At 69.3% G+C, this 55,212-nt stretch carries 53 protein-coding genes and 1 tRNA gene (1 of these 54 running past the window's edge); 30 read left to right on the top strand and 24 right to left on the bottom strand.

All coding sequences use genetic code 11. The features are described from left to right. From O4G76_RS10255 to typA, 3 genes are all read left to right on the top strand, one after another. Window positions 1-415 carry the 3' portion of a YitT family protein gene (locus O4G76_RS10255; protein WP_269397240.1) on the top strand. 197 nt of this gene lie to the left of the window's left edge, so the window shows 415 of its 612 coding nt (coding positions 198-612); its start codon lies off the left edge, out of view; it ends in the stop codon at window positions 413-415. A gap of 10 nt (window positions 416-425) precedes the next feature. After that, window positions 426-755: a multidrug efflux SMR transporter gene (locus O4G76_RS10250; RefSeq protein WP_085897239.1), complete on the top strand. Its 330-nt coding sequence runs from the start codon at window positions 426-428 to the stop codon at window positions 753-755. A 110-nt stretch (window positions 756-865) separates the two neighbouring features. Continuing rightward, window positions 866-2,683, top strand: coding sequence for a translational GTPase TypA (gene typA, locus O4G76_RS10245; RefSeq protein ID WP_269397239.1), 1,818 nt, complete (start codon window positions 866-868; stop codon window positions 2,681-2,683). A gap of 70 nt (window positions 2,684-2,753) precedes the next feature. Here the strand turns inward: typA and O4G76_RS10240 are convergent, their stop codons facing one another. The 4 genes from O4G76_RS10240 to recA all read right to left on the bottom strand — a co-directional run bounded on the left by O4G76_RS10240 (window position 2,754) and on the right by recA (window position 7,416). Then, complete coding sequence (locus tag O4G76_RS10240; protein WP_269397259.1) at window positions 2,754-3,164, bottom strand: MOSC domain-containing protein; 411 nt, start codon at window positions 3,162-3,164, stop codon at window positions 2,754-2,756. Between the two features lie 59 nt (window positions 3,165-3,223). Further along, window positions 3,224-3,508 carry a DUF1330 domain-containing protein gene (locus tag O4G76_RS10235; RefSeq protein WP_269397238.1) on the bottom strand — a complete coding sequence of 95 codons (285 nt, stop codon included), beginning with the start codon at window positions 3,506-3,508 and terminating at the stop codon, window positions 3,224-3,226. Next, window positions 3,505-6,183, bottom strand: coding sequence for an alanine--tRNA ligase (alaS, locus tag O4G76_RS10230; protein WP_269397237.1), 2,679 nt, complete (start codon window positions 6,181-6,183; stop codon window positions 3,505-3,507). Before alaS ends, O4G76_RS10235 begins: the two co-directional genes overlap by 4 nt. Window positions 6,184-6,333: 150 nt before the next feature. Then, window positions 6,334-7,416, bottom strand: coding sequence for a recombinase RecA (recA, locus tag O4G76_RS10225; protein WP_269397236.1), 1,083 nt, complete (start codon window positions 7,414-7,416; stop codon window positions 6,334-6,336). A 175-nt stretch (window positions 7,417-7,591) separates the two neighbouring features. Here recA and O4G76_RS10220 point away from each other — a divergent pair, with 175 nt between their 5' ends. After that, a complete protein-coding gene (locus O4G76_RS10220; protein WP_269397235.1) occupies window positions 7,592-8,188 on the top strand; it encodes a gamma-glutamyl kinase in 597 nt (198 codons plus the stop codon). On the opposite strand, the gene O4G76_RS10215 is transcribed toward O4G76_RS10220, so the two are convergent. Next, entirely contained in the window at window positions 8,185-10,719 is a 2,535-nt protein-coding gene (locus O4G76_RS10215; RefSeq protein WP_269397234.1) for a cation:proton antiporter, read from the bottom strand. The two genes, O4G76_RS10220 and O4G76_RS10215, sit on opposite strands and share 4 nt — an antisense overlap. A 195-nt stretch (window positions 10,720-10,914) precedes the next feature. On the opposite strand from O4G76_RS10215, the gene O4G76_RS10210 reads away from it, so the two are divergent. The 6 genes from O4G76_RS10210 (at window position 10,915) to O4G76_RS10185 (ending at window position 17,090) form a co-directional block, all read left to right on the top strand. After that, window positions 10,915-11,868: a TAXI family TRAP transporter solute-binding subunit gene (locus tag O4G76_RS10210; RefSeq protein ID WP_269397233.1), complete on the top strand. Its 954-nt coding sequence runs from the start codon at window positions 10,915-10,917 to the stop codon at window positions 11,866-11,868. A 115-nt stretch (window positions 11,869-11,983) separates the two neighbouring features. Then, a complete protein-coding gene (locus O4G76_RS10205) occupies window positions 11,984-14,077 on the top strand; it encodes a TRAP transporter permease (RefSeq protein ID WP_269397232.1) in 2,094 nt (697 codons plus the stop codon). Beyond that, window positions 14,074-14,427, top strand: coding sequence for a DUF1850 domain-containing protein (locus O4G76_RS10200; RefSeq protein WP_269397231.1), 354 nt, complete (start codon window positions 14,074-14,076; stop codon window positions 14,425-14,427). Before O4G76_RS10205 ends, O4G76_RS10200 begins: the two co-directional genes overlap by 4 nt. 357 nt (window positions 14,428-14,784) lie before the next feature. Beyond that, window positions 14,785-15,252, top strand: coding sequence for a lytic transglycosylase domain-containing protein (locus tag O4G76_RS10195; RefSeq protein WP_085897250.1), 468 nt, complete (start codon window positions 14,785-14,787; stop codon window positions 15,250-15,252). Between the two features lie 4 nt (window positions 15,253-15,256). Further along, window positions 15,257-16,204 carry a glutaminase gene (locus tag O4G76_RS10190; RefSeq protein ID WP_269397230.1) on the top strand — a complete coding sequence of 316 codons (948 nt, stop codon included), beginning with the start codon at window positions 15,257-15,259 and terminating at the stop codon, window positions 16,202-16,204. 205 nt (window positions 16,205-16,409) lie between these two features. Next, window positions 16,410-17,090: a spermidine synthase gene (locus tag O4G76_RS10185; protein WP_269397229.1), complete on the top strand. Its 681-nt coding sequence runs from the start codon at window positions 16,410-16,412 to the stop codon at window positions 17,088-17,090. A 213-nt stretch (window positions 17,091-17,303) separates the two neighbouring features. On the opposite strand, the gene ndk is transcribed toward O4G76_RS10185, so the two are convergent. Then, complete coding sequence (ndk, locus tag O4G76_RS10180; protein ID WP_085897253.1) at window positions 17,304-17,726, bottom strand: nucleoside-diphosphate kinase; 423 nt, start codon at window positions 17,724-17,726, stop codon at window positions 17,304-17,306. A gap of 277 nt (window positions 17,727-18,003) precedes the next feature. Between ndk and O4G76_RS10175 the strand changes: the two genes are divergently transcribed. The 3 genes from O4G76_RS10175 to O4G76_RS10165 all read left to right on the top strand — a co-directional run bounded on the left by O4G76_RS10175 (window position 18,004) and on the right by O4G76_RS10165 (window position 21,264). Continuing rightward, window positions 18,004-19,851 (top strand): ABC-F family ATP-binding cassette domain-containing protein, encoded by a 1,848-nt coding sequence (locus tag O4G76_RS10175; protein ID WP_269397228.1) that lies wholly within the window; start codon window positions 18,004-18,006, stop codon window positions 19,849-19,851. Window positions 19,852-20,025: 174 nt separating this feature from the next. Then, window positions 20,026-20,670: a MarC family protein gene (locus O4G76_RS10170; RefSeq protein WP_269397227.1), complete on the top strand. Its 645-nt coding sequence runs from the start codon at window positions 20,026-20,028 to the stop codon at window positions 20,668-20,670. Window positions 20,671-20,685: 15 nt separating this feature from the next. Beyond that, on the top strand, window positions 20,686-21,264 hold the full coding sequence (locus O4G76_RS10165) for a TIGR02281 family clan AA aspartic protease (RefSeq protein ID WP_269397226.1): 579 nt from the start codon (window positions 20,686-20,688) through the stop codon (window positions 21,262-21,264). A gap of 52 nt (window positions 21,265-21,316) precedes the next feature. Here the strand turns inward: O4G76_RS10165 and O4G76_RS10160 are convergent, their stop codons facing one another. From O4G76_RS10160 to O4G76_RS10150, 3 genes are read right to left on the bottom strand one after another with little or no spacing between them, the layout of a single operon-like run. Next, complete coding sequence (locus tag O4G76_RS10160) at window positions 21,317-21,778, bottom strand: DNA polymerase III subunit chi (RefSeq protein ID WP_269397225.1); 462 nt, start codon at window positions 21,776-21,778, stop codon at window positions 21,317-21,319. A 4-nt stretch (window positions 21,779-21,782) separates the two neighbouring features. Continuing rightward, window positions 21,783-23,258: a leucyl aminopeptidase gene (locus tag O4G76_RS10155; RefSeq protein ID WP_269397224.1), complete on the bottom strand. Its 1,476-nt coding sequence runs from the start codon at window positions 23,256-23,258 to the stop codon at window positions 21,783-21,785. Between the two features lie 49 nt (window positions 23,259-23,307). Next, entirely contained in the window at window positions 23,308-23,442 is a 135-nt protein-coding gene (locus O4G76_RS10150) for a hypothetical protein (protein ID WP_269397223.1), read from the bottom strand. On the opposite strand from O4G76_RS10150, the gene lptF reads away from it, so the two are divergent. From lptF to rsmA, 6 genes are all read left to right on the top strand, one after another. Then, window positions 23,441-24,541, top strand: a complete 1,101-nt coding sequence (lptF, locus tag O4G76_RS10145) for an LPS export ABC transporter permease LptF (protein WP_269397222.1) — start codon at window positions 23,441-23,443, stop codon at window positions 24,539-24,541. The two genes, O4G76_RS10150 and lptF, sit on opposite strands and share 2 nt — an antisense overlap. Further along, a complete protein-coding gene (gene lptG / locus O4G76_RS10140) occupies window positions 24,538-25,626 on the top strand; it encodes an LPS export ABC transporter permease LptG (RefSeq protein WP_269397221.1) in 1,089 nt (362 codons plus the stop codon). The genes lptF and lptG overlap by 4 nt, the downstream gene beginning before the upstream one ends. Beyond that, window positions 25,623-27,740, top strand: a complete 2,118-nt coding sequence (locus tag O4G76_RS10135) for an LPS-assembly protein LptD (RefSeq protein WP_269397220.1) — start codon at window positions 25,623-25,625, stop codon at window positions 27,738-27,740. Before lptG ends, O4G76_RS10135 begins: the two co-directional genes overlap by 4 nt. Window positions 27,741-27,772: 32 nt before the next feature. After that, window positions 27,773-28,975 carry a peptidylprolyl isomerase gene (locus O4G76_RS10130; protein ID WP_269397219.1) on the top strand — a complete coding sequence of 401 codons (1,203 nt, stop codon included), beginning with the start codon at window positions 27,773-27,775 and terminating at the stop codon, window positions 28,973-28,975. Next, window positions 28,972-29,943: a 4-hydroxythreonine-4-phosphate dehydrogenase PdxA gene (pdxA, locus tag O4G76_RS10125; RefSeq protein WP_269397218.1), complete on the top strand. Its 972-nt coding sequence runs from the start codon at window positions 28,972-28,974 to the stop codon at window positions 29,941-29,943. Before O4G76_RS10130 ends, pdxA begins: the two co-directional genes overlap by 4 nt. 69 nt (window positions 29,944-30,012) lie before the next feature. Continuing rightward, window positions 30,013-30,858, top strand: a complete 846-nt coding sequence (gene rsmA / locus O4G76_RS10120; protein WP_085897265.1) for a 16S rRNA (adenine(1518)-N(6)/adenine(1519)-N(6))-dimethyltransferase RsmA — start codon at window positions 30,013-30,015, stop codon at window positions 30,856-30,858. Between the two features lie 58 nt (window positions 30,859-30,916). Here rsmA and O4G76_RS10115 read toward each other — a convergent pair whose 3' ends face one another. The 5 genes from O4G76_RS10115 to O4G76_RS10095 form a co-directional block, all read right to left on the bottom strand. After that, window positions 30,917-31,594 (bottom strand): DUF4167 domain-containing protein, encoded by a 678-nt coding sequence (locus tag O4G76_RS10115; RefSeq protein WP_269397217.1) that lies wholly within the window; start codon window positions 31,592-31,594, stop codon window positions 30,917-30,919. 221 nt (window positions 31,595-31,815) lie between these two features. After that, window positions 31,816-32,682 (bottom strand): peptide chain release factor N(5)-glutamine methyltransferase, encoded by an 867-nt coding sequence (prmC, locus tag O4G76_RS10110; RefSeq protein ID WP_269397216.1) that lies wholly within the window; start codon window positions 32,680-32,682, stop codon window positions 31,816-31,818. Then, complete coding sequence (gene prfA / locus O4G76_RS10105) at window positions 32,679-33,734, bottom strand: peptide chain release factor 1 (protein WP_269397215.1); 1,056 nt, start codon at window positions 33,732-33,734, stop codon at window positions 32,679-32,681. Before prfA ends, prmC begins: the two co-directional genes overlap by 4 nt. Window positions 33,735-33,776: 42 nt before the next feature. Beyond that, entirely contained in the window at window positions 33,777-34,241 is a 465-nt protein-coding gene (locus O4G76_RS10100; RefSeq protein WP_269397214.1) for a DUF1499 domain-containing protein, read from the bottom strand. Window positions 34,242-34,329: 88 nt separating this feature from the next. Next, on the bottom strand, window positions 34,330-35,490 hold the full coding sequence (locus O4G76_RS10095; RefSeq protein WP_269397213.1) for a M20 aminoacylase family protein: 1,161 nt from the start codon (window positions 35,488-35,490) through the stop codon (window positions 34,330-34,332). 62 nt (window positions 35,491-35,552) lie between these two features. On the opposite strand from O4G76_RS10095, the gene mazG reads away from it, so the two are divergent. Continuing rightward, entirely contained in the window at window positions 35,553-36,389 is an 837-nt protein-coding gene (gene mazG, locus O4G76_RS10090; RefSeq protein ID WP_269397212.1) for a nucleoside triphosphate pyrophosphohydrolase, read from the top strand. Window positions 36,390-36,464: 75 nt separating this feature from the next. Then, the gene (locus tag O4G76_RS10085; protein WP_269397211.1) at window positions 36,465-37,466 is read left to right on the top strand and encodes a Fe(3+) ABC transporter substrate-binding protein; all 1,002 of its coding nucleotides are present in this window, start codon (window positions 36,465-36,467) and stop codon (window positions 37,464-37,466) included. Between the two features lie 76 nt (window positions 37,467-37,542). Here the strand turns inward: O4G76_RS10085 and O4G76_RS10080 are convergent, their stop codons facing one another. Both O4G76_RS10080 and O4G76_RS10075 read right to left on the bottom strand, forming a co-directional pair. Further along, window positions 37,543-39,375: an ABC-F family ATP-binding cassette domain-containing protein gene (locus O4G76_RS10080; RefSeq protein ID WP_269397210.1), complete on the bottom strand. Its 1,833-nt coding sequence runs from the start codon at window positions 39,373-39,375 to the stop codon at window positions 37,543-37,545. A 31-nt stretch (window positions 39,376-39,406) separates the two neighbouring features. After that, complete coding sequence (locus O4G76_RS10075; protein WP_269397209.1) at window positions 39,407-40,138, bottom strand: GNAT family N-acetyltransferase; 732 nt, start codon at window positions 40,136-40,138, stop codon at window positions 39,407-39,409. Window positions 40,139-40,203: 65 nt separating this feature from the next. On the opposite strand from O4G76_RS10075, the gene msrB reads away from it, so the two are divergent. Then, the gene (msrB, locus tag O4G76_RS10070) at window positions 40,204-40,614 is read left to right on the top strand and encodes a peptide-methionine (R)-S-oxide reductase MsrB (protein WP_269397208.1); all 411 of its coding nucleotides are present in this window, start codon (window positions 40,204-40,206) and stop codon (window positions 40,612-40,614) included. Between the two features lie 8 nt (window positions 40,615-40,622). Here msrB and O4G76_RS10065 read toward each other — a convergent pair whose 3' ends face one another. Continuing rightward, window positions 40,623-41,126: an outer membrane protein assembly factor BamE gene (locus O4G76_RS10065; RefSeq protein ID WP_269397207.1), complete on the bottom strand. Its 504-nt coding sequence runs from the start codon at window positions 41,124-41,126 to the stop codon at window positions 40,623-40,625. A 65-nt stretch (window positions 41,127-41,191) separates the two neighbouring features. Here O4G76_RS10065 and O4G76_RS10060 point away from each other — a divergent pair, with 65 nt between their 5' ends. From O4G76_RS10060 to O4G76_RS10025, 8 genes are all read left to right on the top strand, one after another. After that, the gene (locus O4G76_RS10060) at window positions 41,192-41,755 is read left to right on the top strand and encodes a DUF177 domain-containing protein (protein WP_269397206.1); all 564 of its coding nucleotides are present in this window, start codon (window positions 41,192-41,194) and stop codon (window positions 41,753-41,755) included. A gap of 207 nt (window positions 41,756-41,962) precedes the next feature. Then, window positions 41,963-42,169 carry a 50S ribosomal protein L32 gene (gene rpmF / locus O4G76_RS10055; protein ID WP_085897279.1) on the top strand — a complete coding sequence of 69 codons (207 nt, stop codon included), beginning with the start codon at window positions 41,963-41,965 and terminating at the stop codon, window positions 42,167-42,169. Between the two features lie 129 nt (window positions 42,170-42,298). Beyond that, the gene (plsX, locus tag O4G76_RS10050) at window positions 42,299-43,372 is read left to right on the top strand and encodes a phosphate acyltransferase PlsX (RefSeq protein ID WP_269397205.1); all 1,074 of its coding nucleotides are present in this window, start codon (window positions 42,299-42,301) and stop codon (window positions 43,370-43,372) included. After that, window positions 43,369-44,340: a beta-ketoacyl-ACP synthase III gene (locus O4G76_RS10045; RefSeq protein WP_269397204.1), complete on the top strand. Its 972-nt coding sequence runs from the start codon at window positions 43,369-43,371 to the stop codon at window positions 44,338-44,340. The genes plsX and O4G76_RS10045 overlap by 4 nt, the downstream gene beginning before the upstream one ends. 95 nt (window positions 44,341-44,435) lie before the next feature. Beyond that, complete coding sequence (ihfA, locus tag O4G76_RS10040) at window positions 44,436-44,738, top strand: integration host factor subunit alpha (RefSeq protein WP_085897282.1); 303 nt, start codon at window positions 44,436-44,438, stop codon at window positions 44,736-44,738. Window positions 44,739-44,748: 10 nt separating this feature from the next. Then, entirely contained in the window at window positions 44,749-45,312 is a 564-nt protein-coding gene (locus O4G76_RS10035; protein WP_269397203.1) for a MerR family transcriptional regulator, read from the top strand. A 66-nt stretch (window positions 45,313-45,378) separates the two neighbouring features. Beyond that, window positions 45,379-45,455 (top strand) — tRNA-Pro (locus tag O4G76_RS10030). A 60-nt stretch (window positions 45,456-45,515) separates the two neighbouring features. Then, window positions 45,516-46,592: a 2'-deoxycytidine 5'-triphosphate deaminase gene (locus tag O4G76_RS10025; protein ID WP_269397202.1), complete on the top strand. Its 1,077-nt coding sequence runs from the start codon at window positions 45,516-45,518 to the stop codon at window positions 46,590-46,592. A gap of 62 nt (window positions 46,593-46,654) precedes the next feature. On the opposite strand, the gene scpB is transcribed toward O4G76_RS10025, so the two are convergent. The 7 genes from scpB to O4G76_RS09990 form a co-directional block, all read right to left on the bottom strand. After that, window positions 46,655-47,287 (bottom strand): SMC-Scp complex subunit ScpB, encoded by a 633-nt coding sequence (gene scpB / locus O4G76_RS10020; protein ID WP_269397201.1) that lies wholly within the window; start codon window positions 47,285-47,287, stop codon window positions 46,655-46,657. Continuing rightward, window positions 47,284-48,081: a ScpA family protein gene (locus O4G76_RS10015; protein ID WP_269397200.1), complete on the bottom strand. Its 798-nt coding sequence runs from the start codon at window positions 48,079-48,081 to the stop codon at window positions 47,284-47,286. Before O4G76_RS10015 ends, scpB begins: the two co-directional genes overlap by 4 nt. Further along, the gene (gene nagZ / locus O4G76_RS10010) at window positions 48,081-49,076 is read right to left on the bottom strand and encodes a beta-N-acetylhexosaminidase (protein ID WP_269397199.1); all 996 of its coding nucleotides are present in this window, start codon (window positions 49,074-49,076) and stop codon (window positions 48,081-48,083) included. The genes O4G76_RS10015 and nagZ overlap by 1 nt, the downstream gene beginning before the upstream one ends. Next, window positions 49,073-50,032: an SPOR domain-containing protein gene (locus O4G76_RS10005; RefSeq protein ID WP_269397198.1), complete on the bottom strand. Its 960-nt coding sequence runs from the start codon at window positions 50,030-50,032 to the stop codon at window positions 49,073-49,075. Before O4G76_RS10005 ends, nagZ begins: the two co-directional genes overlap by 4 nt. 74 nt (window positions 50,033-50,106) lie before the next feature. Then, entirely contained in the window at window positions 50,107-51,849 is a 1,743-nt protein-coding gene (argS, locus tag O4G76_RS10000) for an arginine--tRNA ligase (RefSeq protein WP_269397197.1), read from the bottom strand. A gap of 125 nt (window positions 51,850-51,974) precedes the next feature. Further along, window positions 51,975-53,987, bottom strand: a complete 2,013-nt coding sequence (locus O4G76_RS09995; protein WP_269397196.1) for a sodium:proton antiporter — start codon at window positions 53,985-53,987, stop codon at window positions 51,975-51,977. Between the two features lies 1 nt (window position 53,988). Further along, window positions 53,989-55,173 (bottom strand): deoxyguanosinetriphosphate triphosphohydrolase, encoded by a 1,185-nt coding sequence (locus O4G76_RS09990; protein ID WP_269397195.1) that lies wholly within the window; start codon window positions 55,171-55,173, stop codon window positions 53,989-53,991. Window positions 55,174-55,212: the final 39 nt, after the last annotated feature.

Below are 55,212 nucleotides of genomic sequence, written 5' to 3'. Positions count from 1 at the left end.
CCTGCCCTTCTACGCCCTCGCATGGTTCCGGCTCGGCCCCGAATTCACGCTGAAATCGATCGTCTCGGTGACGCTGTTGTCGCTCCTGACCGAGCTGCTTCCCGCGCATTTCGAGATCGTGCGGCTCGACACTTGGCTTGGCGCCATCATCTTCGGCACGCTGACCGGTCTCGGCCTATTGGGCGTGTTCCGCCACAATGGCAGCCTCGGCGGTCTGGGCATCGTGGCGCTGATCGTGCAGGACCGTTACGGCTTTCGGGCGGGCTACGTGCAGCTCGCGGCCGATGCGGCGATCTTCGCCACCGCGCTGGCGCTGTTTGACGCGGCGACGGTTCTGTGGTCGCTTCTGGGGGCCGTGATCCTCAACACCGTGATCGCCTTCAACCATCGCCGCGACCGTTACATCGCCACCTGAGGTGCCGCCCATGCCTTGGATCGTCCTGCTGTTCGCCATCGCCAGCGAAACCATCGCCACCACGGCGCTGCATGCCAGCCAGCAGTTCACCCGCATCGGCCCGGCCCTCGTGGCGGTGCTGGGTTACTGCCTGTCCTTCTACCTGCTGTCGCTGGCCCTGAAGGCGATCCCGGTGGGCATCGCCTACGCGATCTGGGCGGGGCTGGGCATCGTGCTGATCGCCGCGATCGGCTGGAGCCTGTTCGGCCAGAAGCTCGATGCGGCGGCGGTGATCGGCATGTCGCTGATCCTGTCGGGCATCGTCGTGATCAACGTATTTTCCGGCGCTAACCCGCATTGAGCGCCGCCCGCTGCGCGCAAACCCGCCTTGATGCCGCAACGCGGCGACAAGACTAGCCAGCGGCGGCCTTTTGCTGTAAAGGCGCGCTGACCCCTGAAAGAGTGAATTGAATGGATATCCGCAACATCGCGATCATCGCGCACGTTGACCATGGCAAAACGACGCTGGTGGACGAGCTCCTGAAACAGTCCGGCGCCTTCCGCGAGAACCAGGCCGTCTCCGAGCGCGCCATGGACAGCAACGACATCGAGCGCGAGCGCGGGATCACCATTCTCGCCAAGGCGACCTCGGTCGAATGGGGCAACACCCGGATCAACATCGTCGACACCCCCGGTCACGCCGATTTCGGCGGCGAGGTCGAGCGGATCCTGTCGATGGTCGATGGCGTGGTGCTGCTGGTCGACGCCGCCGAAGGCCCGATGCCGCAGACCAAGTTCGTGACCTCCAAGGCGCTGGCTCTGGGCCTGCGCCCGATCGTCGTGCTCAACAAGGTCGACAAGCAGGACGCCGAGCCCGACCGCGCGCTCGACGAGTGCTTCGATCTCTTCGCCAATCTCGGTGCCGATGACGAGCAGCTCGACTTCCCGGCGATGTACGCCTCGGGCCGTTCCGGCTGGGCCGACATGGAGCTCGACGGGCCGCGCAAGGACCTGACGGCGCTGTTCGACCTGATCGTCAAGCACGTTCCCGCGCCGAAGCAGCAGGCCGCCAAGTCCGAGCCGTTCCGCATGCTCGCCACCACCCTCTCGGCCGACCCGTTCCTGGGCCGGATCCTGACGGGCCGGGTCGAGAGCGGCACGCTGCGCGCCAACGAGACCGTCAAGGCGCTGTCGCGCAAGGGCGACAAGATCGAGCAGTTCCGCGTCTCCAAGATCCTCGCCTTCCGCGGCCTTGGCCAGCAGCCGATCGAGGTTGCCGAGGCCGGCGACATCGTGACGCTCGCGGGCATGTCCAAGGCCACCGTGGCCGACACGATCTGCGACCTTTCGGTCGAGGAGGCCATCCCGGCCCAGCCGATCGATCCGCCGACCATCACCGTGACCTTCGGCATCAATGACAGCCCGCTCGCGGGCCGCGACGGCAAGAAGGTGCAGTCCCGCGTGATCCGCGAGCGCCTGCACAAGGAAGCCGAGTCGAACGTCGCGATCCGCATCGACGACACGCCGGGCGGCGAGGCCTTCGAGGTGTCGGGCCGTGGCGAATTGCAGATGGGCGTGCTGATCGAGAACATGCGCCGCGAGGGCTTCGAGCTGTCGATCTCGCGTCCGCAGGTGATCTTCCGCGAGGAGAACGGCGTCCGCATGGAGCCGGTCGAGGAAGTCACCATCGATGTCGATGACGAGTACACCGGCGCCGTGGTCGAAAAGCTGACCGGCGCGCGCAAGGGCGATCTCGTCGAGATGAAGCCCGCCGGCGCCGGCAAGACCCGGATCATCGCGCATGTCCCCTCGCGCGGCCTGATCGGCTATCACGGCGAGTTCCTGACCGACACGCGCGGCTCGGGCGTGCTCAACCGGATCTTCCACGGCTGGACCCCCCACAAGGGCCCGATCCAAGGCCGCCGCCAGGGTGTGCTGATCTCGATGGAGAACGGCACCGCCGTGGCCTATGCGCTGTGGAACCTCGAGGATCGCGGCAAGATGTTCGTGCATCCGCAGGCCCCGGTCTACGAGGGCATGATCATCGGCGAGCACAGCCGCGACAACGATCTCGAGGTGAACCCGCTCAAGGGCAAGAAGCTCACCAACGTGCGTGCTTCGGGCACCGACGAGGCGGTGCGTCTGACGCCCCCGGTCGAGATGAGCCTCGAGCAGGCCATCGCCTATATCGACGATGACGAGCTGGTCGAGGTCACCCCGAACGCGGTGCGCCTGCGCAAGCGGTTCCTCGATCCGCACGAGCGCAAGCGTCAGGCCCGCGCCAGCTGATCGCCAGAATATCAGAGATGAGAACGCCCGGTCGAAAGACCGGGCGTTTTTCGTTCCGTTTTGCCGGATTTCAGACCGGGGCGACGGTGCCGCCCCGCTCCAGTCGCCCCGGCTTGACCACCTCGCAGCACCAGCCGCCATGGCCGCGCATCGCGTTGTAGCCGCCCTCACCGAGCGCCACCTCCATCCGCGAGCAAGGCGCGCAGGGCACCGTGAACCGCAACAGGGCCGTCCCGACGCGCAGCAGCCGGTGCCGCGCCGCGGTGAGGTTCAGCCCTGAGACGACGATATTGCGGCGCAGGGTTTCCGGCGCGAGGGCGTCATGTCCCGACAGCGCGGCGATGACCGGCAGATGCTCGGCCTGGATTAGCGTCACCGCCCGCTTGCCGGGGCGCGCGTGATCGCCCGCCAGCCCGGTCTCGGTTATTTCTGCGCTCTCGACATGGAGAAGGCCCGCGCGTCGCGCGGGCCTCAATCCGATCCATTCGATTCGACCGGGGCGCGGAAACCGCGCGGTCAGGCTTGCGACCGTCTCCAGCCTCAGACCTCCTCGACGATCACGAGGTCGCGCTCGGCCGCATTGCGGGCAAAGCTCAGCGCCTCCTGATAGGCCGCGGAATGGTAGCAGTCATGCGCCGCCTGCAGGCTTGGAAACCGCGCCACGACGTTGCGCGGGCGGTCCTTTCCCTCGAGCTGCTCATAGGCGCCGCCACGCGCGAGGAAGACGCCGCCGTGATCGGCGATCACCCCAGTGGCGCGTGTGGCGTATTCCTTGTAGGCCGCCTCGTCGGTGACCTTCACATGGGCGATCCAGAGCGCGCTCATGCCACGCCCTCCGCCGCCTGCGCCAGAACCGCCTCGGCGGCCTTGATCGCGGCCTCGGCGTTGTCGGCGCTCGCCGCACCGCCCTGCGCCATGTCGGGACGGCCGCCGCCGCCCTTGCCGCCGAGCTCGGCCACAGCCGCGCGCAGAAGCTCGACCGCCGAGACGCGGTCCTTGAGGTCGTCGGTGACGCCCGCCGCCACCGCCGCCTTGCCGCCGGTATCGGCGATGAGCAGCACCGCGCCGGAGCCGATCTGCGCCTTGAGCTGGTCGATCAGCGCCGGGAGATCCTTGCCGGTCACGCCCTTGAGCACCTGGCCCTGGAACTTCACGCCGCCGACCTCGACCGGCTGGGCGCCGGCGCCGCCGGCGCTGCCGCCCATCGCCATCTCGCGCTTGAGCTGGGCGATCTCGTTGGCGAGGCGGCGACGCTCTTCGGCCAGCGCCTTCACGCGGTCGAGCACCTCGGCCACCGGCGTCTTGAGGATCTGCGCCACCTCGGTGAGGGTCTGCCCCTGCTGTGCGAGATGCTTCAGCGCCTCGCGGCCGGTCAGCGCCTCGACCCGGCGTACGCCCGAGGAGGACGCGCTGTCCGACAGCAGCACGAAGGCGCCGATGTCGCCGGTCTGGCGCACATGGGTGCCGCCGCAGAGCTCGATCGAATAGGTCGCCTGATCGGTGCCCTTGCCCGAACCGTCGAGCTTGCCCATCGACACGACGCGGACCTCGTCGCCGTATTTCTCGCCGAACAGCGCCTGCGCGCCGAGGCCCCGCGCCTCGTCCGGGGTCATCACCCGCGTCTCGACGGTGGAGTTCTGCCGGATCATCTCGTTGACCTCGTCCTCGATCTTCTCGATCTCGGCCGGGGTCAGGGCGGCGCTGTGGCTGAAGTCGAAGCGCAGACGGTCATGCGCGTTGAGCGAGCCGCGTTGCGCGACGTGATCGCCGAGCGCGCGGCGCAGCGCCTCGTTCAGGAGGTGCGTGGCCGAGTGGTTGGCGCGGATGCCGGTGCGGCGGTCATGATCGACCTTCAGCTCGGCGCCCTGCCCGCGATCGACATGGCCCTCGGTCACCTCGCCGACATGGACGAAGAGCCCGGCGATGCGGCGGCAGTCCGAGACGCGCACGAGGCCGGTCTCGGTGCGGATCGTGCCGGTGTCGCCGACCTGGCCGCCGCTTTCGGCGTAGAACGGCGTCTGGTTGAGAACGACCTGCACCTTGCGGCCGGCCTCGGCCTTCTCGACCTGCTCGGCGCCGTCGAGCACGGCGAGGATCTGGCCCTCGGCCTCCTCGGTGTCATAGCCGAGGAACTCGCTGGCGCCGTGCTGGTCGGCGAGGTCGTACCAATGGCTCGCATCGGCCACCTCGCCCGAACCGGCCCACGCGGCGCGTGCCTTGGCCTTCTGCTCGGCCATGGCGGCGTCGAAGCCGTCGGTATCGACGGTCCGGCCCTTTTCGCGCAGCGCGTCCTGCGTCAGGTCGAGCGGGAAGCCATAGGTGTCGTAGAGCTTGAACGCCGCCTGGCCCGGCAGCGCCGCGCCCTCGGGCAGGTTCGACAGCTCGTCGTCGAGAAGCCGCAGACCGCGATCGAGCGTCTGGCGGAACCGGGTCTCCTCGGCGCGCAGCGTCTCCTCGATCAGCGCGCGGGCTTGCCCCAGCTCGGGATAGGCCGCGCCCATCTCCTGCACCAGCGCCGGCACCAGCCGGTGCATCAGCGGGTCCTGCGCGCCCAGCAGATGCGCGTGGCGCATGGCGCGGCGCATGATCCGGCGCAGCACGTAGCCGCGCCCCTCGTTCGAGGGCATGACGCCATCGGCGATCAGGAAGGAGGTCGAACGCAGGTGGTCGGCGACCACGCGGTGATGGACGCGGCCGTCACCATCCGGATCGGACGAGGTTGCGTGCGCCGAGGCCTCGATCAGCGACCGCATCAGGTCGGTGTCGTAGTTGTCGTGCTTGCCCTGCAGCAGCGCGCCGATCCGCTCCAGCCCCATGCCGGTGTCGATCGACTGCGCGTCGAGATCGCGGCGGGTGCCGTCCTCGAACTGCTCGTACTGCATGAAGACGATGTTCCAGATCTCGATGAACCGGTCGCCGTCTTCCTCGGGCGAGCCCGGAGGGCCGCCCCAGATCGACGGGCCGTGATCGTAGAAGATCTCGGAGCAGGGTCCGCAGGGCCCCGTCGGCCCCATCATCCAGAAATTGTCCGAGGTCGAGATGCGGATGATCCGCTCGTCCGGCAATCCGGCGATCTTCTTCCACAGGTTCGCCGCCTCGTCGTCGGTGTGGAACACCGTGACCAAGAGCTTGTCGGGGTTCAGGCCGAAATCGCGGGTCAGCAGCTCCCAGGAATAGCGGATCGCCTCTTCCTTGAAGTAGTCGCCGAAGGAGAAGTTGCCCATCATCTCGAAGAAGGTGTGGTGCCGCGCGGTATAGCCCACATTGTCGAGATCGTTGTGCTTGCCGCCGGCGCGCACGCATTTCTGCGCCGTGGTGGCGCGGCTGTAGTCGCGCGTCTCGACCCCGGTGAACAGGTTCTTGAACTGCACCATGCCCGAATTGGTGAACATCAGCGTCGGGTCGTTGCGCGGCACCAGCGGCGAGCTGGGCACCACGGCGTGGCCCTGCCGCCGGTAGAAGTCCAGGAAGGTGGAGCGGATATCGGCGAGGCTGGTCATGTCGTCTCCTTCGGGTCGCGGCGTCCACGTCCTATCCCCGCCCATGCATCGCGTAAAGTCCCGCGCGCATGAGGGGCACCCAAAGGCGAGGGGCCGAAGCTTGCGCCCCGGCCCCTTCCTGTCGTTCCGTGTCACCCCGAGAGGGTGGCGTCACATGTCGACGAGATCGTCGTCGCCGCTGCCGCCATCATCGTCGGACATCAGGAATTCCAGCCCATGCGCGGCTCGGATCTTGTCCTCGATCTCGGTCGCGACGGCGGGGTTTTCCTTGAGGAAGGTCTTGGCGTTCTCGCGACCCTGGCCGATCCGCTGATCGCCATAGGAGAACCAGGAGCCGGACTTGTCGACCACGCCCGCCTTGACGCCGAGGTCGAGCAGCTCGCCGGTCTTGGAGATGCCCTCGCCATACATGATGTCGAACTCGACCTGCTTGAACGGCGGCGCGACCTTGTTCTTGACGACCTTCACGCGGGTCGAGTTGCCGACCACCTCGTCGCGATCCTTGATCGCGCCGATGCGGCGGATGTCGAGGCGCACGGAGGCGTAGAACTTGAGCGCGTTGCCGCCGGTGGTCGTCTCGGGCGAGCCGAACATGACGCCGATCTTCATCCGGATCTGGTTGATGAAGATGACCATGCAGTTGGAGCGCGAGATCGAGCCGGTGAGCTTGCGCATCGCCTGAGACATCAGCCGGGCATGCACGCCGACCGAGCTGTCGCCCATATCGCCCTCGAGCTCGGATTTCGGGGTCAGCGCCGCGACCGAGTCGACCACGACCATCGACACCGCGCCGGAGCGCACCAGCGTGTCGACGATCTCGAGCGCCTGCTCGCCGGTGTCGGGCTGCGAGATCAGCAGCTCGTCGAGGTTCACCCCGACCTTCTTGGCGTATTGCGGGTCGAGCGCGTGCTCGGCGTCGACGAAGGCGCAGACGCCGCCCTTCTTCTGTTCCTCGGCCACCGCGTGCAGCGTCAGCGTCGTCTTGCCCGAGCTTTCAGGGCCATAGATCTCGATGATCCGGCCCTTGGGCAGGCCACCGATGCCCAGCGCGATGTCGAGACCGAGCGAACCGGTCGAGGTCGCCTCGATGTCGGGAAACTGGTTTTCGCCTCCCAGCTTCATGATGGAGCCCTTGCCGAACTGCCGTTCGATCTGGGCCAGGGCGCTGTCGAGCGCCTTCTGCCGGTCTGCCGTGCGCTTGTCGCTCATCTGGAGAAGATCTGCCATTGCCATTGTCCGCAATCCTTATCCCACACCCGCCACATGGCGGCAATCATTGCGTCGTTCATGTCTTGTTCACTCCCCGCCATATGAGACCATAATGGGAACATTGCAAGTGAAACCTGCCGCCAGTTTCCCTCGAGAGCGGTTAATGTAAGGTTGAGCCGATCACGTCACGGAGAGCTCGATGCTGGTATTCTGGAAAGAGCGGCTGATCCTTCTGGCGGTGCCCAAGACCGGCACCACCGCGCTCGAGGGGGCGCTGGCGCCGCGCGCGCAATTCGTGCTGCGCGACCCGCCGCAGATCAAGCACGCGCCGCTCTACCGGGCCCGGCGCTTCGTCGTGCCGCTGATCGAGGCGGCGGGTGGTTCGGGATTCGAAACCGTGGCGGCGGTGCGCGAGCCGGTGGACTGGCTCGGCAGCTGGTGGCGCTATCGCCAGCGCGACGATCTCGCGGGGCATGTCAATTCGACGCGCGGCGTGGGCTTCGACGATTTCGTCGACCAGTTCGCGCGCGGCAAGCCCGCCCCCTATGCCGCCGTGGGCAGCCAGGCGCGCTTCGTCGGCGACGGCGAGGGCAACGTCGCGGTCGATCACCTGTTCCGCTACGAGTCGATGGAGCTTCTGGTGGGCTTTCTCGAGGAGCGGCTCGCGACGCGGATCGACCTGCCCCGGGTCAACGTCTCGCCCGAGCATCCGATGGATCTGCCGGAGCATGTCGCCTCGAAGCTGCGCCGCAAGCGCGCGGCCGAGTTCACGGTCTGGGAACAGGCGCGCGCCTAGGCGGCGGACTCGCTCTCTTTGCCCAGCGCCGCGCCCAGCGCCGCAGCACGCTCGGGATCCATGCCGCGCTTGATCGCGCTTTCATGCACCGCCTCGCGCAGCGCCGGGCTGCGCCGCAGGAGCCGCAGGAACCGCGCCTCGTCGAGCTCCAGCAGCACCCCGTGGCTAAGCGCCCGCACCTCGGCGCGGCGCCGCTTCGGAGTGAGCAGCGCCAGCTGGCCGAACATCTCGCCACGGCCGAGCCGGATCTTCTGTCCGGCGGTCTCGATCTCCACGGCACCAGAGGCGATGAAGCTCACCGAACGGGCCGGCGCGTCGCGGGCCTGAAGCACCTCGCCCGCGGCCACGAAGCGGGTCACCAGCGCCTTGGCGAGCCGCTGCCGCACCGCCTGGTCGAGATCGGCGAAGAGCGGGAATTGCTGCACCAGCACCGCCTTCTGCACCGCGAGGTCGAGCTTGGGCCGTGCCTCGGCCTCGCCGCGCTGCGCCTCGATCTGCGCCAGCAGCGTCGCGTGCAGCTCCGGCCCGATCAGCCCATCCTCGCGCAGCGCCGCGTATTCGCGCTCCTCGATCCTGAGCGCGGTGCGACGGATGAACCGGCGTTCCAGCTCCTCGGCATAACCCGGATACTGGAGCCTGAGGCCGTCGAGCGCCTGCGCCACCTGCTCGGCCCTCCGTCCGATAAGCTCGTGCAGAAGCTCGGCCACGCGACGGCCATGGATGCGGCGGATCCGGCTGTCGATGAACCCGTCGAGGTCGCGCAGCACCAGGCCTTGGGTCAGCAACAGCTCGAAGCGGTCGGCGGTGAGCCGCGCCAAGGGCCCCGAGATATGCAGCCGGTTGTGCAGGAAGGCGGCCATGCGGACCTGCCCGCCCTGCCCGAGGCTTTCGCGCGCCGCGCGCCGATAGCCCGAGCGTCCGCCGGTACGGGTCGTCTCGATCAGCCGGTCGGCCTCCGACAGCGCCCGCTCGGCCTGCCGGTTGGAAATCGCCCGATCCCGGAACAATTGAAGAACATGCTCGCGCTCGGCACCGGCCAGCGCGATCAGTCCCAGTGTGATCCGGTCGCGATCCAAGATCGCCTCTCCCTCCTCGGCCCTCTCGACCGCCCGATCGAGCCGCTCGGCAAAGAGCTTGGCCTCGGAGCGCACCGTCTCGCGGGTCAGGCCGTAATTCTCGGCCGCTTCGCTCACGGCCTCCCGCACGCTTTGCAGCGCCACGGCGACGACCTGCCGGGCCAGCGCGGCGTCGAGCGGCGACAGCTTCTCCAGCCCCAGCCGCTTGATCAGCGGGCGCAGCGTCACGCCCTGCACGATCAGCGTGAACAGCGTGAAGCCGGTGGCGAGGATGCCGGTGAGGCGCCGCACATCTTCCGGCACGCGCAGGCTCTCGGTCACCGCCAGCGCCAGCGCCAGCGTGATCGCGCCGCGCAGGCCGCCCCAGAGGATCGCGGTGCGGTAAGGCCGCTCCACCGGGGGCGACAGCTTCAGCAGGCTCAGCAGCGGCAACAGCCCCCACAGGATCGCCGCACGGGCGCCCAGCGCCGCCACGATGACGACCGCGACGAGGGCGAAGTCCACCGGCCGCACCCCGTCCAGGAGGCGCGGGATCAGCAGCGCTGCGAGCAGGAAGATGAAGGCCCCGGCCCAATGCGCCAGCAGGTCCCACACCTCGCGCATGTTGGTCCATGCCATCGGCGACAGCCGCCCCGGCGCCGCGAGGTTGAGCGTGAGCCCGGCGCCGACCACGCCGATCACACCGGAGGCACCGACCAGCTTCTCGGCCGCGACATAGGCCAGATAGGGCAACGCCACCGAGATCGAGATCTGCGCCAGAGGGAACCGCCCGAGCCAGCGCATCAGCCGCACCGCGACCTGCGCCATGACCCAGCCGGTGAGGCCGCCGGCGCCGAGAAGATAGGGAAACTGCGCCAGCCCCTGCAGCATCTCCGGGTTCGGCACGCCCCGCATCACGAAGCCCATGAACAGGCCGAACAGCGCGATCGCGGCGGCGTCGTTCAGCAGGCTCTCGCCCTCGATGATCCGGCTCAGCCGGCGCGGGGCCGCGAGGTTGCGAAAGATCGAGACCACCGCCGAGGGATCGGTGGTCGAGACGATCGAGCCGATCAGCAGGCAGGCCATCAGCGGCAGCACGCCGGTGAGGAACAGCGCGTAGCCCACAGAGAGCGTCGCCACCACCACCGCGACCACCGCGAGCGTCAGGATCGGCACCCAGTCATCGAGCATCCGCCGCAGGTTCACCCCCAGCGTCACCTGGAACAGCAGCGTCGGCAGGAACACGTAGAGGAACACGTTCGAGCGGATCGGCAGGTTCAGGATCGCCTCGGCCACCGGGTTCAGCGCATCGGTGAACTGGGTGGTCAGGAAGAAGGTCGCGCCGGCACCCGCCGCCAGACCGAACCCCGCGAGGATCACGTTGTAGGGCAGCCGCAATCGCGCGGCGAGAGGCTCCCCCAGACCGATCAGCAAGAAGAAGGTGGCGAGGATGACGGTGGCGATGATGATGTCCATGGCCCTGCGATACAGCCTTGGCGCGGCTTGGGAAACGGGTCTCGGGCCGGGATCGGCGGCAAAGCGTCGCGCCAGCCGATCCCCCCTGCGAGGCGGTTAGGAAACATGACCAACGCGCTTGCCAGACCCGCCCCCCTCATGCAGTCTCCTGCCCAGCAGGGCGACCGGGGAGGGTCGCCGCAACGGGAGGAATTCATGACCATCAGCACCATTCTCAAGGGCGCCGCCGCAGCCACCGCGCTCGTCGCCACGCCGCTCGCCGCCAACGCGCAGGAGTTCATCAACATCCTGACGGGCGGCACCTCGGGCGTGTACTACCCGCTCGGCGTCGGTCTCTCGAACATCTACGGCGAGAACATCGAGGGCGCGCGCACGCAGGTGCAGTCGACCAAGGCCTCGGTCGAGAACATGAACCTGCTGCAGGACGGTCGCGGCGAACTGGCCTTCGCGCTGGGCGACACGGTGGCGATGGCCTGGGAAGGCAATGCCGATGCGGGCTTCACCGCGCCGCTCGACCAGATCCGCGGCATCGCCGCGATCTACCCCAACTACATCCAGGTCGTGGCCTCGGCCGAGAGCGGCATCACCGAATTCGCCGACCTCGCGGGCAAGGGTCTCTCGGTCGGCGCGCCGGCCTCGGGCACCGAACTCAACGCCCGCGCGATCTTCGTCGCCATGGGGATGAGCTATGACGATCTCGGCAAGACCGAGTACCTGCCCTTCGCGGAGTCGGTGGAGCTGATCAAGAACCGCCAGCTCGACGCGACGCTGCAATCCGCCGGGCTGGGCGTGGCCTCGATCCGCGATCTCGCCTCCTCGATCGACATCAACGTGGTGGCGATCCCGACCGAGACCGCCGAGAGCCTCGGCGCGCCCTATATCGCCGCGACCATCCCCGCCGGCACCTATGACGGGCAGGAGGAGGACGTCTCCACCGTCGCCGTGTCGAACTACCTCGTCACCCATGCCGGCGTCTCGGACGACCTCGCCTACCAGATGACCAAGCTGCTCTACGAGAATCTCGACACGCTCGAGGCGAACCACATGGCCGCCGCCGACATCAAGATCGAGAACGCGCTCGAAGGCATGCCGATCCCGCTGCATCCGGGCGCCGAGCGCTATTACCGCGAGCAGGGCATGATCGACTGATCGGCCAGACCCGCCCGGACGCCCCGAGACGGCGGCGTCCGGACCCCGATCCCGATCCCGCCCCGCCATCCCCCCGGATGACGGGGCTTTTCGCACCAGACCGAAGGCACGCCGCATGACCGCAACGCCCGATCCGCTCACCGACATCCCCGCCGAGGCGGGCGGCCCCGACCACCACATCTCGGGCTTTCCCCCCGGCACGACCGGACGGCTCCTGTTCTGGATCGCCGTGGTCTTCTCCAGCTTCCAGATCGTGACGGCGGCGCATCTCGTCGATCTGCCGAGCCAGGTCACCCGCGCCCTGCATGTCGGGTTCCTGATGCTGATGACCTTCCCGCTCGTGGCCGCGGCGCGGGGGCGCGGCGCGGGGCTCAAGACGGCGGCCTGGGCCTTCGCGCTCGCGGGCGTGGCCGTGGCCCTCTACCAGTGGTGGCAGTACGAGCCGCTGATCATGCGCGCGGGGCGGCCGTTGCCGATGGATCTGGTGATCGGCGTCGTGGCGCTCGTCACCGTCTTCGGCGCGGCGCTTGTGCTGATGGGCCCGGCGCTGCCGATCATCTCGGGCGTCTTCCTCGCCTACACGCTGTTCGGACAGCTCCTGCCGCCGCCGCTCATCCATCGCGGCTATGATTTCGAGCAGGTGATCGACCACATGGCCTTCGGCACCGAGGGCATCTACGGCATTCCGATCTACGTCTCCTCGACCTACATCTTCCTGTTCATCCTGTTCGGCGCCTTTCTCGAAAAGGCCGGGATGATCCGGCTCTTCACCGACGTGGCGCTCGGGCTTTTCGGCCACCGTCAGGGCGGCGCGGCCAAGGTGGCCGTGGTCTCCTCGGGCCTCATGGGCACGATCTCGGGCTCGGGCGTCGCCAACGTCGTCACCACCGGCCAGTTCACCATTCCGCTGATGAAGCGTTTCGGCTACCGCGCCGCCTTCGCGGGCGGGGTCGAGAGCACCGCCTCGATGGGCGGGCAGATCATGCCGCCGGTGATGGGCGCGGTCGCCTTCATCATGGCCGAGACGCTGGGCGTCGAATATGTCGAGGTGGTCAAGGCCGCGATCGTCCCGGCCCTGCTCTATTTCCTCTCGGCCTTCTGGATGGTGCATCTGGAGGCGGGCAAGCACGGGCTGCGCGGCCTCTCCAAGGCCGAGCTGCCCTCGGCGCTGGGCGCGCTCAAGGAAAACTGGATGCTGATCGTCCCCTTGGGCATCCTCGTCTACCTGCTCTTCGCGGGCTACACGCCGCTCTTCGCGGGGACCGTGGGCCTCGGCCTCACCGTGCTGCTGATCCTCGGCGGCTCGATCGCGCTCGGCCTGCCCAGCGCGGTGCTGCGCGCGATCATCTGGGTCGGCCTCGGCCTCGTGGCGGCGGCATTCCTGCAATGGGGCATCGAGGTTCTGGTCGCGGCGATCCTCGTGCTGATCGCGATCTGCCTGTTCTTCAAGGGCGGGCGCGAGACCCTGCTTCTGTGCCGCGACAGCCTCGCCGACGGGGCGCGCACCGCGCTGCCCGTCGGCGTGGCCTGCGCGCTGGTGGGCGTGATCATCGGCGCGATGACCCTGACGGGGGCGGCCAACACCTTCGGCCAGTTCATCGTCGCGGTGGGCCAGAACAACCTGTTCCTGAGCCTCGTGCTGACCATGGTGACCTGCCTGCTTCTGGGCATGGGCATCCCGACCATCCCCAACTACATCATCACCTCATCGATCGCGGGGCCCGCGCTTCTGGCGCTGGGCGTGCCGCTGATCGTCAGCCACATGTTTGTGTTCTATTTCGGCATCCTCGCGGATCTCACGCCCCCGGTGGCGCTGGCCTGCTTCGCCGCCGCCCCCATCGCGCGGGAGAACGGGCTGAAGATCTCGATCGAGGCGATCAAGGTGGCGGCCGCGGGCTTCGTGATCCCCTTCATGGCCGTCTATTCGCCGGCGCTGATGCTTCAGGCGGGCGGACCGCTGGCCGAGGCGATCGGCTACTGGCCCGCCGTGGCCTGGATCATCACCAAATCGGTCTTCTCGATCGGGCTGTGGGGCGCGGCCGTGATCGGCTGGGTCGGGCGGCCCCTGCCCGCATGGCTCCGGGTGCTGGCGATGATCGCGGCCTTCACGCTGGTGGCGGCATGGCCGATCACCGACTGGATCGGGCTCGGCCTCGCCGCGCTCACCGCCGTCCTGATCGTTCGCCGCCCGGTCGCGGCGACGGCATGAGCGCCTGCCTGATGATCGGCGCCACGGCGCTCGGCCTCGCCACCGGCGATTTCGACCTGAGCTGGACCCATTCCGTCGAAAAGGTGGAATGGCGCGAAAGCTGGCGTGTCGATGGCGATGCGCTGCACCTGGTCGAGGCGCGCGTACGCGGATCGGGCGCGGGAATGGAGCCCGGGCCCGGGGCCGTGCTGAGGGATGGCTGGTGGGTCTGGTCGCCCGGCCTCGCCGTGCCCTCGCTCGCCCTCGCGGCCTCCGGCGCGACCGGTGCCGGCTGGACGCTCTGCGCCGACGGGAGCTGTCGCGAATTCGGCACAGAAGCGGGCGGGACGCTGCACCTCACGCCCTGTTGAGGGACCTCCGCAGCGGCGTCCCCGTTAGGTTGGCGAAAGGTCTCCCACGGGGTGCCGCTTTTTCGCCCGGCGGCTGTCGCCATGCGCGTGCAGCCTTGAAGAATCGCTACCGCCGGAGTGTAGCGGCACCGCATGAGGCGGCCTGAGCGAAGGCCGCAGACAAGGAACGCGACATGCCGAGCAACACCACGTCCAAAGACGCCCCAGCGCAGCCCCGCAAGGGTCAGAAGCCCCCCGCCAAACCGATGTTCCGGGACTTCGCGGCAATCTGAGCCGCGCGCCCCGGCCAAGCCGCGCTTTCGCGGCGCGGCGCGGCGGGCTAGAACGGTCGGACCGCTTCCTAGACGGAGTTTTCCGATGCGTTACAGCCGCCGCGCCGCCCTTGGCCTCTCACTGGCTGCCCTCGCCGCCTGTGGCCGACGGCAGCCTGAGCCCGCCGAGCTCTACCCCAACGAATCGCCCCAGATCAGGCGACTGATCAACGCTTATGCCGATGCCTACAAGGTACCGCGCGATCTGGTGCACCGGGTGGTGCAGCGCGAAAGCTCCTACAACCCGCGCGCGCGCAACGGGTCCTATTACGGGCTGATGCAGATCAGCCCCGAGACGGCGCGCACCATGGGTCATCGCGGCCCCGCCTCCGAATTGCTCGATCCGGCCACCAACCTGCGCTACGCGGTGAAATACCTGCGCGGCGCATGGATCGTCGGCAACCGCAACCGCGACGCGGCGGTGAAATGGTACAGCCGGGGCTACTATTACGAAGCGCGCGATCGCTGCCTGCTGGTCGAGACCGGCCTGCGCGACAGCGAAGTGAAGTGCTGAACCGGTGAGCGTTTCGGACCCGGTACGGCTGCGCGAGATCGTCGATGAGATCTGCGAGCGCATGGCGGGCGAGACCGAGCGCGGCCGCGTCGCCAACTACATCCCCGAACTGGCCAAGATCGATCCCGGCCGCTTCGCGCTGGTGCTGTCGACCGCCGAAGGCAACGTGATCGCCGGTGGCGATGCCGATACCCGCTTTTCGATCCAGTCGATCTCCAAGGTCTTCGCGCTCGCGGTGGCGCTGGGCCGGATCGGCGATCAGCTCTGGACCCGGGTGGGTCGCGAGCCATCGGGCGATCCGTTCAACTCCATCGTCCAGCTCGAGCACGAGCGCGGCATCCCCCGCAATCCCTTCATCAATGCCGGCGCCATCGCAGTGACCGACGCGATCCTGTCGCGCTCGGAACCACGAGAGGCGCTGGGCCAGATCCTGCAATTCGTCCGCTTTCTCGCCGATGATGACGACATCGCCATCGATCCGGCGGTCGCCAAATCCGAGACCGAAACCGGCTGGCGCAACGCGGCGCTGGCCAATTTCATGCGCGATTTCGGGACGATCCAGCGCCACCCCGAAAAGGTGATCGGCACCTATTTCCACCATTGCGCCATCGCGATGACGCCGCGCCAGCTGGCGCAGGCCGGACGCTTTCTCGCCTTCGACGGCGCGCTGCATCCGGGCGGGCCGCGCGCCATCGCGCCGCGCATGGCGCGTCAGATCAACGCGCTGATGCTGACCTGCGGCCATTACGACGGGTCAGGCGAATTCGCCTTTCGCGTGGGCCTGCCGGGCAAGAGCGGCGTCGGCGGCGGCATCCTCGCGGTGGCGCCGGGACGCGCCGCAATCGGTTGCTGGTCGCCGGGGCTGAACGCGGTCGGCAATTCGCAGCTCGCATCGATGGCGCTGGAAATGCTGGCGGACCGCACCGGCTGGTCGGTCTTCGCCTCGAATTGAGCGCGACCGGAGAGGTCGCGCATCTCCCGTCAGGGTACACGGACGTGATCGCATCACCGATGCTGCGGCGCAGCCCCCGCATGTGGAAGCCCCGCAGTTTCGAGACGAGGTTCGGACGATCGCCCGCTGAAGCGCGCGTCCTTCAAATGCGCCGGGTGATCGGATAGGGCCTGTGCCGGTTCGAATGACAAGGATCGAGGACGCCATGCTCCCGTGGATTCATCTGGCGACGGCGACGGCGCCGCAAGGGGACACGCTCAGGCTGCTGCGGCGGGGCGAGGAGTTCTCGATCCGTCTCGGCGACGGGAACGAACTGATGAGCAGCCGCCTCAGCGGGTCGGAAGAAGCGCTCGCCAGCTTCGCCTTCGACCGTCTGGCCGGTCGCCCCGCGCCGCGTGTCCTGATCGGGGGATTGGGGATGGGCTTCACCTTGCGGGCGGCGCAGGCGATCGCGCCACCCGACGCGCGGCTGATCGTCTCGGAAATCGTGCCAGAGCTGGTCGACTGGGCGTCGCGCCACATGGGGTCGGTCTTCGGTGACTGCCTGTCGGACCCGCGGGTCGAGATCCGGCTCGGCGATGTGGGTCAGGAGATCCGCGCGGCGTCGGAGGCCTACGACGCGATCCTGCTCGACGTCGACAATGGCCCGGACGGGCTGACGCGCGAGGGAAACGACGCGCTTTACGGCAAGGCCGGGCTGCGCGCCGCGCACCGCGCCCTGACCCCCGGCGGGGTTCTCGCCGTCTGGTCCGCCGCGCCGGACAGGAAATTCTCGGAGAGGCTGTCCCTGAGCGGCTTCGAGGTGGATGCGAAGACGGTTCGCGCCGGCCGCACCAAGCGCGGGGCCCGGCACACGATCTGGACCGCCATCCGCGCTGGCACTTGAGCCGCCAGAACCGGTTCGCCGGGAAAGCTGGACGCTTTTGGCGGTGCGGGAAGGCGACCACGACTGACCGCGATGGCCTGCGGCGTCATAGCAGAGGGCCGGCGAAGCGCTGACGATTTCCACCGCTGCCTGTCTTCTCGTCCACCCGTAGGCGTTAACGAAAAAGGGCCCGCGCAATGGCGGGCCCTTCGGTCGTTGCGAAACGAGGTGGCCTTAGCCGACCAGTTCGAGGCCCGAGAAGAAGAAGGCGATCTCTTCCTTGGCGGTCTCGGGGGCGTCCGAGCCGTGCACCGAATTCTCGCCGACGCTCTCAGCGAACTCGGCGCGGATGGTGCCGGCGGCGGCGTCGGCGGGGTTGGTCGCGCCCATCACTTCGCGGTTCTTGGCGATCGCGCCTTCGCCTTCGAGCACCTGCACGACGACCGGGCCGGAGGCCATGAATTCGGTCAGCTCACCGAAGAAGGGACGCTCCTTGTGGACGGCGTAGAACTGGCCGGCCTGGTCCTGGGTCAGCTGGATCCGCTTCTGGGCGATGATGCGCAGGCCCGCATCTTCGAACTTGGCGTTGATCTTGCCGGTCAGGTTGCGCTTGGTGGCGTCGGGCTTGATGATCGAGAGCGTGCGTTCGGTGGCCATGATGTCCCTCATTTGAACGGGTTGCAGCAGGGGGCGCGGATATGCGCCTCCGGTCGCCGCGCGCCCTAGCACGAGCCGGGCGAGGTGAAAAGACGCCGGATGTGCATGGGGTTCAGCCCCCGCCTTCTGGTCCGCCTTCGGGATCCGCGTATTTGCGAGAAGATGAACCGGAGGAAGCACCGCCCCCGTTCATCTTTCTCCAAATACGCATGGCGTCCCCGAGCCGCCCGGGACCGGCCCCGTTGACCTCGCGCCCGGCATCGGGCAAGGCCCGTCCATGTTGCGCATCACAGACATCTCCTATTCCGTCGAGGGCCGTCCGCTTCTCGAACATACCTCCGCCGTGATCCCGGCCGGCCACAAGGTCGGCGTCGTGGGCCGCAACGGCACCGGCAAATCCACGCTGTTCAAGCTGATCCGCGGCGAGCTGACGCTCGACACCGGCGAGATCGAGCTGCCGCGCGGCGCCCGCATCGGCGGCGTCGCCCAGGAGGTGCCGGGCAACGAGGTCTCGCTGATCGACACCGTGCTGGCTGCCGATACCGAGCGCGCCAGCCTGATGGCCGAGCAGTCGAGCGACCCGTCGCGGATCGCCGAGATCCAGACCCGGCTCGCCGATATCGACGCCTGGTCCGCCGAGGCGCGCGCCGCAACGATCCTCAAGGGTCTGGGCTTCACCCATGACGAGCAGCTCATGCCCTGCTCCGCCTTCTCGGGCGGCTGGCGGATGCGCGTGGCGCTGGCGGCGGTGCTCTTCTCCGAGCCCGACCTGCTGCTGCTCGACGAGCCGACCAACTATCTCGACCTCGAGGGCGCGCTCTGGCTCGAAAGCTACCTCGTGCGCTACCCGCACACGGTGCTGATCGTCTCCCACGACCGCGAGCTACTGAACCGCTCGGTCGGCGGCATCCTGCATCTGGAAAACCGCCAGCTCACCTACTGGTCCGGCAATTACGACCAGTTCGCCAAGGCCCGCGCCGCGCAGCGCGCCGTGCTGATGGCGGCCTCGAAGAAGCAGGAGGCGCAGCGCGCCCATCTGCAAAGCTTCGTCGATCGCTTCAAGGCCAAGGCGTCCAAGGCCAAGCAGGCCCAGAGCCGTGTGAAGATGCTCGAGAAGATGGAGACGATCCGGGTGCCCGAGGACGCGGCCCGCACCGTCTTCACCTTTCCCGAGCCCGAGGAGCTGTCGCCGCCGATCGTCGCCACCGAGGGGGTCTCGGTCGGCTATGACGACAAGGTCGTGCTCTCGAAGCTCGATCTCAGGATCGATCAGGACGACCGGATCGCGCTTCTGGGCCGCAACGGCGAGGGCAAGTCGACGCTGTCGAAGCTGCTTTCGGATCGGCTCGCGCCGATGGGCGGCAAGATCGTGCGCTCGAACAAGCTGCGCATCGGCTTCTTCGCCCAGCACCAGGTCGACGAGTTGCGCGTCGAGGAGACGCCATTGCAGCACATCCAGCGCGCGCTGCCCGACGTGGCGCCGCCCAAGCTGCGGGCGCGGCTCGCGGGATTCGGCCTCGGCGCGGCGCAGGCCGAGACCGAGGTGGGTCGGCTCTCGGGCGGTCAGAAGGCACGGTTGTCGCTGCTGCTCGCCACCATCGACGCGCCGCATCTGCTGATCCTCGACGAGCCGACCAACCACCTCGACATCGAGAGCCGCGAGGCGCTGGTCGAGGCGCTCACCGCCTATTCCGGCGCGGTGATCCTCGTCAGCCACGACATGCATCTCCTGTCGATGGTCGCCGACCGGCTCTGGCTGGTGAAGGACGGGCGCGTCTCGGCCTATGAGGAAGACCTGCAGGCCTATCGCAAGATGCTGCTCAGCGGCGACAAGCCCGCCGAGAAGCCGAAAGCCGAGAAGCCCAAGGTCGAGAAACCCTCTCGCGAGACGATCCTGGCGCTGCGCTCCGAGGCCCGCAAATGCGAGGAGCGGGTGAACAAGATCAACGAAATGCGCGACAAGCTCGCCAAGAAGCTCGCCGATCCCGCGCTCTACGAGGATGGCCGCAAGGGCGAGCTCGAGACCTGGAACAAGAAATACGCCGAGGCCATGGAGGCGTTGGGCCGGGCCGAGGCGATGTGGATGGCAGCGCTCGAGAAGCTGGAGCGGGCCGAGGCGGCCTGACCGGGTTTCGGGGGCGCTGCCCCCGGGCCTGCGGCCCTCCCCCGGCGTATTTGAAGAACAAAGTCATGGGCGGTGCCGCGTCATTTCCGGCGCGGACTTGCCCCCATGAGCGCCGCCCGGCACGGTGCGACAGGAACGCGGGTTCGGCCCGCCGACAGGCCCGAGGACCCGACCGTGATCGAAATCGCCACCCTTGTCACCGCTTTCACCACGCTGTTCGTGATCGTCGATCCGATCGGTCTCGCGCCGCTTTACGTGGCGATGACGGCGGGGATGACTCCGGCGCAGCGGCGCGGCGTGACCTTCCGGGCGCTCTCGACCTCCGCCGTGCTGATGCTGCTGTTCCTGGTGCTGGGCGACGCGGTGCTGCGCTTCATCGGCATCTCGGTCCCGGCCTTCCGCATCGCCGGCGGCGTGCTGCTGTTCCTGACCGCGCTCGACATGCTGTTCGAGAGGCGGCAGGCGCGGCGCCGCGACAATGCCGAGGAAGGGGCCGAACCCGATCAGGATCCTTCGATCTTTCCGCTGGCGCTGCCGCTGATCGTCGGCCCCGGCGCGATCACCACGCTGATCCTGCTGACTGCCGAGGCCACCGGCCCGCTCGGCTATGCCGCGATCTACGGCGTGGCCCTATCGGTTCTGGCGACCGTCTGGATCGCCTTCGCGCTGGCCGATCCGCTGGCGCGGGTGCTGGGCTCGGTGGGGCTCAACGTGGTGACGCGGGTGCTCGGCATGCTGCTCGCCGCGCTCGCGGTGCAGTTCATCATCGACGGTCTGCACGGTTCCGGTTTCGGTCTGCCTTTCCCTGCCGAAAATTGATACCATATTAGGGCGATGAACCCAGACAACCTTGCCAGCCTCGCCTATCTCGGCCTCCTCGGCGCCGCCATCGCCGGCTGGTTCTTCGTGCAGAATCGCGACCGGCTGGGACAGGTCGCGCAGCAGGCCGCCGTCTGGACGCTGATCTTCATCGGCGCCATCGCCGCCGCCGGGCTGTGGTCTGACATCCGCGAGGATACGATGCCGCGCCAGACCATGATCGGCGCCGAGGGCATCGAGGTACCGCAGGCGCGCGACGGGCATTACTACCTGACGCTCGAGGTCAACGGCGCGCCGATCAACTTCGTGGTCGACACCGGCGCCACCGACATGGTGCTGGGCCGCGAGGATGCGCGCCGTGCCGGAATCGACCCCGAGGAGCTGACCTATCTGGGCTCCGCGGTGACCGCCAACGGCACGGTGCGCACCGCGCGGGTGCGGCTCGACAGCGTCGCGCTGGGCCCGATCGAGGATGCGGGGCTGAGCGCCGTGGTCACCGATGGCGACCTCGCCGGATCGCTCCTTGGCATGGGCTACCTGCGGCTCTTCGGCCGCATCGAGATCGAGAACGGCACGCTGGTCCTGACGCGCTGAGCTTCGTGACTTTGTTCCCGAAATACGCAAATCCCCGGCCCGCCCCGGAGCGTCACCCCTCGGCCTTCTTGGTCCAGCGCCCGCCCTCCTGCGCCCAGTACTGCGCCGCGCAGCCCGCGCCGGTCAGCCGCTTCCACTGGCCGCGCGCCGCCTGAACCGCCGCCTCGTCGAAGCCGTCGAACAGGATGCAGGCGCGCTCGGCCGTCTGCACCTCCTCGGGCGCGATCTCGGCGCCGTCGAGACAGATCACGCAAGGCAGCTTCGGCGCCGCCTCGCCCTCGGCGGTGAGAAGGATCGGCTGCGCCCCGTCATGCGGCCCGCCGGCGCGCCCATGCGCGAGAAAGCTCTCGGGCGGTCCCATGCGCCACAGCGCCGCGTCGAGCCGGTCCATGGCGCGGGCGGCGCGGCCCCTGATCTCCACCCGCCAGCCCTGCTTGCCCGCAAGCCCGAGAAGCTGCGGCAGCAGCTCCTCGGCCGGTCCTTCGGTAAGGTGGTAGAAGAAGGCCGCGCCCATCGTCTCAGCCCTCGTAGCGGTCGGCCACGAGGCGGTTGAGCGCCATCACGCCCCAACCGGTCGCGCCCCTGGGGCCAAGCGCCGAATCCGACTTGAGCGACGCGGTCCCGGCGATGTCGAGATGGATCCAGGGCGTGCCGTCCTGCACGAAGCGCTTGAGGAACTGCGCCGCGGTGATCGATCCGCCCTCGCGGCCAGTGCCAACGTTGCGCATGTCGGCGACCCGGCTCTTCAGGACCTTGTCATAGGCCTCGCCCATCGGCAGCCGCCACGCGCCTTCGCCCTCGGCCTGCGCCGCCGCCAGGAGCGCCTCGGCAAAGCCGTCCTCGTTCGAGAAGACCCCCGCATTCTCGTGGCCCAGCGCCACGATGATGGCACCGGTCAGCGTCGCGAGATCGATCATGCCAGAGGGTTTGAACCGCTCCTGCGCGTACCACATCACGTCGGCCAGCACGAGCCGGCCCTCGGCATCGGTGTTGATCACCTCGATCGTGTCGCCCTTCATCGAGCGCACCACGTCGCCGGGGCGGGTGGCGTTGCCCGAGGGCATGTTCTCCACGAGCCCCACGAGGCCCACGACATTGGCCTTGGCGCGGCGCAGCGCCAGCGCCCGCATCGTGCCGGCGACGGTGCCCGCGCCGCCCATGTCCATGGTCATGTCCTCCATGCCAGCGGCGGGCTTGAGGGAGATGCCGCCGGTGTCGAACACCACGCCCTTGCCCACGAGCGCCAGCGGGGCCTCGTCGCCGCCGCCCTGCCAGCGCATCACCACGACCTTGGAGGGGCTGTCGGAGCCCTGGCCCACGGCCAGCAGAGCGCCCATGCCAAGACGCTTCAGCTCGTCCTCCTCCAGAATCTCGACCTCGAGTCCCAGCTCCTGCATCGCCGCGAGACGTGCCGCGAAATCGTCGGTGGTCAGCACGTTGGCGGGCTCGTTGACGAGATCGCGGGTGAAGGCCACGCCCTCGGCGATGGCGGCCATCGGGCCGGCCTCGCGCCCCAGCGCCTCGGCATCCTCGGAGATGAACCGCACGCGCCCATCCGGCTCGGCCTCGGGGTCCTGCTTCTGATGCGCATCGAAGCGGTAGGCGCGCAGTGCGAGGCCCAGCGCCACCTCTCCGGCATGGCGCAGGCCCGAGGCCAGCACCGTCAGTTCGCCGCGCCCGGCCTTGGCGGCGATGGCGCCACCGGCGCGGCGCATCGCGAGCCGGTCGGTCTCGGCATCGTGCTTCACCACCAGCACCGCCTCGGCGGCGAGGCCCGCGGGCACGGCGATCTCGACCACCTCGCCGGTCCCGGCCCGGCTCCAGCGCCGGCCCCCGGCCAGCCGTGCCAGCGCCCCGCCCATCGCCTCGTCGAGCGCGCGCACCGCCTCGGTCTCGGGACCGTCGGGGCCCATGAAGACCGCGACTCGGCCCTGCGCGGCGGTGAGATCCTGCGCGTCATGGGGAAGGAAATCGATGCGGGGGGTGCGGGACATGCCGGCTCCTTGGGTCGTTGTCGGGGATCATTGGCTCTGGCGGCGGAGCCTAGCCGCCGAGACCGGCAAAGGCCAGATCGCGGTTCAACCCGCCCGCACCCTCGGCTAGGATGCGCGAAGACGGGCGGCCACCTCGGCGGCCATGGATGGACGAGGGACCGGTGGCGCGATTCGACAGGTACATGCTGTCGCAGCTGATGATGCTGTTCGGCTTTTTCGCGCTGGTGCTGGTGCTGGTCTACTGGGTCAACAGCGCCGTGCAGCTGTTCGACCAGCTGGTGGCCGACGGGCAGAACCTCTCGGTCTTTCTCGAACTCACCATGCTCACCCTGCCCTCGCTGATCCGGCTGGTGCTGCCGATCGCGGGCTTTGCCGCGGCGCTCTACGTCACCAACCGGCTGAGCTCGGACAGCGAGCTCACCGTGATGCAGGCCACCGGCTTTTCGCCGTTCCGGCTGGCGCGGCCGGTGCTGGCCTTCGGCATCGTGGCCGGGCTGCTCACCGGGGCGCTGACCTTGGTGATCAACCCGCTCGCCAATGCGAGGCTCGCCGACCGGCAGGCCGAGATCGCGCGCAGCGCCACGGCGCGGCTGCTGCAGGAGGGCGAGTTCCTCTCGCCGATCTCGGGCATCACCCTCTACATCCGCGACATCACCCCCGAAGGCGAGCTGCGCGACCTGCTGATATCCGACAGCCGCGACCCCGAGGAGACCGTCACCTACACGGCCTCAAGCGCCTATCTGGTGGAAACCGCGACGGCGCCGCAGCTGGTGATGATCGACGGGCTGGTGCAGGTGCTGCAGCCCGAGGCGGCGCGGCTTTCGACCACCCGCTTCGAGGATTTCGCCTATGATCTGGAGCCGCTGACCCGCGCCTCCGACAGCGGTCGCAGGCGCACCCGCGAGGTCTCGACGCTGGAGCTGCTGCGCCCGACGCCCGAAACCCTTGAGGCGACCGACCGCAACGCGGCGCAGCTCGCGGTGGAGGCGCATGACCGCGTCGCGGCGGCGCTCCTGTCGGTGGCGGCGCCGCTGATCGGCTTCGCCACCCTGCTGATCGGCGGCTTCTCGCGCTTTGGCGTCTGGCGCCAAATCCTCGGCGCGATCGGGCTGATCATCCTCGTGCAGTCGCTGGAATCCGTGGTCGCCTCGGCGCTGCGCGGCGATCCCTCGCGCTGGCCGCTGGTCTATGTTCCCGCCATCGCGGCCCTGGCCATCGTCGCCGTCGAGCTGGTGCTGGCGGGCCGGCCGCGCCGCAAGTACCGAAGAGGCGTCCCGGCATGATCCTGCACCGCTATTTCGCCCGCCGTTACATCATGGCGTTTCTCGGCACGCTCGGCATCTTCTTCGCGATGCTGACGATGATCGATTTCGTCGAGCAGGCGCGGCGCTTCGGCGGCACCACCGGCATCGGCGAGCTTCTGGCCGTGAGCATGCTCAACGCCCCGGCCCAGCTCTACGAGATCCTGCCGCTGATCGTGATCATCTCGGGCATCGCGCTGTTTCTCGGCCTCGCCCGCTCCTCGGAGCTGGTGGTCACCCGCGCCGCCGGCCGCTCGGCGCTCGCGGCGCTGATCGCCCCGGTCGTGGTGACGCTGCTCCTCGGCGTCGCCGCCGTGGCGCTGATCAACCCGCTGGTCGCCGCGACCACCCGCGCCTACGAGGCCCGCACCGACAGCCTCAAGGGCGAGGAACGGGTGATCACCCTCTCCGATGATGGGCTCTGGCTGCGTCAGGGTGACAGCGAGGCGCAGACGGTGATCCGCGCCAAGGGCAGCAATCTCGACGGCACCGTGCTGCGCGACGCGAGCTTTCTGACCTTCGACACCGAAGGCCGCCCGCGCGAGCGGGTCGAGGCGAGCTTAGCCGAGCTGCAGACCGGCCACTGGCTGCTGCGCGGGGTCAAGCGCTGGCCGCTCTCGGCCGAGAACCCCGAGACCGCCGCCGAGCGGCTGCCGCAGATGACGCTGGCCTCGTCTCTCACCGCCACCCAGATCCGCGACAGCTTCGGCGATCCCGCGGCGATCTCGGTGTGGAAGCTGCCGGGCTTCATCGACCGGCTGCAAGCCGCGGGCTTCACCGCGCGGCGCCACCAGGTGTTCCTGCAGACCGAGCTGGCGCAGCCCGCCTTCCTGACCGCGATGCTGCTGATCGGCGCCGGCTTCACCATGCGCCACCAGCGCGGCGGCCGGGTCGGCGTCATGGTGCTGGGCGCGATTTTGCTGAGCTTCGGCGTGTACTTCCTGCGCAACTTCGCGCAGATCCTCGGGGAGAACGGACAGATCCCGCCCGCGCTCGCGGCCTGGGCCCCGCCCGTCGCGGCGATCCTGTCGTCGCTCGGCCTGCTGCTACATCTGGAGGATGGATGATCCGACGCCTGCTCGCGGCCCTGCTGGGGCTGATGCCCGCCATGACGCCGCTGCCCCTCGCCGCGCAGGGTCTCGCCCAGCTCGTGGCCGACAGCGTTACCGTCACTGCGCAGGAGGTGCTGGTGGCGAGCGGCAATGTCGAGGCCTTCTACGACGGCACCCGGCTCAGCGCCTCCGCGATCACCTATGACCGCGCCGCCGACCGGCTCAGCGTCGCCGGGCCGATCCTGATCACCACCCCCGATGGCGAGGTGTTCACTGCCGAGGCGGCCGAGATCGATCCGCGGCTCGAAGCCGGGCTGCTGCGCGGCGCGCGGCTGGTGCTGGATCGGCAGCTTCAGGTCTCGGCGGCGCGGATCGACCGCACCGGCACCGGGCTGACCGCGCTCACCCGCACGGCGGCGACCTCGTGCCGGGTCTGCGGCGACGAGACGCCGCTCTGGGAAATCCGCGCCGCGCGGGTCGTGCATGACGAGATCGGCCAGCAGCTCTATTTCGACGATGCGAGCTTTCGCGTCGCCGGCGTGCCGGTGTTCTGGCTGCCGCGGATGCGCCTTCCGGACCCGACGCTGGAGCGCGCCTCGGGGCTCTTGGTGCCGCAGCTCTTCTCCTCGGATGCGCTCGGCTTCGGGCTGAAGCTGCCCTATTTCATCCGCCTCGGCGGCCGCCGCGACCTGACCGTGACGCCGTGGATCGCCACCGGGGCCCGCAATCTCGAACTGCGCTACCGGCAGGCCTTCCGCAGCGGCTGGACCCAGATCGAGACGCATCTCGCCGAGGATGACGGCGCGGTCTCGCCGCGCTACGCGCTCTTTGCCGAGGGCGCCTTCGCGCTGCCGCGCGACATCCGGCTCGAATTCGATCTCGAGGCCGTGTCGGACGAGGCCTTCCTGCTTGATTACGACCTCTCCGACCAGGATCGGCTCGACAGCAGCCTGCGCACCTACCGGCTGCGCGACGACGGCTACGCGCTGGCCGAGATCGCCTATTACGAAAGCCTGCGCGAGGATGAATCCAGCGCCTCGCTGCCGCCGCTGGTGGCGCGGATCGAGCGCGAGGCGGTGCTACGCCCGGCTCCGTTGGGCGGCCGGCTGCGCCTGCGCGCCGACGCCGACGCGCTTTGGCGCGACGGCGACCCGGGCGACCCGGAGGCGACGCGCGACGTCACCCGCGGCGGCGTCTCGGGCGATTGGTACGGGGATCTCATCTTCGGCCCCGGCCTGCAGTTCACCACCGAGCTGCGCGGCCGGCTCGACGCCTATGCCATCGACGACGACCCCGAATTCGACGACACGGTGCTGCGGGCGGCGCAATCGGCCGGGGTGACCCTGCGCTGGCCGCTGCTGCGGCGCGGTGACGACGGCACCGCCCAGATCATCGAGCCGGTGGCGAGCCTCGCCGGCGTGGCGACGCAGGGCGGCGACGTGCCCAACGAGGATTCGCGGCTGGCCGAGTTCGACGCGGTCTCACTCTTCGCGCTCGACCGGCTGCCGGGCGAGGATCTGCAGGAAACCGGTCTCAACGCCGGCCTCGGCCTGCGCTGGAGCCTGCTCGGCGCCGATGGTCGGAGCCTGTCGGTGCTGGGCGGGCGGCTGCTGCGCGACGAGGCGCTGCAGGGAATCGACGACATCACCGGGCTGACCTCGACCCGCTCCGACTGGCTGATCTCGACGAGGCTCGATCTCGGACAGGATCTCGGGCTCGAGGCCTCGACCACCTTCGATGACGATTTCGGCATCTCCACCGCCGAGGCGCGGCTCGGCTTCGACCGCGAGAGCTTCGATTTCACCGCCGCCTATCTGTGGCTCGAGGAGGGACCGGCCGAGGACCAGCCCCGGATCTCCGAGATCGCGTTCGACACGGTGCTGAATCTGGGCCCGCGCTGGAGCCTCTCGGCCGAGGCGCGCTACGACATCGCCGCCGACGAACCGGTGCGCGCCGAGATCGGCGCCGGCTGGCGCAACGAATGCGTCACGGTGGACCTTTCGGCATCGCGCCGCTACACCGATACCGATGACGTGGACCCCTCCACGAGCTTCGGGCTCTCGGTCAATCTTGCCGGTTTTTCAACCGGTCAGACGGCCCTGCCCGCGGCGCGGAGCTGCGAGGGCTGAGACGGAACGATCGGACGAGGATGGGAGCCGGAATGCGGGCTTTTGATGTCGTAAAGGCCGTGGCGCTCGCCACCGCCCTGGCCGCGCCGGTGGGCGCCGCCGCGCAGGGGCTGTTCGCCCCGGCGGTCACGGTGAACGGCAGCGCCGTCACCAATTACGAACTCGACCAGCGCGCCAAGCTGCTGGCCGCGTTCAACACGCCGGGCGATCTCGGCGCGGAGGCCCGCAAGCAGCTGGTCGAGGAAAAGCTCAAGCTGCAGGAGCTGAACCGCGCCGGGATGCAGCTCACCGAGGAAGGTCTCGAGGCCGCGATGGCCGAGTTCGCGCAGCGCGCGAACCTGTCGCTCGACGCCTTTCTCGCACAGCTCGCCACGCAGGGCGTGGCGCGCGAGACGCTGCGCGATTTCGTGCGGGTCAACGCCTCGTGGCGCGACTATATCCGCCGCCGCTACGGCTCGGGCGTCGATGTCTCCGAGGCCGAGATCGATGCGGCGCTGGCGCGGACCGGCGGGCCGGAATCGGTCGAGCTGCTGCTCTCCGAGATCATCATCCCGGCGCCGCCGCCGCGCGCCGCCGCGGCGATGGCCCGCGCCGAGGCGATCTCGAAGCTGCGCTCCACCGCCGCCTTCGAGGCCGAGGCCCGCGCGGTTTCGGCGCTGCCCTCGCGCACCCAGGGGGGCCGTCTCGACTGGGCCGCGCTGAGCGATTATCCGGCCGGGCTCCACGGGCTGCTTCTGTCGCTCGAGCCGGGCGAGGTCACACCGCCGATCCCGATCCGCAACGGCGTCGCGCTGTTCCAGCTGCGCGACATCCGCGAGGCGCCGCAGGCCCCGGCCGCGATCGCCGAGATCGACTACGCGCAATTCGCGATCCCCGGCGCCGGCACCGCGCAGGCCGAGGCGGCGCGGATCGATGGCCTCGTCGATACCTGCGACGATCTCTACGGCGTCGCCAAGGGCCTGCCCGAAGAGCGACTGGTGCGCCAGAGCGTCGCGCCCGCGGCGCTGCCGCAGGATCTCGGGCTGGAACTGGCGCGACTCGACCCCAATGAGGCCTCGTGGAACCTGAGCCAGGACGGCACGCTGTTCTTCACCATGCTGTGCTCGCGCACGCCCGTGACGGCCGAGGGCGTCGATCGCGAGGCCGTGCGAAACAGGCTCCTGAGCCAGAAGCTCTCGGCCCGCGCCGACATCCTGCTCGCCGAGCTGCGCGCACGGGCGCGTATCGGCCAGTGAAGCCGGTCGCGATCTCCTGCGGAGAGCCCGCGGGCATCGGCCCGGAGATCGCGGCCCGCGCCTGGGAGAAGCTGCGCGGCGAGATCCCGCTCCTCTGGCTCGGAGATCCGCGCCACCTGCCCGAAGCGCTGCCATGGCGGGCGGTGAGCGGGGCCTCCGAGGCGGCGGATCTGAGCGGAACCGCGCTGCCGGTGCTGGCGCGAGATTTCGGCCCCCCGGCCGTGCCGGGACGACCCGATCCGGCCCATGCGCAGGGCGTGATCGACGCGATCCGCGACGGCGTCGATCTGGTGCGCTCGGGCGACTGTTCGGCGCTGTGCACCGCGCCGATCCACAAGGCCGCGCTGATCGACGGCGCGAATTTCGCCTATCCGGGCCATACCGAGTATCTCGCGGCGCTGGCTGGCGTGGACGATGTCGTGATGATGCTTGCCTGCGACGCGCTGCGCGTCGTCCCCGCCACCATCCACATCCCGCTGTCACAGGTGCCCGAACGGCTCACGCCGGAACTGCTCGAGGCCACGATCCGTATCACCCGCGACGCGCTGATCCGCGATTTCGGGATCGAGGCACCGCGCATCGCCATCGCCGGGCTGAACCCCCATGCGGGCGAGGACGGCAAGATGGGTCACGAGGAGATCGCCATGATCGCGCCGCTGATGGCGCGGCTGGGCGACGAGGGCTTCGACCTGCGCGGGCCGATGTCGGCCGACACGATGTTCCATGCGGGTGCGCGCGCGGGCTACGACGCGGCGATCTGCATGTATCACGATCAGGCGCTGATCCCGATCAAGACCATCGATTTCTCGGGCGGGGTCAACGTCACGCTCGGCCTGCCCTTCATCCGCACCTCGCCGGATCACGGCACCGCTTTCGGCATCGCCGGACAGGGGCTCGCGGACCCGTCCTCGATGATCGCCGCGATCCGCATGGCCGCCGATATGGCGCAGGCGCGCGGCGCGCGCTAAGGGAACGGCGCGGTGGTCCCCGGCGGAGCGCCTGCGTATTTTCGGAAAGATGAACGAGGGATCGCCCCCATGGCCGCTATCGACGATCTGCCGCCCCTGCGCGAGGTGATCGAGACCCACGGCCTGCGCGCCAAGAAGACGCTGGGCCAGAACTTCCTGCTCGACCTCAACCTCACCGCGCGGATCGCGCGGGCGGCGGGCGACCTGGCGGGATCGGACATTCTCGAGATTGGGCCGGGTCCGGGCGGGCTGACGCGCGGGCTCTTGGCCGAGGGCGCGCGCCGGGTGCTCGCGATCGAGAAGGACGCGCGCTGCATGCCCGCGCTCGAGGAGATCGCCGCGCGCTATCCCGGTCGGTTGCAGGTGATCGAGGGGGACGCGCTCGAGATCGACCCGCTGGCGCATCTGACGCCGCCGATCCGGGTCGCCGCGAACCTGCCCTACAATGTCGGCACCGAGCTTCTGGTGCGCTGGCTGACGCCGAAAGAGTGGCCGCCCTTCTGGGAGAGCCTGACGCTGATGTTCCAGCGCGAGGTGGCCGAGCGGATCGTCGCCGCGCCGGGCTCCAAGGCCTATGGCCGCCTCGCGATCCTCGCGCAGTGGCGCGCCAGCGCGCGGATCGTGCTCGACCTGCCGCCGCAGGCCTTCGTGCCCGCGCCCAAGGTGTCCTCGGCGGTGGTCCATCTCACCGCCCTGCCCGCGCCGCGCTTTCCGGCCGATCCGGCGGTGCTGAGCCGCGTCGTGGCGGCCGGGTTCAACCAGCGACGCAAGATGCTGCGCGCCTCGCTCAAGGGGGTGGCGCCGGGAATCGAGGATCACCTCGCCGCCGCCGGCATCCCGCCGACCGAGCGGGCCGAGCAGGTCGGGCTCGAGGCGTGGTGCGCGCTGGCCCGGTCGGTGGCCGCAGCGCAGTGACGAAAAAGGCGGCGCCCGGATCCGGGCGCCGCCTTTTCTTCATCCTGTCGGAGCGGGCCTACTCGGCCGCTTCGGCCGATCCGCTCTCCGCCTTGGCGGCGGGCTTGGCGCGGCGCGGACGCGGCGCGGGCTTTTCGCCCTCGGGCGTGTCGCGCTTCACGCGCGGCTTGCGCGGCCGCTTGGGCTTGTCCTCGGCCTTGGGCGCCTCGGCGCCGGGCTGGGCCTCCGCGGGCTGCGCCGGGATCTCGCGCGCGGGCTCGCGGTTCTCCGGGGTCTCGACCAGATCGCTGGCGGGCTCCTCGGCCTGCCGCTCCTCGTAACGGGACTCGCGCTGCGGTTCGGGCTGCTGGTGATGCGCCGCTGCCGCCTCTTCCTGCGCCCGCAGGCGGGCCGCGCGCTCGCGGTCGCGCTCGGCCTGGCGGTCGCGCTCGGCCTGACGCTCGCGGTTCTGGGCCTCGGCCTCCTCGCGCTTGGCCTCGATTTCCTTCTGCGCCTCGGCCAGCATCCTCAGGTAATGCTCGGCGTGCTGGGCGAAGTTCTCGGCCGCGACCCGGTCACCCGAAAGCTGGGCGTCACGGTGCAGCTGGGTGTATTTCTCGATGATCTGCTGGGGCGTACCGCGCACCTTGCCATCGGGGCCCGAGCTGTCGAACACGCGATTGACGATGTTGCCGCCCGAAGGACGGTTGTTGTTGCGGTTCTTGTTGCCGCGCGAGCGTGACTTCGATGATCTCATGTGATTCTTCGGTTCCGGCCTGGCTCAGGCGTTGCGCTTTGACCCGGTCTGCGCGCGCGATGCGCGCTGCTGCGACGTCGGGGCCTGCGATGATCTGGCAGCGTGTCGGGGCGGGAGGGCGCGTGCGCCTTCCTCCGTCCGATGCCAAGGACTAACCATGCGGACCGCCCGGTGACAAGCGGAAACTGCGATCCTGGCCGAAAGAGCGGTGTTTTTCGCGCTCAGAAGCCCGATTGCGGCAATCCCAGCACGATCACCCGGTCGCGCCCGTCGAGATCGGGAATGAGCGCGACGGGCGCGAAGCCGCGGGCCACGGCGAGGCTTCCCACCGCCTCGGCCTGCCCCACGCCCAGCTCCATCACCAGCCGCCCGCCCGGTGCCAGAACCTCGGTCGCCCCGTCGAGGATCGCGCGGTAGCACGACAGCCCGTCGGCACCGTCCGTGAGCGCGCCCGCGGGCTCCCAGTCGCGCACTTCCGGGGCGAGCCCTTCCATCGCGGCGCGCGCGATATAGGGCGGGTTCGACACCACGAGGTCGAACATCCCCTCGACCCGGCTGACCCAATCGGACACCTGGATATGCACCCGGTCGGCAAGCCCCAGCGTCACGGCGTTCTCGCGCGCCACGGCGCATGCGGCCTCTGACAGATCGACGCCGACGCCGCGCGCATCCGGCATTTCCGCCAGCAGCGTCAGCAGGATGCAGCCCGAACCGACGCCAAGATCGAGCACGTGGCCGAACGGTTCGGACAGGGCCGCCTCGACCAGCATCTCGGTCTCGGGGCGCGGGTCGAGCACGTCGCGCGTCACCTTGAAGCGTCGGCCATAGAAGGCACGGCTGCCGGTCAGGTGCGACACGGGCTCGCGCGCCGCGCGCCGTTCGATCAGCGCCTCGAACTCGGCCAGCTTCCCGCCATCGACCGGCTCGGGCAGCACCAGCGTCAGCCGCCCCGGATCGACGCCGATCGCGTGGCTGAACAGCCGCCGCGCGTCGCGGCCCGGATCGGGCACCCCCGCCTCGGCCAGCCGGCGCGTGGCCGAGACCAGCGCCGCGGCGCCGGTCAGCGGGCCGGATGGCAGCGGGCTCATGCCTCCATCTCCGCCAGCAGCGCCGCCTGCGCCTCTGCCGTCAACGCGTCGATGATCTCGTCGAGATCGCCGCCCATCACAGCGTCGAGCTTGTAGAGCGTCAGGTTGATGCGGTGATCGGTCAGCCGGCCCTGCGGGAAGTTGTAGGTGCGGATGCGCTCGGACCGGTCGCCCGAGCCCACCTGCGCGCGACGGTCGGCCGAGCGCGCGCCCTCGACCCGCATCCGCTCGGCGTCGAAGAGCCGCGAGCGCAGCACCTCCATCGCCAATTCGCGGTTGCGGTGCTGCGATTTCTGGCTCGACGTGACGACGATGCCGCTCGGGATATGGGTGATCCGCACCGCCGAGTCGGTGGTGTTGACGTGCTGGCCGCCGGCGCCGCTCGCTCGCATCGTGTCGATGCGGATATCGGCGGGGTCGATCTTCACGTCCACCGCCTCGGCCTCGGGCAGCACCGCCACGGTGGCCGCCGAAGTGTGGATGCGGCCGCCGCTCTCGGTCTCGGGCACGCGCTGCACCCGGTGCACGCCGCTCTCGTATTTCATCCGGGCGAAGACGCCCTCGCCCTCGATCCGCGCCACAACCTCCCTGATGCCGCCCAGCTCGGTCGCCTGCTCCTCGATGATCTCGAAGCGCCAGCCGCGCGCATCGGCATAGCGCATGTACATGCGCAGCAGGTCGGCCGCGAAGAGCGCGGCCTCGTCGCCCCCGGTGCCGGGCCGGATCTCGATCATCGCCGGACGCGCATCGGCGGCATCCTTGGGCAACAGCGCGAGGCGCAGCGCCGTTTCGGCGGCCTCCAGCCGTTCCCGCAGGCCGGGCAGCTCTTCCTCGGCGAGGTCGCGCATCTCGGGGTCGCGCAGCATCGCCTGCGCCTCGGCGATCTCGGCTTCGAGGCGGGCATGCTCGGCGGCGGTCTCGACCACCGGCTTGAGTTCCGCGTATTCGCGGCCCAGCTCGGCGATCTCGCCGCCCGAGGCGCCCGACGACATCTTCGCCTCGAGAAACTCGAAGCGGGCGGTGATCTGGTCGATCTTGTCCTGTGCGATCATGGATCACCCATCCTCCATCGCCACTTAGGCGTCAAGTGACGCTCAGCGGCGCGGCAGCCGATCTTCGAGCGCCGCCATCCACGCCTCGACCCGCATGCGGTTCACGCCCATGTCGGCGACCCCGAAACGCTGCCGCGCCCAGATCATCAAGGCGGCGCCGCCGGCCTCGGGGACCGCCTTGACGCTGGTATAGTCGGGAAAGCCGAGCACGGCCGAGCGGCTGACATAGGTCACGCGCCCCTCGGCCGGGCTTTCGAACAGGACCCGGGTGCGCGGCGTCGCCCGCGCGATCTCGTCGAAGGCCGAGAGCAGCGTGGCCGGGTCGGTGTCGAAGACCGGCGGCGCGGCATTGGCAGGCCCCGTGCGCAGCAGCCAGCCGCCACGGCGCGGCGCCTGCGGCACCCGTTCGACCTCCATGGGATCGACGTGCCAGCGCGCCACATCCGCCGGCGCGACACGTATCCAGACCAGTGGCACCGCCAAGGATGCCGCGGTCGCCAAGGCCATTATTCCCATCGTTTTCAAATACCTGACCGCTGTTTTTTCAACCTCGCCTCGGGCACGACCGCCGCGTTGCAATGGCCGCGCCTCAGGCTCAACCGCGCGCGGGCTGCGCGCGTTCGACCAGCCGGGCGAAAAACGACGCGCCATAGGGCGCCGTCTCGTCGTTGAAGTCGTATTCGGGGTGGTGCACGCCCGCCGTTTCGCCGTTGCCGATGAACAGATAGGCGCCGAGGCGCGCCTCGAGCATGAAGGAAAAATCCTCGGCCCCCATGGCGCGCGGGCTGTCGGCATCGCAGCCCAGCCCGACCTCCTCGGCCACGCCAGCGGCGAATCCGGCCTTCCCGGCGTCGTTCACCGTGGCCGGGTAACCGAGATTGTAGTCGAGATCGGCGCGCACGCCGTAGGCCATGGCCTGCCCCTCGCAAATCTCACGCATCCGACGCATCACCATGGCCTGCACATTCTTGTCGAAGCTGCGCACCGTGCCGTTGATCCAGGCGGTGGCCGGGATCACGTTGTCGGCGCTGCCGGTATGGATCTGCGTGACCGAGATCACCAGATCCTGCCGCGCGTCGTGGTTGCGGCTGACGATGGTCTGTATCGCGGTGACGATGCCGCAGGCCGCGACCACCGGATCGGTCGCGTCGTGCGGCATCGCGCCATGCCCGCCCTTGCCGGTCACGGTGATGGTGAAATCATCCACCGCCGCCATGATCGGTCCCGGCGCGGTGCGGAACCGCCCCACCGGCAGACCCGGTTCGTTGTGCAGGGCAAAGACCTCACCGATGCCGAACCGCTCCATCACCCCTTCCTCGACCATCACACCGGCACCGCCGCCGCCCTCTTCGGCGGGCTGGAAGATCAGCGCCACGGTGCCCGCGAAATTGCGCGTCTCGGCGAGGTATCTCGCGGCCCCCAGCAGCATCGTGGTGTGGCCGTCATGGCCGCAGGCATGCATCCGGCCCTTGTTCGCCGAGGCATGCGGCAGCCCGGTCTGCTCGTCCATCGGCAGCGCATCCATGTCGGCGCGCAGCCCGATTACCGGACCCTCGCCCCGGCCCCGGATCAACGCCACCACCCCGGATGTCGCGATGCCCTCGTGGATCTCGTCGACGCCGAATTCGCGCAGCCGCGCCGTGATGAAGCCGGCCGTCTCGTGGCAGTCGAAGCCGATTTCCGGCGTGGCGTGAAGCTGGTGGCGCCAGCCCTTCATCTCCTCGGCGAAATCGGCGATGCGGTTGATGACGGGCATGTCTGGCGCTCCGGGCTCTGAAATCCTAGCCTGCGGCTTGCCATCGACAGGAGCCCTGCGCAATGCCCCAGACCGAGCCCGAGATCCGCGACACCGATCTGGACGCCGCCCGCGAGATCGCGCGGCTGTCCGCGATCATGCGGGCGCTGCGCGACCCCGATCACGGCTGCCCATGGGATATCGAGCAGGATTTCGCCTCGATCGCCCCCTACACGATCGAGGAAGCCTACGAGGTGGCCGATGCCATCGCCCGCGAGGATTGGCCCGAGCTTCGGGGCGAGCTGGGCGACCTGCTGCTGCAATCGGTCTACCACGCGCAGATGGCGCGCGAGGCCGGGCATTTCGATCTTGCGGCGGTGGCGCGCGCGATCTCGGACAAGATGATCGCGCGTCACCCGCATGTCTTCGGGGAGGAAGATCGCGACCGCACCGCCGAGGAGCAGACCCACGCCTGGGAGGCGATCAAGGCGGCCGAACGCGCGGGCCGTGCCGAAACCGGCGTGCTCGACGGCGTTGCGCTCGGCCTGCCGGCGCTGATGCGGGCGGTCAAGCTGCAGAAGCGCGCCGCGCGGGTGGGATTCGACTGGCCGCAAACGGCACAGGTTCTCGACAAGCTGGTCGAGGAGGCACACGAACTGGTCGAGGCGCGCGACCGTCTGAGCCCCGACGAGATCGAGGCCGAGATGGGCGACCTCCTGTTCGTCATGGCCAACCTGTCACGGCATCTCAGTGTCGATCCCGAGGTGGCCCTGCGCCGATCCAACGACAAGTTCACCCGCCGGTTCAAATACATAGAGGACGAACTTCACAAGCGCGGCAAGCGTCCGGTCGAAAGCGACCTGACCGAGATGGATGCTTTGTGGAACGAGATCCGGAGGGCGGAAAAAAACGTCGACTGAAAAAGTCGGGTATTGACCTGATCAAATTGCTCGGATTTAAGCGCCGCCAACGAAAACGCTGATTTGGAGCGCTACATGACCCTTCGCCCTGTCCTCACCATCGCCGCCGCGCTGGCCGGCACCTCCGCTCTGGCCGACGTCAACGTCTACACCACCCGTCAGCCCGAGCTGATTCAGCCGGTGGTCGATGCCTTCACCGAAGAGACCGGCATCGCCGTCAACCTCGCCTTCGTCGAGGACGGCATCGTCGAGCGGCTCGAGGCCGAGGCGCAGCGCTCGCCCGCCGATCTCGTGATGACCGTCGACATCGCCAACCTGCGCCAGATCGTCGATGCCGGCGTCACCCAGCCGGTCGAGAGCGACGTGCTGATGGAAGCCGTGCCCGCCAACCTGCGCGGCGAGAACGGCGAGTGGTTCGGCGTCACCACCCGCGCCCGCATCGTCTATGCCAGCCAGGAGCGGGTCGAGGATGGCGAAGTCACCACCTACGAGGATCTCGCCTCGGACAAGTGGGAAGGCCGGATCTGCACCCGTTCGGGCCTGCACAACTACAACCTCGCCCTCGTCTCGGCGATCGTCGCGCATCACGGCGAAGAATACGCCAAGGAATGGGCGCAGGGCGTGAAGGACAACCTCGCGCGCAAGCCCGAGGGCAACGACCGCGCGCAGGTCAAGGCGATCTGGGCCGGTGAATGCGACATCTCGCTCGGTAACACCTACTACATGGGCAAGATGCTTGAGGATCCCGAGCAGACCGAATGGGCCGAGTCCGTGCGCATCGTCTTCCCGACCTTCGAGAATGGCGGCACCCATGTGAACGTCTCCGGCGTCGCGCTGACCCAAGCTGCGCCGAACAAGGAAGAGGCGGTTCAGTTCATGGAATACCTCGTCTCGCCCGAGGCGCAGGAAATCTATGCCGAGGCGAACTACGAATACCCCGTGCTCGAAGGCGCCGAAGCCTCGGAACTGGTCAAGGGCTGGGGTGAGTTCACCGCCGACGAGACCGACCTGCCGACCATCGCCGACCACCGCGCCACCGCGCTGCGGATCATGGAAGAAGTGAACTTCGACGGCTGATCTCGCCCAGAGCGAAAGAAAAGCCCGCCTTCGTTCCGAAGGCGGGCTTTTTTGTTTTCGAACAGTGGCTTGAAATTCAGGCCCCGGCCTTCTCCTCGAGTTCCAGCCACTCGGTCTCGGCCGCGTCGAGCGCCGCCTGACGCTCCGCCATCGCCTCGGTCGCCTTGCGGAACTTCACCGGTTCTCGGGTGAACAGCTCGGGATCGGCAAGCAGCTCCTCGAGCTTGGCGATCTCGGCGGTGAGCCGGTCGATCACCTTCGGCAGTTCCTCCAGCCGGTGTTTCTCGGTGAAGCTGAGGCCGGGTTTCGGCGCGGCGGGTTTCGGCTTCGGCGCGCTCGGCGTCGGGCTCGGCGCGCTTCCCCGCGGCGCGGGGGCCTGCGCCGGCGCTGGCGTCTCGTTGAATTTCCGCTGGCTCTGGTAGTCGCTCCAGCCGCCGGCATAGAGCGTCGCGCGGCCGTCGCCCTCCATGGCGATGGTCGTGCTCGCCACCCGGTCGAGGAAATCGCGGTCGTGGCTCACCAGCAGCACCGTGCCATCGTAATCGCCCAGCAGGTCCTGCAGCAGGTCCAGCGTCTCTATGTCGAGATCGTTGGTCGGTTCGTCGAGCACCAGCACGTTCGAGGTCTGCGCCATGATCCGCGCCAGCAGGAGCCGCGCCTTCTCGCCCCCCGAGAGCGACTTGACCGGCGCGCGGGCCTGCCCCTCGTCGAACAGGAATTCCTTGAGATAGCCCACCACGTGCTTGGGGATGCCGCGCACCATCACCTGGTCCGAGCTGCCCGAGACCGCCATCAGCGGGTCGTTGGTCAGGCTGTCCCAGAGCGTCGCCTCGGGATCGAGCCGGGCGCGTGCCTGGTCGAACACCGCGATCTCGAGGTTGGTGCCATGCTTGACGCTGCCCTCGTCAGGTTCAATTTCACCCAGCAACATCTTGATAAGCGTCGTCTTTCCGACACCGTTCGGGCCGACGAAGGCGATCCGGTCGCCGCGCATCACCGTCAGGTCGAAGCCCGAGACGATGCGCTTGCCGGCGTATTCCTTGCTCAGGCCGAAGGCCTCGATGACCTTCTTGCCCGAGGTCGGACCCTCGCCAAGCGCCATCGCCGCGGTGCCTTGGCGGCGGATCTGGTTCGCCCTCTCGGCGCGCAGATCCTGCAACGCCCGCACCCGGCCTTGGTTGCGCTTGCGCCGGGCCGAGATCCCCTCGACCGCCCAACGCGCCTCGGACTTGATCTTGCGATCGAGCTTGTGGCGCGCCATGTCCTCGTCTTCCCACGTCTTGTCGCGCCAGGCCTCGAAGCCCTCGAAGCCGGTTTCCTGGCGGCGCACCGCGCCGCGGTCGATCCACAGCGTCGCGCGGGTCAGCGCCTTGAGAAAGGCGCGGTCGTGGGAAATCAGCACGAAGGCCGCGCGGGTCTGGCGCAGCTCCGCTTCGAGCCAGGCGATCGCCTCGATGTCGAGGTGGTTCGTGGGCTCGTCGAGCAGCATCAGCTCCGGCGCCTCGGCCATCAGTCGCGCCAGCGCCGCGCGGCGCCGTTCGCCGCCCGAGGCGGTCGCCGGGTCACGATGCGGATCGAACTTGAGCCCCTCGGCCACCACGTCGAGCTTGTATTCCTCGCCCATGTCGAGGTTTTGCGCCGCCCATTCGCCCAAGGTCGCGAAGCCCGAGAAATCGGGGTCCTGCTCCATGTAGCCCACGGAGGTCGCGGGGGGCACCGCGCGGGTGCCGCGATCGGGCTCGACGAGTCCGGCCATCACCTTCATCAAGGTGGACTTGCCGGAGCCGTTGCGGCCCACGAGGGCGACGCGGTCGCCCTGCTGGACCGCGAGCGACAGCCCGTCGAAGACGGGATCGCCGCCGAAGGTGAGGGAAATATCGGTGAGCTGGAGAAGGGGTGCGCGTGCCATGATCGCCAGCTAGAGGGCGCCGCGCGGCTTATCAAGGGCCGAATGCGAGGGCGCGCAGCGCCCGGGCGCGGGCCGCGGGGATCGCCGCGACATCGAGCATGCACAGCACGTGGATCGTGTTCATCACCCGATCCACCACCGCGTGGTCGCTGACCACGGCGCCCATGCCGAGATAGCTGCGCAGCAGCGGCGGCAGCCCCGCCGGCGCGGCGTCGGGCGCACCGACCGGCCCGGCGAGATCCAGCACCTCCACCGCCCCGCGTCGTCCGGGCCGCAGCCCGGTAGGGGCGGCGTGCCGCGCGCCGAGCCAGGACAGCGCCGCGCGGTGCGGGCGCGGGTCGGTGCCGGGAAACGAGGCGCAGCCGAACAGCAGCTCGACCCTTTCGCGCAGCACCAGCCGGGTCAGCGCCCCCAGCGCCAGCCTGAGCGCCTCGCCGTCGCGGGCCTCGGGCGCGGTGCAGAAGCGACCGATCTCCATCGACCGCCCCGCCCGCGCCGCCAGCGGGCCGAGATCGTAGGTCTCGGCGCTCGCGGCCCGCCCGATCTCGCCCGGTGCGAGTGCACGCCAGCGCAGCGTGCAGAGCGCCCGGCCCGCCGCGTCCTCGACCAGCAGGTGCCGGGCCCGCGCGTCATGCCCGTCGGCGTCGCGCAGCGCCCCGCCCAGATCGACGAAGCAGCGCGCGCGCAGCGCCATCGCGCGAGCCAGCGCTTCGCCCTGCGCCGTACGCGCGACCAGCCGGCCACGCCGCAGGATCACGCCCATGCCGGGCCCCGCTGGCATCCGGCGCGGTGCTGACTACATAGGTGGACGAGATCACGGAGGACCCGATGGACAAGATCACCAAGACCGACGCGCAGTGGCGCGAGGAGCTGTCCGAGCTCGAATACAAGGTGATGCGCAAGCACGGTACCGAGCGCGCCTTCACCCATGACGATTTTCCGAAAGAGCCCGGCACCTTCGCCTGCAAGGGCTGCGGCCGACCGCTGTTCTCGGCCGAGACCAAGTTCGACAGCGGCACCGGCTGGCCCAGCTTCTACGCCCCGATCAGCGATGAGGCGGTGGGCGAGAAGACCGATCGCAGCTTCTTCATGAAGCGCACCGAGGTGCATTGCGCGGCCTGCGAATCGCATCTTGGCCACGTCTTTCCGGACGGGCCGGCCCCGACGGGCCTGCGCTACTGCATGAACGGCGTGGCGCTCGAGTTCAAACCGGCGACCTCCGACGAGAGCGCGGCCTGAAACCGGGCTCATTCGTCGTCGATCAACATGCTCGGGTCGAAATTGCCCGCAGCCCCCGCCAGTTGCCGCAGGAAGGTGCCGTTCTGGACGCTGTCCTCGGTGACCCGGCGGGTCAGCGGCACGATGCGGCCATCGCTGAGGTCGAAGCGCTCGACATTACTGACGCCGCCCGAGGGCGCGAAGCTGATCGCGACCACCTCGCGGCTCACCTCCTCGGGGGCGAAAAACCCGTAATGGCGGAACACCGAGCGGATGTAGAAGATGTCGTTCTCGCCGAGCACCCCGCTGGTGGTCGGCGGACCGGCCTTCTCGATCACCGAGGCGCGGTCCTCGCCGAGCGAGATCGTCGACAGCACCGCCTCGGCCGGCACGTAGCCGTGGAACCGCTCGGTCGGGCTGCAGGCCGCCAGCCCCGCGAGTCCCAGAATGGCTGCGCCGCGGCGAACCCCGCGGCCGGTCCTGTCACGGCCGGTTTCCATGCCCATCTGCGACTGCCCCTGCTCTTGCCTCAAGCCCTTGCGGCTTCTAAAGCCGCTTACAACAACCCCATGCATATCTTCAAGGAAGGAAGCGGACCATGGTCGACGCGACCCCTCTCCCGCGACAGGTGATCCGCCTGGGCGATCTGTCGCAGCGCCGCGCCACCGAGATGGTGATCGAACCCGACGCCGCCGGGCGCGCCGCCGTGGCGGAGGCGCTCGATATCCGCGGCGTGCGCAAGCTGCGCTTTCGCGCGCGCCTGTCGCCCGAGGGCCGCGATGGCTGGCGGCTCGATGGCGATCTCGGCGCCACCGTGGTGCAGGATTGCGTGGTGACGCTCGAACCGGTGGTGACGCGGATCGACGAAACGGTGATGCGGCGCTACCTCGCCGACGTGACGGAACCCGAGGGCGCCGAGGTCGAGATGCCCGAGGACGACACGATCGAACCGCTGCCATCGGCGCTGGACCTCGCCGCGGTGATGATCGAGGCGCTGGCGCTGGCGCTTCCCGACTATCCGCGCGCCGAGGGCGCCGGAACCGGTGACCTCAGCGTGACCGAGCCCGGGGCCGAACCGCTCACCGACGAGGACGTGAAGCCGTTTTCCGCCCTCAAGGGGCTGCGCGAGCGCCTGAAAGGCGACGAAGACGGCGAGGAATAGCACCTTCCTCTTGCTTTTCGCCGCGACCGCAGTATTTTCGCGGCCTCTTTCCATTCCACGGCTCGACAGCCCGGTTCTTATCGCCTAAGAGCGGCCGGACGTCGCGGGATGGATCCCCTGACCGGGGCCATGCGCCCACCCGCCAGCCGGGCCGGACCCGTTCCGCGCCCATTGAGACTAGAGCCAGTATTACTTCGAGGTTGTGACATGGCCGTTCCGCAGAACAAGATCTCCAAGTCGCGCCGCAACCAGCGTCGGGCCCATGACGGCCTGACCGGCGCGAACCCCAATGAATGCCCCAGCTGCGGGGAGCTCAAGCGCCCGCACCACGTCTGCCCGTCCTGTGGCAACTACGCCGATCGCGAAGTGATCGCGCGTGCCGCCGAGACCGATCTGGACGACGACGCGGCGTAAGTCCGTGACCGGGCTTTGGCGCGGGACGGGCATGGTCCCGGACCGCGCCGCCCCTCGGGGCGAGCCCGGATGTCTGCCGCAGCGAGACCGGCGCGCGTCAGACGACCGCGCCCAAGCATCGGGGCCGCGATGACGGGCTTGTCCCAAGACAGATCCATCACGCTTTCCGTCGACGCCATGGGCGGCGATCAGGGCCCGGCCGTCGTGGCCGCCGGCGTGAAACGCTTTCTCCAGTCCGATCCGACCGCTCGCGTGCTGCTGCACGGCCAGCGCGACAAGCTCGAGCCGATCTTCTCGGGCTCGGTTCTGGCCGACCGCCTCGAGATCATCCATGCCGAGGGCGTGGTCGCGATGACCGACAAGCCCAGCCACGTGATGCGCGGCGGCAAGTCGACCTCGATGTGGTCCGCCGTGGATGCGCTGCGCGACCGCCGCGCCGATGCCTGCGTGAGCTGCGGCAACACCGGCGCCCTGATGGCGGTGTCGATGATCCGGCTGCGCAAGGCCGAGGGCGTCAACCGCCCCGCCATCGCCTGCCTCTGGCCCTCGCGCAACCCGCAGGGCTTCAACGTCATGCTCGATGTCGGCGCCGATATCCGCGCCGACCAGGACGACCTGCTCGCCTATGCGATGATGGGCGCCTCCTATGCGCGCAACGGGCTCGGGCTGGCGCGCCCGCGCGTCGGGCTGCTCAATGTCGGCACCGAGGAACACAAGGGCCGCGCCGAGCTGAAGGTCGCGGCCGAGATGATCGGCGCCGCCGCCGACAAGGGCGATTTCGACTATGTCGGCTTCGTCGAGGGCGGCGACATCCCCTCGGACCGGGTCGATGTCATCGTCACCGACGGCTTCACCGGCAATGTCGCCCTGAAGACCGGCGAAGGCACCGCCACGCTGATCTCGGGGCTCATGCGCGAGGCCTTCCTCTCCTCGATCGCCTCGAAGATCGCGGCGCTGCTGACGCGCGGCGCCATGGCCGGGCTCAAGGCGCGGATCGATCCGCGCCAGGTCAATGGCGGCGTGTTTCTCGGGCTGGGCGGCCTCGTGGTGAAAAGCCACGGCTCGGCCGATGCCACCGGCGTCTGCGCCGCGCTCAGCCTCGCCGCGCGCCTCGCGCGCTCCGATTTTTCCGAACGGCTGGCGCATCGCATCGCCGGCGTCTCGGCCCTGCATCAGGACGCACCCAAGGAGATCAAGGCATGACCATTCGCGCGGTCGTCAGGGGCGTGGGCCACTACCTTCCCGAACGGGTGATGGAGAACGTGGAGTTCGAGGCGCTCGTCGACACCTCCGACGAATGGATCCGCACCCGTTCCGGCATCGAGAGGCGCCACATCGCCGCCGAAGGCCAGACCACCTCGGATCTCGCCACCCGCGCCGCCCGCGCCGCGCTGGCCGATGCCGGGATCGAGCCCTCGGGGATCGACGCGATCATCCTCGCCACCTCGACCCCCGATTTCACCTTCCCCTCCGCCGCGACCATGGTGCAGCGCGAGCTGGGCATGACGCATGGCTTCGCCTTCGACGTCCAGGCGGTCTGCGCCGGTTTCATCTATGCCCTGACCACCGCCAACGCGATGATCCTGACCGGTCAGGCCAAGCGGGTGCTGGTGATCGGCGCCGAGACCTTCAGCCGGATCATCGACTGGACCGACCGTGCCACCTGCGTGCTGTTCGGCGACGGCGCCGGCGCGCTGGTGCTCGAGGCGGCCGAAGGCGAAGGGCGGTCCTCGGATCGCGGCATCCTCGCGGCGGATCTGAACTCGGACGGGCGCCACAAGGACATCCTGCATGTCGATGGCGGCGTCTCGACCGGGACCACCGGCCATCTGCGCATGGAAGGCCGCGAGGTGTTCCGCCACGCGGTCGAGAAGCTGGCCCAGACCGCGCATCTGTCGCTCGAGAAGGCGGGCCTCACCGCCGAGGACGTCGACTGGGTGGTGCCGCATCAGGCCAATATCCGGATCATCCAGGGCACCGCCAAGAAGCTGGGCCTGCCGATGCACAAGGTGGTGACCACGGTTCAGGACCACGGCAACACCTCGGCCGCCTCGATTCCGCTGGCGCTCTCGGTCGGGCGCGCCAACGGCCAGATTCGCGAAGGCGACCTCGTGGTCACCGAAGCGATCGGCGGCGGCCTCGCCTGGGGCTCCGTGGTCCTGCGCTGGTAGGCCAGTGTCCGCGCTGCAACTGTGCCATCCATCTTCTTGAGATTGACTTGAAATTGCCGCTGCCCTTAAGGTTGCGACAGAGCAGGGAGATCAAGATGGCGGACAAGACATTGACGCGGATGGATCTCGCCGAGGCTGTGCATGAGGAGCTGGGACTCTCCCGCAACGACAGCGCCGAGCTGGTCGAGGCGGTATTGGGGCATATCTCCGATGCGCTCGTCGCCGGTGAGCAGGTCAAGATCAGCTCCTTCGGCACCTTCTCGGTGCGCGACAAGGCGGCGCGGATCGGCCGCAATCCCAAGACCGGTGAAGAGGTGCCGATTCATCCGCGGCGGGTCCTGACCTTCCGCTCTTCGCACCTGATGAAGGACAAGGTCGCCTCGGGCAACAGAAGCTGAGGCGGGCCTGATGGCGAAATCGGCTCACGCGTTCCGCACGATCGGCGAGGTGTCCGAGGCGTTGAATACGCCCGCGCACGTGTTGCGATTCTGGGAAAGCAAGTTCGCGCAGGTGCGCCCGGTGAAGCGCGCCGGCGGGCGGCGCTATTACCGCCCCGAGGATCTCGACCTGCTCGGCGGCATCAAGGCGCTGCTGCACGATCAGGGCATGACCATCAAGGGCGTCCAGAAGCTGCTGCGCGAGAAGGGCGTGCGCCACGTCGCCGATCAGGGCCGCGATCTGGTCGCCGAACCGGAAGCGCGCAGCGCGCCGGAGCGCCGGACCCGGCCGGATTCGTCGCGGGCCGAGGACGCGGTCCTCGTGCTCGACCCTGCCACCGATCTGGCGCAGCTGCTGCAACGCCGCAGCGCCCCCCCGGCCCCCGCCGAGACCGCGTCATGCGCGCCGCTGGCGCTGCTGCACGCGGCCGGACCTGCCTTCCTCGAGACCCGCGCCGCCCGCATCGCACCGCTCGTCGCGCGGCTCGAAAGCCTGCGCGGCCGCATGGTCGCCGCCCGCGACGGCAAGCGCTGATCGGGCGAATTTTTTCCGCAAATCGGCTTGCCCCCGCCCGCCAGTTCGGGCATTAGCAGCCTCAGTCGGGCTATAGCGCAGCCTGGTAGCGCGTCCGTCTGGGGGACGGAAGGTCGCAGGTTCGAGTCCTGCTAGCCCGACCAATCATGACCGCCCGCCGCTCCAAAGCGGCGGGCGTCGTCATGTCAGCAGGAGGCTAAAGAGTGATCGGAGTTCTGCCCCGTCAGGGCATCGCCCAGATGATCGAGAGCGGTGCGATCACCGCCGATCAACCCATCGCTTCCGAGCAGATCCAGCCCGCCAGCCTCGATCTCAGGCTTGGCCGCGTCGCCTACCGGGTGCGCGCCTCCTTCCTCGCCGGCGATGGTCGCAGGGTCGAAGATCGGCTGGCCGAGTTCGAGATGCACCGCATCGATCTCGACCAGGGCGCGGTGCTGGAAAAGGGCTGCGTCTACGTGGTGCCGCTGATGGAGCGGCTCGCCCTGCCCGACGGCATCCAGGCCGTGGCCAACGCCAAGAGTTCCACGGGCCGGCTCGACCTGCTGACCCGGCTGATCGCCGATGGCGGCACCGAGTTCGACCGCATCGCGCCGGGCCATGACGGGCCGCTCTATGCCGAGATCTGCCCGCGCAGCTTCTCGGTGCTGGTGCGCCCGGGGATGCGGCTGAACCAGATCCGGTTCCGCGCCGGGCAAGCGGTGCTCGACGACGCCGCCCTGACGGCACTGCACGCGCAGGAGCCGCTGGTCGATGGCGAGGCGCTGATCTCCGAGGGTCTGGGCTTCTCGGTCGATCTCTCGCCCGCCTTGGCCGCCTGCGCGGGCTTTCGCGCCAAGCCCCATGCCGGGGTGATCGATCTCGACCGGATCGGCCATTACGACCCGGCCGAGTTCTGGGAGGTGGTGCCCAGCCCGCGCGGCAGCATCATCCTCGACCCCGGTGCCTTCTACATCCTGGTCAGCCGCGAAGCGGTGACCATCCCGCCCGCCTATGCCGCCGAAATGGCGCCCTACCTTGCCATGGCGGGCGAGTTCCGGGTGCATTACGCGGGCTTCTTCGATCCGGGCTTCGGCCACGCGGCGGCGCAGGGCAAGGGCTCGCGCGGGGTGCTCGAGGTGCGCTGCCACGAGGCGCCCTTCGTGCTCGAGCACGGGCAGGTGGTGGGCCGTCTGGTCTATGAGCGGATGGCCGAGATCCCGGACCAGCTCTACGGCGCGGGCATCGCCTCGAACTACCAGGGCCAGGGGCTCAAGCTGTCGAAGCAGTTCCGCGCGCCCTGACAGCCTCCGGGCGGTCGATGTGAGGCGCGCGTGGCCTGACCCTCGCGCGGGGCCAGCGGCTGTCAGGTGCCGAACAGGCTGTCCTGCGCCTCGTCCTCGGCCCCGTCGTCCTCGCCGCCCGCGCCCGGCGGCGGCCGGTTGTCGAGCAGGCCCGCGGCGCGCAGCTCGCGCAGCCCCGGCAGGTCCCGGGCGCTTTGCAGGCCGAAATGATCGAGGAAGCCCTCGGTCACCACGAAGGTCACCGGCCGGCCCGGGGTCATCTTGCGCCGCCCCAGCCGCACCCAGCCCATATCGATCAGCTGGTCGATGGTGCCGCGGCTCACCGTCACGCCGCGCACCTCCTCGATCTCGGCGCGGGTCACCGGCTGGTGATAGGCGATGATCGCCAGCGTCTCGGTGGCGGCACGGCTGAGCTTGCGGGTTTCGACCGCGTGGCGCTCAAGCAGGTGGCCGAGATCGGCGGCAGTGCGAAACGCCCAGGCATCGCCGGTGCGGCGCAGCTCGACGCCGCGCCCCTCGTAACGGGCCCGCAGCGCCTCGAGCGCGCCCGCCACGTCGGTGCCCTCCGGCAGCCGCCGCACCATCTCGGCCGAGGCCAGCGGCTCGGCGCTGGCGAACAGCATCGCCTCGAGCATCCGTTCGGCCTCTTCACGCGTCGGCGCGTCGAACTGGGCGGTCTCGGGGATCTCGGTCATGCGCGGTCCTTCCGGCGAATCTCGATGGGGGCGAAGCTCTCGCCCTGACGGATCTCGATCCGGCCCTCCTTGGCCAGTTCGAGCGAGGCCGCGAAGGTCGCGGCGGTGGCGGAGCGGCGGCGCTTGGGCGCGGCGCGCCAGTCCTCGGGAAAATAGGCGGAGATGTCGGCCCAGTCGGCGGCCTCGCCGACCATGGCGCGCAGCCGGTCGAGCGCCTGCTCCATGGTCATCAGGTCGCGCCGGTCCATCACGAAGGGGCGGAACTCGTCGCGCGTCTTGACCCGGGCATAGGCCTGCATGAGGTCGAGCAGCGAAGCGTGGTGCACGGTCGAGCGATGCACCGTCACCGCCTCGGCGGCGCCGCGCGCGAAGACCTCGCGACCCAGTCGCGGCCGCGCCATCAGCTGCGCCGAGGCCTCGCGCATCGCCTGCAACCGCTCCAGCTGGAACGCCAGATGCGCCGCGAGATCCTCGCCCGAGGGCTCCTCGCCCTGCGGGTCGGGTGGCAGCAGCAGCCGCGACTTCAGGAAGGCGAGCCACGCCGCCATGACGAGGTAATCGGCGGCCAGCTCGATGCGCAGCTCGCGCGCCTTCTCGACGAAGCCGAGATACTGCTCGGCCAGGGCAAGGATCGAGATCTGCCGCAGATCGACCTTCTGGGTGCGCGACAGCACCAGAAGCAGGTCGAGCGGCCCCTCGAAGCCAGCCACGTCGACGATCAGCGCCTCGGCGGCGCGGCGCTCCTCGACCGAGGCATGGCCCTGCCGGGCCGCGAAATCCTGCCCGCCATCCATCAGACGTCTTCCCCGGTGAGCACGCCGAGCTCGTCGCGCAGCGCCTCGAGATCGGCCGCATCGGGCGCACGGCGCTGCGCCAGCGCCGCCTCGGCACGGCGGATCGCCTCCGCGCCCATCGCGCCGCAGGCCGCGACCACCGCTTCCATCTCGTCGCGATCGCCGTTGCAGTGCAGCACCACGTCGCAGCCCGCCGCGATGCTGGCGGCGGCGCGCGCGTCGATCTCGCCCGAAAGCGCCTCCATCGATAGGTCGTCGGTCATCACCAGCCCGTCGAAGCCGATCTCCTCACGGATCATCCGCATCGCCTTGGACGAGGTGGTGGCGGGCCGCTCGGGGTCGACGGCGTCGAGCACGATATGCGCAGTCATGCCCATCGCCATGTCGTTGAGCGCCGCGAAGGGCGCGAAGTCGCGCTCGCGCAGATCCTCGAGCGGCACCGAGACGCGCGGCAGCGCCTTGTGGCTGTCGACGCTGGCCCGGCCATAGCCGGGGATGTGCTTGAGCACCGGCAGCACGCCGCCCGCGAGAAGCCCCTCGGCGGCGGCGCGGGCGGCGGCGACCACGCCGTCGACCGTGTCGCCATAGAGCCGGTTGCGCAGGATGTGATGCGTCTTCGGCTCCACCAGATCGGCCAGCGGCGCGCAGTTCACGTCGATGCCGACCTCGTGCAGCTCGGCCGCGATCAGCCGATGCCGCAGCCATTGCGCGCGCAGCGGGTCGCTGGCGCGGCGCATCTGGTCCAGCGCCGGCAGGTAGGCATGCCAATGCGGCGGCCGCATCCGCTGCACGCGGCCGCCCTCCTGATCGATCAGGATCGGCGCCTCGCGGCCCACCGCGTTGCGCAATTCGGCGGTGAGGCGGCGCAGCTGCGCCGGGCTTTCGACGTTGCGGGCGAAGAGGATGAAGCCCCACGGATCGGCGTCGCGAAAGAACGCCGCCTCGTCGCGGTCCAGACGCGCGGCTTCGGGGCCGAGAATCGACGAGGAGGTCATCGCACCACCACCGGGATGCAGGCCGCGTCCTCGGCCACCAGCGCCGAGCAGAAGCGCCGCGCCTCGGCCAGATCGGCGAAACCGGTGGCGCGCAGCCGGAAGAAGGTGCGCCCGCCGCTCATCGCCTCCTGCACCAGCCGCTCGCGCCCCGAAAGAAGCTCGCCGAAGCGGGAGGTGAGGCGCGCCCATTCCTGCCCCGCGACCTCGGGGCTTTCGAAGGCGCCGAGCTGCACGAGGCTGGTGCCGGGCGCGATCTCGCGCGTGTTGACCGCCACCGGGGCGATCTCGGGCTCGGGCGCGGATGCGGCGGCGGCGGCCATGGCGGTGGCCGGGCGCAGCGCGGTGGGCCGCAGCGCCGGGCGCGCCGGCGGCACCGGCCCGGCGGCGGCACCGGGTGCCGTGAGCGCCGGATCCGCGGCGGCGATCACCGAAGGGTCGGGACCGGCCACGGTGCCCGGGGCGGGCGTCTCGGCGGTGGCCAGAGGCACCGTACCCGCGACGATGCGGTCGGCGAGATCGGCGACGTCGTCCACCGACATCGGCCGGTTCGGGTCGAAGACCGGCGCCGCGCCGGCGAGATCCTCGCCGGGCCGCAGCTCGCCCGCCTCGGCGGTGGGCTGGACCATCAGGTCCTCCTCGGTCAGGCCCGGCCCCTGCGGCGCCAGCACCAGCCGTTCCTCGGGACCGGCCGCCTCGCCCATCGCGGCGATGTCGTTCACCGCGAGACCGGTATGCAGCGCGATCTCGCCGCCCGGATTCTTCGGCGCCTCGCGCATCGGCCCCTGCATGGCGCGCACCACCGGGATGCCGGTGACGTCGCGCATCCACAGCTTGTAGCCCCAGATCGCGAGGCCCAGCACCAGCGTCAGCGACAGGATCGCCCCCGCGTAGCGGAACGCCAATGCCGTCACCGCCGCCAGCCGGCCCGGCCCCTGCGGATCGCTCGGTTGTGCCATCTCAGCCTCTCTGCCGCTCGATTTGTCTCGGGGATCGCGCGTCCCCGTGGCCTTGTCCGACCGCCCGATCGCGCTCAGCGCATCTCCTCGACCGGGGTGACGCCAAGGATACCAAGCCCTTCCCCGATCACAACGCCGACGGCGCGGGCGAGCGAAATCTTGCCCTGGGTCGTGGCCGTCTCGCCCTCCTGCACGAAGCGCAGCGCGGGCTCGTCATTGCCACGGTTCCACAGCGCGTGGAAGGCCGAGGCGAGATCGTAGAGGTAGAAGGCGACGCGGTGCGGCTCGTGGCCCTTGGCGGCGATCTCCACCAGCCGCGGCCATTCGGCAAGCGCGCGCATCAGCGACAGCTCCGCCTCGTGATCGAGCGCCGAGAGATCGGCCTCGGCCAGCGTGGCGTCATCCACGGCGATGCCCATGGCATCGGCCTTGCGCAGCACCGAATTGATCCGCGCATTGGCGTATTGCACGTAGAAGACCGGGTTCTCGCGGCTCTGCTCGAGCACCTTGTCGAAGTCGAAATCGAGCGGCGCGTCGTTCTTGCGCGTCAGCATGTGGAACCGCACCGCGTCCGGGCCGACCTGATCGACCAGATCGCGCAGCGTCACGAAGTTGCCGGCGCGCTTGGACATCTTGAACGGCTCGCCGTTCTTCCACAGCTTGACCAGCTGGATCAGCTTGACGTCGAGCGGCACCTTGCCCTCGGAGAGCGCCGAGACGGCCGCCTTCATCCGCTTGACGTAGCCGCCGTGATCGGCGCCGAACACGTCGATCAGCTGGGTGAAGCCGCGCGCCACCTTGTCGTGGTGATAGGCGATGTCGGGCGCGAAATAGGTCCAGGCCCCATCCGATTTCATAATCGGCCGGTCGACGTCGTCGCCATGCGCGGTGGAGCGGAACAGCGTCTGCTCGCGCGGCTCCCAGTCCTCGGGGGTCTTGCCCTTGGGCGGCTCCAGCGTGCCGCGATAGATCAGCCCCTTGGCGCGCAGGCTCTCGATCGCCTCCTCGATCCGGCCGGTGCCGTAGAGCGACTTCTCGGAGAAGAACACGTCCATGGTGACGCCCAGCGCCGCGAGGTCGGCGCGGATCATCTCCATCATCGCCTCGGTGGCGATCTCGCGCGCCTCCTCGAGCCAGTCCTCCTCGGGGGCGTTGAGCTTGCCCTCGCCCCAGACCTCCTTGAGCTTTTCGCCCACCGGCACGAGGTAGTCGCCCGGATAGAGCCCCTCGCCGATCTCGGGCGTCATGCCGCAGGCCTCGCGGTAGCGCTCGAAGGACGAGCGCGCCAGCACGTCGACCTGCGCGCCGCCGTCATTGACGTAGTATTCCTTGGTCACGTCGTGGCCCGCATAGTCCAACAGCCGCGCCAGCGCGTCGCCGAACACCGCGCCACGGGCGTGGCCCACATGCATCGGCCCGGTGGGGTTGGCCGAGACGTATTCGACGTTGACCTTCTCGCCCTGCCCCATGGTCGAGCGGCCGAAGCCCTCTTCGGTCAGCGCGGCGCGCACGATGCCCTGCCACAGCGACGGCGCGAGGCGGAGGTTGATGAAGCCCGGCCCCGCCACCTCGGCGGAGGCGATGCGATCGTCGGCGCCGAGCCGCTCGGCCAGATCCACCGCGATGTCGCGCGGCTTCCTGCCCGCGGGCTTGGCCAGCACCATCGCGGCGTTTGTCGCCATGTCCCCATGCGCCGCGTCGCGCGGCGGCTCCACCGTCACGGCGCCGGTCTGCATCCCCTCGGGGATCGCACCGTCGCGCGCCATCGCGTCCAGCGTGTCGAGCACAAGCGCCCGGATGTCGGTGAAGAGGTTCATGCGCAGTCCTTTCGGCCAGTCGTGCCGCGAGATCGGCCCGCGACCCTTTACCACGGCGGCGCCGCGCGTCAACGCGGCGCGCGCCGTATCGGACCGGTCTCAGCCGCCGCGCGTCATGCCGCGCCTCATGCCGCGCGAGGCGGCTTGCCATCCGGCTTGCGCGGCTTGGCGCCGGGCTTTGCGCCGCCGGGCCGCCACAGGCTGCCGGGTTTCGGGCCCCATGCCTTGACGCCGGCCATGCTGCCGCTCTTGCCCGGGGGCTTGCCATTGCCCTTGCCGTGGTTCTTCGCGGCCTGCTTGGCGATCTCGTGACCGGCCTCGGGATCGGTGCCCTTCTCCTCGCCCGGCGGCAGCAGCGAGATGATCCGCACGTCGGGCGCGGGGCGGATGTCCTCGTCCTCGCGGATGAACTCGGTGGTGCCCTGCGGCCCGACCCGGGCCACGACCTTGGCGTGCGGCCGCTTGGCGCGCCATTCCTCGAGACCGTATTCCTCGGTCAGCCGGGTGACGCGGAAGCTCCAGCCCTCCTGCATCAGCTTCTCGAGCCCGTTATAGCCTTCCTCGGGGCCGAATTCGCGGCCCGTCAGGCTGGAGGACAGCGCGTGCCGCGCGCTCTCGTTCTTCTGCCGGGTGATCTGGTAGACGTTGTCGCGGCCGAATTCCGGGCCGAGATCGGTGGCGACCAGCGTGTTGTAGGCGTCGTTCTCGGTCGCGGCGACGACCACGTCGTAGCTCACCAGTTCGAGGAAATGCTCGGCCGATTCCGACAGGATGTCGCCGGAATAGGTCGGGATGCCCTCCGAGCGCGCGGCGCGCAGGTTGTTGTGGTTCGGATCGGCCATCAGCACCGGCACCTCGATCTTGCGAAGCGCCTCGGCCAGACCGCGGGTGAAGCGCGAGCCGCCGATCAGCAGAACGCCCGGCACGGCGCCGCCCGACAGGCCGAGCGCCCGCGCGAAGGGCACCAGCGTGAAGCCGTGTACCACCACCGTGAAGGCCACCAGAACGAAGGCCAGCGGCGCCACGACATGGCCGTCCGGCACCCCGAGATCGGCAAGCCGTTCGCCGAAGAGACCCGCGACCGCGACGAGCACGACGCCGCGCGGACCAGTCAGCGCCACCAGAAGCTGCTCGCGCCACGGCACGCCGGCGCCCAGCAGCGACAGCCAGACGGTCAGGGGCCGCACCACCAGCACCACCGCCAGCACGAAGACCACCGCGCGCCAGTCGAGCGCGGCCAGCGTCTCGAACTCGATCGCGGCGGCGAGCAGGATGAACACGCCCGAGACCAGCAGGATCGTCGCGTGTTCCTTGAAGCGGCGCAGCTCGGCATAGGAGGGCAGATCGGCATTGGCGATGCCGATGCCCATCACCGTCACCGCCAGCAGGCCGCTCTCGTGCAGCACCGTGTCGGAGACCGCGAAGACCGCCAGCAGCAGCGAGAACAGCACCGGCACCTTCATGTATTCCGGCACCCGCCCCTTGCGGAAGCCCCAGGCCACCACCGCCGCGCCGGCCGCGCCCAGCGCCAGCGCCACGACGATGCCCAGCGCCAGCTCCCACACGGCGCTGCCGACGGTGACCGCGGTGCGCAGCACCAGCACCACCTCGAAGGCCAGCACCGCGGCCAGCGCCCCGATCGGGTCGTTGACGATCGCCTCCCATTGCAGGAGCGAGGCCGGGCGGCGCGCCAGCCGCGCGGTGCGTAAGAGCGGCGCGATCACCGTGGGACCGGTGACGATCATGATGCCGCCGAACACCGCCGAGCTTTCCCAGCTCAGCCCCGCGCCGTAGCGCAGCGCCAGCGTCGAGAACAGCCAGCCCAGCGGCGCACCGATGAAGACCAGCCGGCTCACCCCCTTGGCCTCGTCGCGCAAGCTGCGAAAGTTGAGCGTCAAGCCGCCCTCGAACAGGATGATCGCCACCGCGATCGAGATCATCGGCTTGACCAGATCGCCGATGTCGCGCGCCGGCACGAACCAGCCGAGGCCCGGTCCGATGACGAGGCCCGCCGCCAGCATCAGCACGATCGCCGGCAGCCGCAGCCGCCATGCCAGCCATTGCGAACCGACGCCAATGGCCCCCACCAATGCGAAGGCCATGATCGGGGTCAACCCGGCGGCATGTTCTGCCGTCATTTCAATTTCCACTCCAGGCCCCCGCAACGTTCGTCTTCTCAAGGATGTCCGAGCCGGTCAGCCGCGCATGTTCCTGCAGCGCGAAACGGTCGGTCATCCCGGCAATGTAGTCCGCCACGATCCGTGCCAAGGCGGTTTCGTCCGAAGCCTCGGCCACGTCCTTGCGCCATTGCTTCGGCAGGTTCTCGGGATGCGCCATGAACAGCGGGAACAGGTCGTGGATCACGCCGGTCACCCGCTCGCGCATCACCACCACCTCGGGGGCGCGGTACATGCGATGGAACAGGAACTTGCGCAGCACCTTCAGATCGGACCAGAGGCCGGGCGTGAAGCGGACCATCATCCGCCCCGCCTCGCGCACCTCGCGCGCCGATTTCGGGTTGGCCTCTGCGAGATTGGCCCGCGCCACGCCGATCACGTCCTCGACCAGCACCCCGAAGAAACGGCGCAGCGCCTCGTGGCGGCGGCGGTAGTAGTTCAGCCCCGGATAGAGCCGGTCGACCTCCGAGAAGCAGGCGTCGAGGATCGGCAGCTCGGCCAGCTCGTCGGTCGAGAACAGCTCGGCCCTGAGCCCGTCATGCAGGTCGTGATGGCTGTAGGCGATGTCGTCGGCCAGCGCCGCGACCTGCGCCTCGGCGCTGGCATGGGTATGCAGTTCCAGATCGTGCAGCGCCACGTAGTCGGCCAGCGCGTAAGGGATGTCGCCGGTCACCGGCCCGTTGTGCTTGGCGATGCCCTCCAGCGTCTCCCATGTCAGGTTCAGCCCGTCGAAATCGGCGTAGTGCCGCTCCAGCGAGGTGACGATGCGGATCGCCTGCGCGTTGTGATCGAAGCCGCCATAGGGGGCCATCAGCGCGTTCAGCGCGTCCTCGCCGGTATGGCCGAAGGGCGGGTGGCCGAGGTCATGCGCCAGTGCCACCGCTTCGGTCAGCTCGGTGTTGAGCCCGAGCACGCCGGAAATGGTCCGCGCCACCTGCGCCACCTCGATCGAATGGGTCAGCCGGGTGCGGAAATAATCGCCCTCGTGCTCGATGAAGACCTGCGTCTTGTGCTTCAGGCGCCGGAACGCGCTCGCATGGATGATGCGGTCGCGGTCGCGCTGGAATGGCGAGCGGAAGGCGCTCTCTTCCTCGGGGTGGAGCCTGCCGCGCGTGTCGCGCGGGTCGGAGGCGTAGGGAGCCGTCATCTGATCCGCCAGCTTGTCGTCACTATTCACCTTACCTAT

Source organism: Limimaricola sp. G21655-S1 (assembly GCF_027213785.1).
GTDB lineage: Bacteria > Pseudomonadota > Alphaproteobacteria > Rhodobacterales > Rhodobacteraceae > Limimaricola.
The sequence above is the reverse complement of the archived record's forward strand: the minus strand, read 5'-3'. Positions and strand labels throughout refer to the sequence as shown.

Excerpts from the sequence above, each read along its gene's own strand:
- O4G76_RS10220 (WP_269397235.1), top strand. The coding sequence starts at position 7,592 with ATGCTGGTATTCTGGAAAGAGCGGCTGATCCTTCTGGCGGTGCCCAAG.
- O4G76_RS10210 (WP_269397233.1), top strand. The coding sequence starts at position 10,915 with ATGACCATCAGCACCATTCTCAAGGGCGCCGCCGCAGCCACCGCGCTC.
- argS (WP_269397197.1), bottom strand. The coding sequence starts at position 51,849 with ATGAACCTCTTCACCGACATCCGGGCGCTTGTGCTCGACACGCTGGAC.
- lptF (WP_269397222.1), top strand. The coding sequence starts at position 23,441 with ATGCTGTCGCAGCTGATGATGCTGTTCGGCTTTTTCGCGCTGGTGCTG.
- O4G76_RS10005 (WP_269397198.1), bottom strand. The coding sequence starts at position 50,032 with ATGGCACAACCGAGCGATCCGCAGGGGCCGGGCCGGCTGGCGGCGGTG.
- O4G76_RS10045 (WP_269397204.1), top strand. The coding sequence starts at position 43,369 with ATGACCATTCGCGCGGTCGTCAGGGGCGTGGGCCACTACCTTCCCGAA.
- plsX (WP_269397205.1), top strand. The coding sequence starts at position 42,299 with ATGACGGGCTTGTCCCAAGACAGATCCATCACGCTTTCCGTCGACGCC.
- O4G76_RS10095 (WP_269397213.1), bottom strand. The coding sequence starts at position 35,490 with ATGCCCGTCATCAACCGCATCGCCGATTTCGCCGAGGAGATGAAGGGC.
- O4G76_RS10165 (WP_269397226.1), top strand. The coding sequence starts at position 20,686 with ATGAACCCAGACAACCTTGCCAGCCTCGCCTATCTCGGCCTCCTCGGC.
- prmC (WP_269397216.1), bottom strand. The coding sequence starts at position 32,682 with ATGAGCCCGCTGCCATCCGGCCCGCTGACCGGCGCCGCGGCGCTGGTC.
- O4G76_RS10185 (WP_269397229.1), top strand. The coding sequence starts at position 16,410 with ATGCTCCCGTGGATTCATCTGGCGACGGCGACGGCGCCGCAAGGGGAC.
- O4G76_RS10215 (WP_269397234.1), bottom strand. The coding sequence starts at position 10,719 with ATGGACATCATCATCGCCACCGTCATCCTCGCCACCTTCTTCTTGCTG.
- O4G76_RS10035 (WP_269397203.1), top strand. The coding sequence starts at position 44,749 with ATGGCGAAATCGGCTCACGCGTTCCGCACGATCGGCGAGGTGTCCGAG.
- O4G76_RS10115 (WP_269397217.1), bottom strand. The coding sequence starts at position 31,594 with ATGAGATCATCGAAGTCACGCTCGCGCGGCAACAAGAACCGCAACAAC.
- O4G76_RS10175 (WP_269397228.1), top strand. The coding sequence starts at position 18,004 with ATGTTGCGCATCACAGACATCTCCTATTCCGTCGAGGGCCGTCCGCTT.
- lptG (WP_269397221.1), top strand. The coding sequence starts at position 24,538 with ATGATCCTGCACCGCTATTTCGCCCGCCGTTACATCATGGCGTTTCTC.
- O4G76_RS10160 (WP_269397225.1), bottom strand. The coding sequence starts at position 21,778 with ATGGGCGCGGCCTTCTTCTACCACCTTACCGAAGGACCGGCCGAGGAG.
- O4G76_RS09990 (WP_269397195.1), bottom strand. The coding sequence starts at position 55,173 with ATGACGGCTCCCTACGCCTCCGACCCGCGCGACACGCGCGGCAGGCTC.
- typA (WP_269397239.1), top strand. The coding sequence starts at position 866 with ATGGATATCCGCAACATCGCGATCATCGCGCACGTTGACCATGGCAAA.
- O4G76_RS10100 (WP_269397214.1), bottom strand. The coding sequence starts at position 34,241 with ATGGCCTTGGCGACCGCGGCATCCTTGGCGGTGCCACTGGTCTGGATA.
- O4G76_RS10075 (WP_269397209.1), bottom strand. The coding sequence starts at position 40,138 with ATGGGCGTGATCCTGCGGCGTGGCCGGCTGGTCGCGCGTACGGCGCAG.
- ndk (WP_085897253.1), bottom strand. The coding sequence starts at position 17,726 with ATGGCCACCGAACGCACGCTCTCGATCATCAAGCCCGACGCCACCAAG.
- O4G76_RS10135 (WP_269397220.1), top strand. The coding sequence starts at position 25,623 with ATGATCCGACGCCTGCTCGCGGCCCTGCTGGGGCTGATGCCCGCCATG.
- O4G76_RS10150 (WP_269397223.1), bottom strand. The coding sequence starts at position 23,442 with ATGTACCTGTCGAATCGCGCCACCGGTCCCTCGTCCATCCATGGCCGC.
- nagZ (WP_269397199.1), bottom strand. The coding sequence starts at position 49,076 with ATGACCTCCTCGTCGATTCTCGGCCCCGAAGCCGCGCGTCTGGACCGC.
- msrB (WP_269397208.1), top strand. The coding sequence starts at position 40,204 with ATGGACAAGATCACCAAGACCGACGCGCAGTGGCGCGAGGAGCTGTCC.
- scpB (WP_269397201.1), bottom strand. The coding sequence starts at position 47,287 with ATGACCGAGATCCCCGAGACCGCCCAGTTCGACGCGCCGACGCGTGAA.
- O4G76_RS09995 (WP_269397196.1), bottom strand. The coding sequence starts at position 53,987 with ATGACGGCAGAACATGCCGCCGGGTTGACCCCGATCATGGCCTTCGCA.
- O4G76_RS10130 (WP_269397219.1), top strand. The coding sequence starts at position 27,773 with ATGCGGGCTTTTGATGTCGTAAAGGCCGTGGCGCTCGCCACCGCCCTG.
- O4G76_RS10060 (WP_269397206.1), top strand. The coding sequence starts at position 41,192 with ATGGTCGACGCGACCCCTCTCCCGCGACAGGTGATCCGCCTGGGCGAT.
- recA (WP_269397236.1), bottom strand. The coding sequence starts at position 7,416 with ATGGCAATGGCAGATCTTCTCCAGATGAGCGACAAGCGCACGGCAGAC.
- mazG (WP_269397212.1), top strand. The coding sequence starts at position 35,553 with ATGCCCCAGACCGAGCCCGAGATCCGCGACACCGATCTGGACGCCGCC.
- O4G76_RS10205 (WP_269397232.1), top strand. The coding sequence starts at position 11,984 with ATGACCGCAACGCCCGATCCGCTCACCGACATCCCCGCCGAGGCGGGC.
- O4G76_RS10015 (WP_269397200.1), bottom strand. The coding sequence starts at position 48,081 with ATGGATGGCGGGCAGGATTTCGCGGCCCGGCAGGGCCATGCCTCGGTC.
- rsmA (WP_085897265.1), top strand. The coding sequence starts at position 30,013 with ATGGCCGCTATCGACGATCTGCCGCCCCTGCGCGAGGTGATCGAGACC.
- rpmF (WP_085897279.1), top strand. The coding sequence starts at position 41,963 with ATGGCCGTTCCGCAGAACAAGATCTCCAAGTCGCGCCGCAACCAGCGT.
- O4G76_RS10235 (WP_269397238.1), bottom strand. The coding sequence starts at position 3,508 with ATGAGCGCGCTCTGGATCGCCCATGTGAAGGTCACCGACGAGGCGGCC.
- O4G76_RS10085 (WP_269397211.1), top strand. The coding sequence starts at position 36,465 with ATGACCCTTCGCCCTGTCCTCACCATCGCCGCCGCGCTGGCCGGCACC.
- O4G76_RS10195 (WP_085897250.1), top strand. The coding sequence starts at position 14,785 with ATGCGTTACAGCCGCCGCGCCGCCCTTGGCCTCTCACTGGCTGCCCTC.
- O4G76_RS10080 (WP_269397210.1), bottom strand. The coding sequence starts at position 39,375 with ATGGCACGCGCACCCCTTCTCCAGCTCACCGATATTTCCCTCACCTTC.
- O4G76_RS10155 (WP_269397224.1), bottom strand. The coding sequence starts at position 23,258 with ATGTCCCGCACCCCCCGCATCGATTTCCTTCCCCATGACGCGCAGGAT.
- ihfA (WP_085897282.1), top strand. The coding sequence starts at position 44,436 with ATGGCGGACAAGACATTGACGCGGATGGATCTCGCCGAGGCTGTGCAT.
- alaS (WP_269397237.1), bottom strand. The coding sequence starts at position 6,183 with ATGACCAGCCTCGCCGATATCCGCTCCACCTTCCTGGACTTCTACCGG.
- prfA (WP_269397215.1), bottom strand. The coding sequence starts at position 33,734 with ATGATCGCACAGGACAAGATCGACCAGATCACCGCCCGCTTCGAGTTT.
- O4G76_RS10250 (WP_085897239.1), top strand. The coding sequence starts at position 426 with ATGCCTTGGATCGTCCTGCTGTTCGCCATCGCCAGCGAAACCATCGCC.
- O4G76_RS10200 (WP_269397231.1), top strand. The coding sequence starts at position 14,074 with ATGAGCGCCTGCCTGATGATCGGCGCCACGGCGCTCGGCCTCGCCACC.